This is a genomic window from Salinarimonas sp. (assembly GCF_040111675.1).
Lineage (GTDB): Bacteria > Pseudomonadota > Alphaproteobacteria > Rhizobiales > Beijerinckiaceae > Salinarimonas.
This window is the reverse complement of the sequence record NZ_CP157794.1, coordinates 1,233,253-1,287,318: the sequence shown is the minus strand read 5'-3', so window position 1 is coordinate 1,287,318 and position 54,066 is coordinate 1,233,253. Positions and strand designations below refer to the sequence as shown.

The following is a 54,066-nucleotide window of genomic DNA, read 5'->3' as shown; positions in this document are numbered from 1 at the left end:
CTCGCCCTCGTGCGCCGAGAAGGCGATCAGCCGGCCCGCGATCGCGGCGTGGCGCAGGCCGACGCGCTCCTCGACATGGTCCTCGATCTCGAAATTGCCGCGATACATCGCGATGCGCGGCTCCGCGTGGCCGACGAACAGGCAGGGCCGGTCGGGGCGATGGCGCAGGACGAGACGCTCGGCGAGGAAGAGGTCGAAGCCGTCGTCCACGGGGACGATGCGCATGGGGGTCCTTGTCTTTCAGTTCTGGGTGAGGCCGGCGTCGACGACGAAGTTCGTGCCCGTGCAGCCGGCGCTCTCCTCGGACGCGAGGAAGAGCGCCATGCGGGCGACGTGGCTCGCGTCGAGCCGGAACTTGAGGGCCTGCAGGTCGATGAATTGCCGGTTGAGCTCGGGCGTGAGCCAGAGCTTCTCCTGCCGCTCCGTGCGGATGGCGCCGGGCACGAGGCAATTCACTCGCACGCCCGAGGGGCCGAGCTCGCGGGCCAGCGTCTTCGTCATGCCGTTGATGGCGGCCTTCGCCGTGGTGTAGCCGACGAAGCCGGGGCGCCCGCGCATCCAGGAAATCGAGCCGAGCAGGATCACCGAGCCGCCGCCGCGCGCGGCCATTCCCGGCGCGAGCGCCTGGGTGGCGAAGAACTGGTGGTCGAGGTTCAGCGCGAGCGCCCGGCGCCAATAGTCCGGCTCCACGCTCTCCATGGCGTGCCGGTCGTCCTTGCCGGCGTTGTTGACGAGCACGCCGACGCCGTCCTGCCGCGCCTCGATCCCCGCGAGCGTCGCCCGCAGGCCCGGAATGTCGGTGACGTCGCAGGGCTCGAACGCGGCCCCCGTCTCGGCGGCGACGGCCGCCCCGTTCGCCTCGTCCACGTCGAGGAAGGCGACGCGCGCCTGCTGCGCCGCGAAGGCGCGCACCATCTCCGCGCCGATCCCCGACGCGCCGCCGGTGATCACGACGCTCGCGTCCTTCAGCGAGGCGTAGCGGGCGCTGGCGTAGCGGGTCGTTGCGTCGTCTCGGCTCATGGTCTCAGACGTCCGGGTCGAAGAGGGGCTCGAGGCGGCCGGGGACCTCGACGTCGAGCGCGAACAGGCCGCCCGCGTGCGGGTAGCGCGCGCGCTCGTCCTCCGGCCGCCCGCCGCCGGCGGTGGTGACGTAGAGCGTCTTCAGCTCCGGCCCGCCGAAGGCGACCATCGTCGGGCAGCGCGCCGGGATCGGGATCTCGGCGAGGAGCGCGCCGTGCGGCGACCAGCGCTGGATCCGCGCACCCTCGAACAGCGCCGTCCAGTAGCAGCCCTCGACGTCGAGCGCCGCGCCGTCCGGCCGGGCGCGATCGGCGGCCGTGTCGTCGAGCCGGCAGAACACATCGCCCTCGCCGAGCGTCCCGCTCGCGGGGTCGTAGGCGTAGCGCGTGACGGTGAAGCGCGGGGTGTCCGCATGGAAGACGCTGCGCCCGTCGGCGGAGAAGGCGAGGCCGTTCGAGGTCATCAGCCCGCCGACGAGCTTCGTCAGCCCCGAGCGGTCGAGCCGGTAGAGGCTGGCGCGGCCCTCGCGCGCCTCGTCGATCGTGCCCACCAGGAAGCGCCCGGCGGGGTCGACGGCGCCGTCGTTGAAGCGCGACCAGGCCTCGTCTTCCGGATTGTCGGCGAGCTTCTTCAGGACGGCGCCGTCGCGGCCGATCAGGAACACGCCCGAGCGCATGCCGGCGATCAGCGCCCGGCCCTTGGTCAGCCCGACGCAGCCGATGTCCTCCGGAACGCCGGCGATCGCATGGGCGCCGCTCTCGGGATGGAAGCGGTGCAGCGCGCGGCCCTTGATGTCGACGAAATAAAGGGCCTCTTCCTGCGCGTCCCAGACCGGGCTCTCGCCGAGCTCGGCCGCGCAATCGAGGGCGAGGCGGACGTCGGATTTCATGGCAGGCGCTCCACGGCGATGCGCGCCGTCCCGACGAGGCGCTCGTGGGGGGCGAGGATGCGCAGGCCGTGGTCCTTCACCTCGGCCATGCGGTGGATCGCGTCGGGCATGTGCGAGACGGGCTCGACGCAGAAGAAGTCCTTGCCCGGCGGCACGAAGACGACGCAATGCGAGAACAAGGGCTCCGCATCGATGGTGAGCGCGACGCGGCGGTCGGGGAAGGTCAGCTCCGCCTTGCCGCCGAAGCCGGAAAAGGCGTTGTCGAGCGTCACCGTCTCGACCGCCTTGGCCGAGGAGAAGTCGGTGTCGCCCTTGGGCGCCTCGCGCTTCGTCGGGATCTCGTTCTCGTCCGGCAGCCAGACGCTCGCGGCGCGCAAGCGCAAGGTCGCGCCGGGGCGGCGGGGGAAGTAGGGGTGGAAGCCGAGCCCCGCCGGCATCGGGCGGGCGTCGCGGTTCTCGACCGCGAGGGTCATGGTCAGCGCGTCGGGCTCGAGAGCATAGGTCAGCTCGGCGCGCAGGCTGTAGGGCCAATGGCGGGCCGCATCCGGGCTCGAGGCGTCGTGATCGAGGACGAGGGTGACGGCGTTCGCGCCCCGCGGCCCGACCGACCAGCGGCTGCGCCATCCCAGCCCGTGGAGGTAGTGCGGGTTGTCGCCGAAATTCCGCGCGAGCCGGTGCTCCTCCCCGCCGAAGGAAAAGGTCGCCCAGGCGATGCGGCCGGAGAAGGGCACGAGCGGGAAGGAGGCGGTCTGCGTCGCCTCCCCGGCGGCCAGCGCCTCCTCGCTCGCCTCGCGCAGGAGCGGCGTGTCGCCCAACCGGAAGGAGGCGATCGCCCCGCCGGCATGGGGCGCCACCGCGAGGCTCAGCTCGCCGTTCGCGAGCCGGACGAGATCGGGCGTGTCGGGTGTCGGATCGGCCATGGAACTCGGCGCTTGTCGGGAGTGGATCAGTAGGCGGCGCTCGGGCCGCCGGCGGCGGCCCCTTGCGGGGACGCGCCCGCGCCGCGCAGGGTTCCGAGCCAGTCCGCCGCGCGCCCCGTCATCATCGCGACGTCGGAGGCGACCGCCGCGAAGGAATAGCCGTAATCGAGGAAGCGCGCGACCATCTCGGGATTGGGGCCGACGATGCCGATGGGCTTGCCCGCGGCCTTCGCGCCCTTCGCCGCCTCGGCGATGAGCGCCTGCACCTCCGCATGCCCCACCTGCCCCATCCGGCCCATCGCCGCGGAGAGGTCGCCCGGGCCGACGAAGAGCGCGTCGACGCCCTCCACCGCCGCGATCTCGGGGAGCCGCGCGATGGCCTGCGGCGTCTCGAGCTGAACGATCGTGACCGTCTCCTCCCCGGCCCGCGCGAGGTAGTCGGCGGCGCGCCCGAACCGCGAGGCGCGGTGGACGGCGGCGACGCCGCGCACGCCGTGCGGCGGGTACCTGACGAAGGACACCGCCGCGCGCGCCTCCTCGGCGCTCTCGACGAAGGGCACCATCAGGGTCTCGGCGCCGAGATCGAGCACGCGCTTGATCATCACCTGGTCGTTCCAGGGCAGGCGCACGACGGGCGCCGCGCCCGTGCAGCCGATGGCGCGCAGGATGTGGGCGAGGTCGCCGAGATCGATCGGCACGTGCTCCATGTCGACGACGAGGAAGTCGAAGCCGACGTGCCCCATCGCCTCGGCGGTGGCGGGCGCCGCCGCCATCAGCCAGCTCCCGAGCGGCGCGGAGGGTCCCGCCGCGAGGCGGCTCTTGAAGCGGTTGGTGATGTCGATCATGGCGGCCTCAATAGATCGGCGGCTCGGGGACGCTGGGTCCCCCGGCGAGGAAGTCGAAGTCGCAGCCCTCGTGCGCCTGGGAGACGTGGCGCTGGTAGAGGGCGGCGAAGGAGCGCTCGTAGCGATAGGCGGTGGGCGTCCAATCCGCCTTGCGCCGGGCGAGCTCGGCGTCGTCGACCTTCATGTCGATACGCCCGGCCGGCACGTCGAGCGCGACGATGTCGCCGGTGCGCAGCAGCCCGAGCGGCCCGCCGATCGCGGCTTCCGGCGAGACGTGGAGCACGCAGGTGCCGTAATGCGTGCCGCTCATGCGCCCGTCGCAGATGCGGACCATGTCGCGGACGCCCGCCTGGAGCAGCTTCTTGGGGATCGGCAGGTTGCCCCATTCCGGCATGCCCGGCGCGCCGACGGGGCCGGCGTTGCGGAGCACCAGAACGGTGTTTTCGTCGACGTCGAGATCGGGATCGTCGATCACGGCCTTCATCGCGCCGGGGTCGTCGAAGACGAGCGCCCGGCCCTCGTGGCGCAGGAATTTCGGGCTCGCAGCCGAGGTCTTCATCACCGCGCCGTCGGGGGCGAGATTGCCGCGCAGGACCGCGAGCGTGCGGCCCTGCTCCAGCGGGACGGCGGGCTTGTCGAGATCGCGGATGACGTCGTCGTTCCAGCATTGCGCGCCGTCGAGCGCCTCGCCGAGCGTGCGGCCCTCCACCGTCGGGCGGGAGAGATCGAGATGCGCCGCGAGCTTCTTGAGCAGCGCGGGGAGCCCGCCGGCGAACCAGAAATCCTCCATCAGGTAGTCGCCCGAGGGGAAGAGGTTCGCCAGAACCGGGATGCGGGCGGAGACCGCCGCCATGTCGTCGAGGGTGAGGTCCACCCCCGCCCGCCGCGCCATGGCGACGAGGTGGACGGCGGCGTTGGTCGAGCCGCCCATCGCCATGTAGGCGACGAGCCCGTTCGTGAAGGTCTCGCGCGAGAGGATGGTGGAGGGGCGCACGTCGTCCCAGATCATCTGCACGATGCGCTCGCCGCAGGCGGCCGCCATGCGGCTGTGGCCGGAATCGACGGCGGGGATCGAGGAAGCGCCGAACAGCGTGAGCCCCATCGCGTCGACGATGGAGGTCATGGTGGAGGCCGTGCCCATCGTGTTGCAGGTGCCGGCCGAGCGCGTCATGCGGCTCTCGAGGTCGACCCAGTCCTGCGCCGAGAGGCGCCCGGCGCGGTACTCGTCCCAGTATTTCTTGGTGTGGGTGCCCGCGCCCGTCTTCACGCCGCGCCATTGCCCGTTCGACATCGGCCCGGCCGGGCAGTAGATCACTGGCAGGTCCATCGAGAAGGCGCCCATCAGGAGGCCCGGCGTGGACTTGTCGCAGCCCCCCAGCAGCACCGCGCCGTCGACCGGGTGCGAGCGCAAGAGCTCCTCCGCCTCCATGGCGAGGAAGTTGCGGTAGAGCATGGTGGTGGGCTTGACCATCACCTCCCCCACCGAGAGCGCGGGGAGCTCCACCGGATAGCCGCCCGCCTGCCAGACCCCGCGCTTCACCGCCTGCGCGCGCTCGCGCAGATGGGCGTGGCAGGGGCTCATGTCGGACCAGGTGTTGAGGATCGCGACCACGGGCTTGCCCATGAACTCCTCGCGCCGCATGCCCATCTGCTGCGTGCGCTGGCGATGCGCGAAGGCGCGCATGTCGTCGGCGGCGTACCAGCGCTGCGAGCGCAGGCTCTCGAGGGTGCGGCGGGTGGTCATCGGCGTCCTCCGGGCGCGCATCTTAGCGCTGCGAAGATCCGACGCAATGCGGATGATGCGCGGGCGGATGGGGCGGGGGCGCACAGGCTTGCGGAAAGCGCGGCCAGCCTCCCCTCTCCCTCGTGGAGGTGGGTCGGGGTGAGGGGATTTCGCGCACCCTCGATCCCGGACGCTCGATGGAGAGCGCGCCGCCCCTTCTCCTTCCCTGTAGGGGAAGGTGGCTCGGCGCAGCCGAGACGGATGGGGCGCGCGGCACGCGCGTTCGGCGAAGCCGAAATCGACGGGGTGAGACGGTCGCCGCCGGGGACTTCCGCTTCGCGGAACGCGCCTTCGGCGCGCCCCATCCGTCGCCGCGCTACGCGCGGCGCCACCTTCCCCTACAGGGAAGGAAAAAGCTCGACCCGCGCGCCCCTCCCCTGCGCCGTTTGACATCCCCCGCCCGCTCCGCCACCGTCTCCTGTATCGCAGCGCTGCGACGAGAACGGCGAATGGACGAGACCGGGACGGTTCGGCGGGGGCGCCGGAAGATGCAGGCGGTGACGATGGCGGAGGTGGCTGCGACGGCCGGCGTCTCGGCCTCCACCGTCTCGCTCTATTTCCGCCGGCCGAAGGGCGTCTCGCCCCTCGCCCGCGAGGCGATCGCGCGGGCGGTGGCCGATCTCGGCTACGTGCCGAACCTCGTCGCGGGGGGGCTCGCGGCGGCGGGCTCGCGGGTGGTGAGCCTGATCGTGCCCTCCGTGCGCAACGCCTTCTTCGCCGAGACGGTGGCGGCCCTCGAATCCGCGCTCGCGCCGCAGGGCCTGCAGGTGCTGCTCGGCCACACCGAATACGACCTCGCCCGCGAGGAGGCTCTCGTCCGCGCCGCCCTCTCCTGGGCGCCGGCGGCGATCGTGCTCACGGGGCTCGCGCACACCCAGGGCACGCGCGCCCTGCTCAAGGGCGCGCGGGTGCCCGTGGTCGAGATCTGGGAGCGCGGGGCGCCGCCGATCGACATGGGGGTCGGCTTCTCGCATCCGGAGGCCGGCGCCGCGGCGGCGCGCCGGCTGACCGGGCGCGGGCGACGCCGCCTCGCCTTCGTCGGGGCGCGCATGCAGGAGGATCGGCGCGCCGCCCAGCGCGCCGAGGGCTTCGCCGCCGCGGCCCGCGCAGAGGGCGCGGACGCCGCGATCCTCAACCATCCGGGCCCCGCCGATCCCCAGGCCGGCGCCCTCCTCCTCGACCGGGCGCTGCGCGAGGTCGCGGGCCTCGACGGCGTCGGCGCCTCGAACGACCTCGTCGCGCTCGGCGCGCTCTTCGAGGCGCAGCGCCGCGACCTCGCCGTGCCCGAGCGCCTCGCCCTCGTCGGGTTCGGCGACCTGCCCTTCGCCGCCGCCTGCGTGCCGCCGCTCACCACGATCCGCCCCTCCGGCGACCTCGTCGGGCGCGAGACGGCGCGCCTCGTCCTCGCCCGCATGCGCGGCGACGCCCCCCTCGAGCGCGAGGTCGACACCGGCCACGTGCTGGTCGAGCGCATCAGCGGCTGAGCCCCTCCGTATCGCGGCGCCCCGTGGCGCCGATGGCATGGAACCCGGGCTCGGAATCGCTTGCGCGGCCCTGCCCGCTTCGGCATGGTGCGTCCGAAGTGACAAACGGGCGTTCTGCTTGACGAACGCCGCTGCGGGAAGGTGCCTCATGGGCGTCGAAGGCAAGGAGCGCACGCGCGAGCTCGAGGCGGGGGCGCAGGTGCTCTCGGGACAGCTCGGCAAGACGATCCAGCGTCTGCGCAAGGCCTACAATCTGTCCCTCTCCGAGCTCGCCGAGCAGTCGGGCGTGGCGAAGTCGATCATCAGCCAGATCGAGCGCAACGAGACCAACCCGACGCTCGCCACGATCTGGCGTCTCTCCCAGGCCCTCGACGTCTCCATCGAGCGCGTGCTCGCGACGGTGGATGACGAGCCCTTCATCCAGAAGTCGTCGCGCGCCGATACGCCGATCCTCGTCTCCGACGACGGCAAGATGCGCCTCGCCATCATCGGTTGGATCAAGACCGTCGAGTGGCTGCAATGGTACGACGTCCTCTCCGAGCCCGGCGGCGTGCTGGATTCCGAGGCGCACCAGCGCGGCTCGGTCGAGCACCTCTCGGTTCTCGAGGGCGAGTTCGCGGTGGAGGTGGCGGGCGTGATCCAGCACGCCCGGAAGGGCGAGACCCTGCGCTACCGCTGCGACCGGCCTCATACCGTGCGCTGCGTCGGAGAGGAGCCCGGCCGCGCGACGATGGTGTGCATCCTCAAGGCGGCCGTGATGGAGTGAGGCCGGCGCGCCGGCCACGCCCCTCAGCTCGGGCGGCTTTCGTCGAAGGCGGGCACGCGGGCGGCGAAGGCGTCCAGCCAGGCGACGAGCTTCGGATGGCCGGCGCGCCAGGCGCCGGCGAAGCGGAAGTCGAGATAGCCGAGCATGCAGGCGACCGTGATCGTCCCCGCGTCGAGGCGATCCCCCAGCGCGTCCGCCTCGGCCTCGAGCACGGCGAGCGCGCGGGAGACCTTCTCGGCCTGGTAGGCGACCCATTTCGGCTCGCGCCGATCCTCCGCGCGCCAGCGCGTCTCGTAGATCTGGATGATGGCGGCGTCCATGATGCCGTCGGCGAGCGCCTGCAGGCGCAGCACGCGCACGCGCGCCTCGCCGGCCGGGATGAGCCGCCCGCCGCCGGCGAGATCGTCGAGATACTCGACGATGACCCGGGAATCGTAGATCGGCTCGCCGGCGTCCGTGATCAGGATCGGGATCTTGCCGAGCGGATTCTGGCTGCGCAGATCGTCCGCCGGGTCGTTGGTGTCCGCGGGGACGACCTCGATGCGGTCGGAGAGGCCGAGAATGGCGGCGGCGAGCTTGACCTTGCGCCCGAAAGGCGAGGCCGGAGACGAGCGCAGGATCATGTGACGACTTCCTGTGTAAACGGACGACAGTCCGTTGTCCCACGGCGGGCGGCGGCCGCGCAAGCGCGCGCGCCGCCCGTCCCCGCCTGCGCGAAGCCGCGCGTCAGGGCAGCATCATCTCGCAGTTCGGGGCGGCGTGGAGATGGCGCTCGACGCCGATGACGCACCATTCGACATCGTGCGAGGATTGCACGAAGACCCCGAGCTCCTCGCGGATCAGGTAGTTGACCCGGTGCTGGCGAACATGCTCGCCGAGCGCGACATGCGCGACGGCGGTGCAGAAACGGCGCGGATAGAAGCTGTCGCCCCACGGCCGAAAGGCGACCGAGCGGACGTGGTCGATGCCGACGATACGCAGCCCCGAATCCCAGAAGCGCGCCTCGCGCCGATTGAACTCGGCGGAGATGGTCGCGAGGATCGTCGGCGCGTCGCAGGCCGGAACCGTTCCGTCGAAGGGGATGGTGCGCTGCTCGGCCGGGGGCGCGCCGTAGTACCAGCCGCCGAGCCGGTCCTCGGCGCGCACGCCGTAATCGGCGGCGAAGGCGGGCGCGGCGAACGCCGCCGCCAGAGCCGAGACCAGAGCCAGAACCGCCTTGCGCATCGCCCGCACCCTCCACATCGCCGCATCGCAGTGCCGCGACGATGCGGAAGGCGTCGGGGGAAATCAAGCCGAGCGAGACGCCGCGCGACACGTTCCGCGCGCGGCGTGTCGTTCGGGCGACAGAGCGGCCTCAGGCGTTGCTCGCCCGCGAGCAGGTGTTCACGCCGATCAGGCTGTAGGCCGGGCACCACCCGATCAGGGCGGTGAGGAGCGGGACGACGCCGATCCAGCCCACCACGTTCCAGCCGGTCTGCGGGAAGCCCAGCCCGAGCGCGAAGGCGATCAGCAGAAGGCCGGCGACGATGCGGATGGCGCGGTCGATGCCGCCCATGTTGCGGGTCATGACGTGTCTCCTCGGGTGGTTCGGCCGGCGGCCTCTCCGCCGGCGCCCTCGGACACGTTGTAGCCCGGGCCCCGTCCGAAGCTCGGTGACCTCGTCACTCAGGGCGATCCCGGAGGGCCGCGCCTCTACCCTGCCTGCGCCTGCGTCGTCAGGCGCTCGCGGTCGCGCACCAGGATCTCGCCGCGGGCGAGGGTCACGAGGCCGTCGCGGGAGAAGGCGTTGAGCGTGCGCGTGATGACCTCGCGCGCGGTGCCGAGCTCGGCGGCGAGGTCCTGATGCGTGGCGCGCGCGACGCCGCCCTCGCCCGCCCGGGCCAGGATGGCGCGGGCGAGGCGCTGGGGCAGCGCGTGGAAGACCGTGTCCTCGAGCACGTGGACGAGCTCGGAGAGCCGCGACGCGTAGGCCGCGAGCGCGTCGTCGCGAAAGGCGGCGGAGGCGCCGAGCAGCCGCCGGAAGGTCGCGGCCTCGAGCAGGACCGCCTCCGCGTCCTCCTCCACGAGCGCCTCGGCCGATTGCGGGGTGCAGGCGAGAAGGTTCGAGGTCGTCAGCACGCAGCTCTCGCCCGGGCCGACGCGGTAGAGCACGATCTCGCGGCCCGTCTCGGCTACGAGCGAGACCCGCAGCCGGCCCGACAGCACCAGCAGCCAGTGCGCCGGCTCGTCGCCCGGCCGGAACGCGACGGCGCCGCGGCGCAGCTTCGCCGTCTTCGCGGCGCCGGCGATCGCCGTCGCCGTCTCGGGCGGCAGGCCCAGCGCGCCGAGCCGGCCGGCGAGATCGGAGCGGGACTGTGGGGTGTCGGTCATGGCGGCGATCCCGGCGGCTCGCCCAGCGCGGCGCGCGGGGAGATTATTCCCCGATCGTCGCGCGCGTAAAGACCGCGAGCGAGACCCGCGCATCCTCGTCGAGCCAGGTGGCGCGCCCGGCGACGAGCCCGCCTTCGCGCAGCAGGTCCTCCGCGGACGCCCCGGTCTCGCAGGCGGCGAAGACGCCGCGGCCGTCGGGGATGGCGACGTCGTGGGCGCGGGCGAGGTGGAAGGCGCCGAAGCGCGCGGGCCCGACGAGGTCGAACACCGCCCGCCCGCCGGGCACGGCGATCTCCCCGCCCTCCGGGACCGCCGCCGCCAGCGCCTCGGCGAGGCTCGCCTCTCCCGGGTTCCACCAGAAGGCGTCGGCGCGCCGCTCGACGCCGCGGGCCGATCCGGAAACGACGATGCGCAGGCGGTTGCGATGGTTCGGGCTCGCCTCGTGCGAGAGCCGGCCGAGCAGGGTGGCGTCGGCGCGGTCGAGGCCGGCCTGGAAATAGGCCCAGTCCGCATCGTTGCGCAGGGCCTCGGGGAAGCGTCCCTGCGCGTCCGCGAGGCGATCGTCGCGGCTGACGATGACGTAGCCGTGGAGGGCGTAGGCCGGCACGCGGGCGGCTCCTTCGGGACGCGGGGGACACGGACGCCCGTCCCTAGCCCGCGGCGCGCGCCCGGGCAATCCGCCGCCGGCGGGACCGAACGTCGCCGCCGCGCTCCGCGTTGTCCCGGCGTGTCGGCGTAACACGGGAGGACGTCATGACGACCGAGCGCGAAGGTGACGAGGCGGCGCGCCGCCGCGAGGAGGAAGAGCGCCGGGAGAAGGCGGAGCCGGAGAAGAAGGAGCGCATGCCACCGGCCGGCCCGCACGATCGGCCGGACCTGATCAATCCGGACGCCACGCCGGGCTCGGGCATCCTGCCCTCGCCGGACGAGCGCGACGGCGAGACCGATCCCGCCGGCGGCTGACGGCGCCACGGAACGCGGATGCGGGACGCACGTTCGCGGGGCGAACGCGATACCCGACCGGAGGCGATCTCCGAGGCTAGAAAAGGAGGAGACGCGCAATGCGTCGGGAAGATCGGGAGGGCAGCGACGACATGTCGGTCGTCGCGCCTCCAGAAACTTCGTCGAAGCTCATGGGCAGACTTCAGCGCCGCCAATACTGATAATCGCAGAATTATCAGCCTCTAATATCAGATAAGTATCTTCTAATATTTCTAGTTTAAGACAGTCTTGGTGGCGTTCTATGAACAATTCGAGGATTTCAATCGGTTCGGCAGATTCTTTGAAGTCGCGGCGTGTCTCCATATCGATGAGGTCATGCGGTTCAAATCTGATGCGCTGGCATTCCGCATGCATGATTTTCTCGCCAAGGTATCGAACCCACGCTGGTTCACTACAATACGCACCAAGCGCAGGTTTGATGGCAAGTTCGAAGAAAGGGCGTATGCTCGTCTGTCCATCTCGCGGACGTATTTCTGCGGTGATCGGCTCGCTATTCACGCGATCATATATATGCCAAAATGAGTATCCTATAGCAGAAACAGAGAGCGCAACCAATATACCAAGGGTGAGCTGCTTCCAGAACCCGCTCAAGAACTCTCGCCAGCCCGGGTTCCGCTCGTTGCGGTCCCCATTCATTGCAGGGCCGGGGCGGGTATGAAAAGGCTATCACCCGTTCGACCAACTCGGGAGCGCAGATGCATAGTTTGTTCTGTCGTGATAAAAAATTCACTTTCTCCAGGCTGGACAACCACACATGAGATTCGCACTTCTCCAGTATCGATGTCCATATAGTCGCCTGCACTTGCTTCAAATAATGCTTCTATGCATGCACCAATTTCGCCTTCATTAAGAAGGCTGGCAATGAATTCATCGAGTTCAGAACTTCGCTTTTCAACAATTGACCTCGCCGTGGAAAGGCGGCGCGCAAGCGGCAAAGTCTCTCCTGACAATGCTGAACGAAGAACATCTTCGATCGGCTGCGCTTCTGAGCTGATCGTGGCCCCTTCCTTATCTGCTCCGCCAACGGCGAACGTGCAGATACCCGCATCTCGATTCGAGTAGGCACTCACGTCGACGTCGGAATAGGCCACGGCGACCGCATCTCGTGAAACTGTGCCAGGCTCACACTTATACTCAGGATTGCTCGCACTCAGAACATCAATTTTGGCGAGCAATACGACTGCGGTGAGAACCATCTGCTTGTGCACGACCGGTCTCCAGATCCGAGATATGTGAAGAGAATGTACAACCTCGGCCAGCGGGTCAAGGCGTGGTGAGGTCAAACGTCAGCATCGGCGTCGGCCGCAAGGGCTAGGCGCACGCACGTCCGCACACCTGAAATCTAAATCTCCACGAATCGAAGCGACGTCGGCCGTCAATGCCATCAGATTGTCGTCACGCGCGAACCGAGCGCGGCTTCCTCGGACGTGCTCCCAACCAGATCGCCGGCCTCTGCAGCCATCGTCATCCCCCCGAACGCTGCGCCATCTCGCCGCGCGCACGATTCGCGCGGCCGCCCACCGCGGCGCGCCCGGGCCGCGCCGCGGCAGCCTGCCGTCGCGGAAAACAGGCTCTGCGCACAGGCGTTTGCTACGCAAATCCCCCCATGCGGCCTTCTGGAACCGTTCCAGCTATGGACAGACGAGCGTCGCCGTGCCAAAGGCATCGCCGCGCGGGCGACGCCCGGTCGCATTGCCTGTGCGCGGGCGCTCATGCACTTCCCCCGGCAAGGTCCGCGCAGCTTGACCGTGAGGCGTGTCCTTTCGAGGGCGCGCTGCGCGAAGACCAGTTCGAAACCCTGCTCGGGAGAGTGACGTGGCCGAGACCACCACAGCGCAAGAGCCTACCCGGCGCGACTTCCTGTTCCTGGCGACCGGCGCCGTGGGCGCGGTCGGCGTCGCCGCGGCCGCCTGGCCGTTCATCGCCCAGCTCGCCCCCGACGCGCAGACGGTCGCCGCCGGCGCGCCGATCGAGGTCGACCTGACCCCGATCGCCGAGGGCCAGATCGTCAAGATGTTCTGGCGCGGCGCGCTGATCTTCGTGCGCAACCGCACGCCCGCCGAGATCGAGGCCGCCCGCGCCACGCCGCTCGCCGACCTGAAGGATCCCGAGCCGGACGAGGCGCGCGTGATGGCCGGTCGCGAGAACTGGCTGATCATCTACGGCAACTGCACCCATCTCGGCTGCGTGCCGCTCGACTTCCAGGGCCAGTACGGCGGCTGGTTCTGCCCGTGCCACGGCTCGGTGTTCGACACGTCCGGCCGCATCCGCCAGGGCCCGGCCCCGATCAACCTGCCGGTCCCGCCCTACCGCTTCGTCGACGACACCCGCATCGTCATCGGCGAGACGGCCTGAGGCGCGGACCGCTCGACCCCCGCGGCCGGGCCGACCCGGCCGCGATCTGACGGAAATCCGAACGAGAGCCGATCAGGCGAGACTGAAGCAGGCGAGACCCATGAGCTCACATCCCACCACCTACGTTCCCAAGAACGCCGCCGCGAAGTGGCTGGAGAGCCGGTTGCCGATCATCGGCCTGGTCCACTCGTCCTTCGTCGCCTTCCCGGTGCCGCGGAACCTGACCTATTTCTGGACCTTCGGCGCGATCCTGATGGTGATGCTGGTCGTCCAGATCGTCACCGGCATCGTGCTGGCGATGCACTATACGCCGCACGCCGACCACGCCTTCGCGTCGGTCGAGCACATCATGCGGAACGTCGAGTACGGCTGGCTGCTGCGCTACCTGCACGCCAACGGCGCGTCGTTCTTCTTCATCGCGGTGTACATCCACATCTTCCGCGGCCTCTACTACGGCTCCTACAAGGCGCCGCGCGAGGTCTTGTGGATCCTCGGCGTGATCATCCTGCTCCTGATGATGGCCACCGCCTTCATGGGCTACGTGCTGCCGTGGGGCCAGATGTCGTTCTGGGGCGCCACCGTGATCACCAACCTGTTCTCGGTGATCCCGCTCGTGGGCGACACCATCGTGTCGTTCCTCTGGGGCGGCTACTCGGTGGGCAACCCGACGCTCAACCGCTTCTTCTCGCTGCACTACCTCCTGCCCTTCATGATCTTCGGCGTGGCCATGCTCCACGTCTGGGCGCTCCACGTGCCGGGCAACAACAACCCGACCGGCGTGCCGATCAAGTCGGGCAAGGACGCGGTGCCGTTCCACCCGTACATGACCGTCAAGGACACGTTCTCGATCGTGTGCTTCTTCATCGTGTACCTGTGGTTCGTGTTCTACCTGCCGAACTATCTCGGCCATGCGGACAACTACGTCCCGGCCAACCCGTCGGCGACGCCGGCGCACATCGTGCCGGAATGGTACTTCCTGCCCTTCTACGCGATCCTCCGCGCCGTTCCGGACGCGCTCTTCGGCGTGATCCTGATGTTCGCCTCGATCGCGGTGCTGGCCTTCCTGCCCTGGCTCGACACCTCGCGGGTCCGCTCGGGCTCCTACCGGCCGGTGTTCCGGGTGCTGTTCTGGGCCTTCGTGGTCACCTGCCTGATGCTCGGCTGGCTCGGCTCGCGTCCGGCGGAGGGGATCTACGTCATCCTCTCGCAGATCTTCACCATCCTCTACTTCGCCTACTTCCTGATCGCGATGCCGCTCCTCGGCCTGTTCGAGAAGCCGCTGCCGCTGCCGAACTCCATCACGGAGGCCGTGCTCGGCAAGAAGCAGGCGGGCGGATCGGGCATGCCCGTCGGCGCCGCCGCCGAGCCTCAGTCCAAGGGCTGAGGCGCGGCACGAGCGAGATCAGGACAAGGGTTCGAGAACCATGAAGAAGACCCTCATCATCGCCGGCGCGCTGGCCGCCTCCCTCGCGCTCCCCTTGGGGAGCGCCCAGGCGGCCGGCGGCGGCGTCACGCCCCCGAAATACGAGTGGAGCTTCGCCGGCCCGTTCGGCACCTACGACCGGGCGCAGCTGCAGCGCGGCTTCCTGGTGTTCAAGACCGTGTGCGCCTCCTGCCACGGCCTCGAGAAGATCGCCTTCCGCAATCTGGCGGAAGAAGGCGGCCCAGAGTACAGCGAGGCGCAGGTCGAAGCCTTCGCGGCGGAGTTCATCGTCGACGGCGGCTTCGACGAGTTCGGCGACCCCGTCACCCGCCCGGGCACGCCGGCCGACTTCTGGCCGTCGCCCTTCGCCAACCCGGTCCAGGCGGCCTCCGCCAACGGCGGCAAGGCCCCGCCGGACCTCTCGGTGATGGCCAAGGCCCGCACCTACGAGCGCGGCTTTCCCCTGTGGATCACCGACGTGTTCACGCAGTACAACGAGAACGGCGTGGACTACATGGCGGCGTTCCTGAAGGGCTACGTCGAGCCGCCGGCGGATTTCGATCCGTCCATGGGCAACTGGAACCTCTATTATCCGGGCAACATCGTGGCGATGCCGAACGTCCTCTTCGACGGCGGCATCGAGTATCCGCGCGACGATCAGGGCCGCCCGGTCGTGCCGGAGACGGTCGAGCAGTACGCCAAGGACGTCACCGCCTTCCTGATGTGGACCGCGGAGCCGCACCTCGAGACCCGCAAGGCCATGGGCTTCCAGGTCATGGTGTTCCTGCTGGTGTTCGCGGGCCTGCTGTACTTCACCAAGAAGCGCATCTGGGCCCGCGTCGGCGGTGAGACCGAGGGCCACGCGGCCGGCTGACCGGCGCATTCTCCGATTTGGAATGGTGGAAAGGGCGCCTGCGGGCGCCCTTTTTCGTGAGCGGCGCGGATTTGCGCAGACCCGAGGCGCGCGAGGGGGCGACGGCGGCGAAACTTCGCGCTAGCATCGCGCCGGAACAACCGAAGGGGTAGAGACCATGACGCGCGCGGTACTGGGCGTGATCGGAGGATCGGGCGTATACGACCTGCCCGGGATGGAGGACGTTCGCGAGGAGCGGATCGCATCGCCCTGGGGCGAGCCGTCCGACGCCCTCAGGATCGGACGCATCGCGGACACGACCGTGGTGTTCCTGCCGCGCCACGGGCGCGGGCACCGCATGTCCCCCTCCGACATCGACTACCGCGCCAACATCGACGCGTTGAAGCGCGCCGGCGTCACCGACATCGTCTCGCTCTCGGCCTGCGGCTCGTTCAAGGACGAGCTGCCGCCGGGCTGCTTCGTCCTCGTCGACCAGTTCGTCGACCGCACCTACAAGCGCGAGAGCTCTTTCTTCGGCAAGGGCTGCGTCGCCCATGTCTCGATGGCCCATCCCGTCGGCCCGCTGCTGCAGCAGCGCCTCTACGACGCCGGCGTCGCCGAGGGCCTCGACGTGCGCAAGAACGGCACGTACGTGTGCATGGAGGGGCCGCAATTCTCCAGCCTGGCCGAGAGCGTCTCCTACAAGCACATGGGCTACGACGTGATCGGCATGACCAACATGCCCGAGGCCAAGCTCGCCCGGGAGGCCGAGATCACCTACGCGACCGTAGCCATGGTGACCGATTACGATTGCTGGCATCCGGACCACGCGGTCGTCGACGTCGCAGCCGTGATCGCGGTGGTGAAGGCCAACGCCGCCAATGCCGCCAAGCTCGTCGCGCGGGTCGCGCGGGACTTCCCGGCGGAGCACGAGCCCTGCCCCGTCGGCTCGGACACGGCCCTCGAGGTCGCGATCATGACGGCGCCGGAGATGCGCGACCCCGCCCTGGTCGCCAAGCTGGACGCCGTGGCCGGCCGCGTGCTCAATCGCTGACCGAATCGCCCGCCTACCACCGAGACGCCGACGCAGGACCCCGATCATGGACACGCTCGCCGATCACGACATCAAGTCCGCCATCCGCACCATCCCGGACTACCCCAAGCCCGGCATCATGTTCCGGGACATCACCACCCTGCTGGGCGACACCCGCGCCTTCCGGCGCACCATCGACGAGCTGGTGAACCCCTATGCCGGCACCAAGGTCGACAAGATCGCCGGCATCGAGGCCCGCGGCTTCATCGTCGGCGGCGCCATGGCCCACCAGCTTTCGGCGGGCTTCGTGCCGATCCGTAAGAAGGGCAAGCTGCCGCACCAGGTGGTCAGCGTCGCCTACGCGCTGGAATACGGCTCCGACGAGATCGAGATCCACGCCGACGCGCTGGTCGCGGGCGAGCGGGTGGTGCTCGTCGACGACCTGATCGCCACCGGCGGCACGGCGACCGCCGCCGTCGAGCTCTTGCGCCGCATCGGCGCCGAGGTCGTGGCCTGCTGCTTCGTCGTCGACCTGCCCGACCTCGGCGGCGCCGCGCGCCTGCGGGGAATGGGGGTCGAGGTGCGGTCGCTGGTGGCGTTCGAGGGGCATTGAGGACGGGGAACGCGCACACAATTTCGGCCCCGGGCACACCCGTGACCCCAATTTAATCTTGCATTTTCCGTGCGGCGTTTTACCTATGGCGGGGAACTTATCACGGTGATAAGTGTACGCCCTGGGAAGGATGCTGATGGGTGGAGAGCCGTGGGACCCCTCCGAAGCGACAAGACGGATACGCGCGATCGCGAAGCATCATTCGCTGAACGTGACTTACACGCATCATGCGCGCGAGCAGATGCTCAAACGAGACCTCATTCTGGGTGACGTCCTGTACGTTCTGAAAAATGGCTTCGTTCACGATTCCGCACAGGCATCAACGCGCCCCGGCTACTACAAATACCGGATGCAAACAAGTACGCCGAACTCAGGGCAGCGCGATGTGCGTGTCGTTGTGATCCCGGACGAGAGGTCATTTTGGGTGAAGGTCGTCACCGTGATGTGGGTTGACGAGCCCTAATCCTCACCGCCAAGGAGAACAGAGATGCCTGCCTATCAATATGTCGAGAGCGGGCTCGATAACGTGCTCATCGAAGGCGCAACGTTCATGGTGTCCGACGACGCCGGTGAGAGCTGCATCGACATACCGAATGTAAACGGACTGCATCACGCGATCGCTGAGGCCATCGTCAACAAGCGTACCAGCATCACCGGGAAGGAACTTCGGTTCCTCCGTACGGAGATGGCAATGACGCAGTCCGAGCTGGCTGCAGTGGTTCATCGCGAGCCGCTGGCTATCAGTCGCTGGGAAAGGGGCGAAGTCGAGATCGACCGCAACGCCGAAGCGCTGATCCGGCTGTACGCGGTGGAGGAGCTGGGGCTGGAGGATGCGCCCGGCGTCGGTGAGGTAGCCGCCTGGTGCGTTCCGAATGGTAGCGACCCGACGATCATCATCGACGGCTCGGACCCCGACAATTATCGTTCCAAGCCGCTGGCTAACGCAGCCTAAGAAACGCCCGAGCGCTCTGCGCTCGGGTTATTGACTCTGGAACAAAGATAGAACTATTTTTTCGGTAGTGGACGAGCCTCGCGGCCCCTTGCTCGCGCGGCCCGCGGGGCGCACAAAGCCCTGGAGCGCAAGACAGCGGAGGCGATGATGGCCGGCGTGAACAAGGTGATCCTGGTGGGCAATCTCGGGCGCGATCCCGAGGTGCGACGCACCTCGAACGGCGACCCGGTCGTGAACCTCCGGCTCGCCACGACGGAGACGTGGCGCGACAAGGGCACGGGCGAGCGCCGCGAGAAGACCGAGTGGCACAGCGTGGTGATCTTCAACGAGCCCCTCGGCCGCATCGCCGAGCAATATCTGAAGAAGGGCTCGTCGGTGTATATCGAGGGCCAGCTCCAGACCCGGAAGTGGACAGACCGGGAAGGCAACGAGAAGTACACGACCGAGATCGTGCTCCAGCGCTATCGCGGCGAGCTCACCCTGCTTGGCGGCCGCGGAGGCGGCGGCGGCGGGGGCGGCGGCGACTACGAGGGCGGCGGCGACGAGTACGGCGGCGGCGGCGACGATTTCGGCCGCTCCTCCCCGATGGAGCGCCGCCCGGCCACGGCCGGCGGCAGCGGCGGCCAGCAGGGCGGCGGCGGCTCCTCGCGCTACAACGATCTCGACGACGACATCCCGTTCTGAGGGTCGGCGCGAGGAGGGCGGCGTTTCGCCGCCCTCCCGCTCTTCCGGAGAGCGCGCGCTCAGGCCGCCCGCGCCTCGTCGTGACGGATCTGGCCGAGGAACTCTCGCATTCGCAGGCGCAACATCTCCGCCTGGCGCGACAGCTCGCCCGACGCCGAGAGCACCTGGCTCGCGGCAGAGCCCGTCTCGTCGGCGGCCGCGCCCACGCTCGCGATGCTGGCGTCCACCTCGCCCGTGCGCGCAGCCGCCTGACCGATATTGGACGAGATCTCGCCGGTCGCCGCGCCCTGCTGCTCGAGCGCAGAGGAGATGCTCGCCATGCCCTCGCTGATCGAGCCGATGGTGCGCCCGATGGCGCCGATCGTCCCAACCGCGGCGTTCGTCGCCGTCTGCATGCCGGAGATCTGCTGAGCGATCTCGTCCGTCGCCTTCGCCGTCTGGTCGGCGAGCGTCTTCACCTCGGCGGCCACGACCGCGAAGCCCTTCCCGGCCGCGCCCGCACGCGCCGCCTCGATCGTGGCGTTGAGCGCGAGCAGGTTGGTCTGGGCGGCGATGCCGGAAATCAGCTCGACCACGTTGCCGATGCGCTGCGCCGTCGCGGAAAGCGCCTCGATCTCCGCGTTCGAGCGCTCGGCTTCCGAGACGGCGTGCCGCGCCGTGCCGTTGGCCTGGGAGGTCTGGCGCCCGATCTCGGCGACGGAGCTCGACAATTCCTCGACCGTGCCGGCCACGGCCTGGACGTTGCCGCTCGCGGCGGAGGACGCCGCGCGCACGGCCGCGGATTGACGGCTCGTCTCCTCGGCGGTGGCGGAGAGGCTCCGGGCCGCGCTTTCCAGCTCCGTCGCCGCCGACGCGATCTGGTCGATCAGCGCGCCGACGGAGGCCTCGAAGTCGCCGGCGAGCCGCGCCATGGCGGCACGCTTCTCGGCCTCCTGCCGCGCCTCGACCTCGGCCTGCTCGGCCCGCAGGCGCTCCACCTCGATGGCGTTCTCCTTGAAGACGACCACGGCGCGGGCCATGGCGCCGATCTCGTCGGCGCGCTCGGCGCCGGCGATCTCGGTGTCGAGCGCGCCGCCGGCGAGCCGGGCCATGGCGTCCGTGAGACGCTCGATGGGACGGGTGACGCGAGCGAGGACGAGCCGGACGGCCGCGAGCGACGCGAGAACGGCGAGGGCGAGCGCGATGGCCGAGAGCGTCATGCCCCGACGCTGCTCCTGCGCCTCGCGGGCGACGAGCCCCGCGGAATGACGGGTAGCGGCCTCGGAGAGGGCGAGGATCGACCCGATGCCGTCCGTCGCGGCCGTGATCCACTGCCCGGCCGACAGGGGATAGGGCGCGCCGGCTGCGCTCGCCGCGTAGACTTGCGTGCGCACCTCGCCGAACCGGCCGAAGAAGCGCGAGCGAACCGCCGCGATCGCCGCGGCCAGCTCCGGGCCACCGACCTCGCGTCGCTCGAAGGCCTCCACCGTGCTCCAGGACGCCTCGACCCGTCCGCGCAGGGCGCCCAGCCGGCTCAGATCCTCGGCCGAGAGCCGGCCTCCGGCGGCGATCGCGGCCCCGATCTGCGCGCGCTCGCGCCCGGCGAACTCGCTCATCGTGAACACGGCGTCGCGCAGCTCCTGCGTGAGCTGCAGCTCCGCCGCGATCGTCTCCGGGAGCACGTAGGCCGCCTGACGCAACGACTGCGACGCCATGATCAGGCGCGTCGCGGTCGGTAGCCACTCGGCGGCGACCCCGGTCGAGCGCTGCAGGACCGGGCGCTGAAGCGCCTCGTCCGCGCGCCGCCGCACCCCCGCCAGCGCCGCGTGCGCCGCCTCGGCCTCCGCGAGCAGGGCGGCCTTGTTCGGGAAGTCGGTTCCCGTCTCGATCGACGCGACGGCCTCGGCGAAGGCGGCGTCCCCCCTGCTCCTCAGCGCGGCGAGCTGCGCGACGAGCTCCGCGGAGGCGGGATCGGGCGCGTTCAGCGCCGCATACGTCGTGCCGCGCTCGAGCGCCCAAGCGGCGGCGCTGCCCATGAGGAGGCTGGCCTTCTCGTCGCTCTGCGCCGTCGTGGTCGCGTTCTCGAGCCGATCCACGCTTTCGGCCAGGTCCAGCCCACCGAGCGCGATCGCGACGGCGGCGAGCAGCGCCACCACACCGATGACACTATTCCGGATGGTAAGACGCGTTTTTCCTGCGCCCCCGGCAAGCGGACCCGCATTCTTGACGTTGCTGTTCGACATGAGAACACCTGACGAAGTCTACACCTAACTCCGATCGGATGCTCGCGCGCGAATGAACAAACCCATAAAGACCCCGTCCGAGACGTGAACTTCTATGGAACCCCGTACTCTTACGTAATGATTATTTTCTCACACACAGCATCGACGCCTTCGCCCGACGCGTGGTTTCATCATTTGCGTCCAGCCGCGGGCGCACCCCTATTCCGACGGCGCGTTCGCCTGCGGGCGCAGCCGTCGCAGCAGCAGCCCGAGTCCGTAGGTGAGCTGCAGCATCGCGGCGAGGCCCGCCGCGCGGCCGACGAGCACGGCCGTCGGCAGGTCGGCCAGCGCATCCATGATCACCTGCGTCGCGAGCCCGAGCATCAGCCCGAGCGCGAAGGCCGGCAGGCCGAGATAGACGCCCGCCGTGAGGCCGAACACGGCTCCCGTCGCGAGGAGCACGACGTACATCCGCCCGCCACCTCCGTTCCCACACGCGCGGTCGCACCGCGCTCGCCGAATAACATAGCATAATTTCGATACGTGCACGGCCCGGCTCGACGGTTCTCACAGGATCCGCACGCGGGAACCCCGGCGCGACCTTCGCCGTTCGCTCGTCCCGTATCCCCCGCGAAAGGTCCCCGCATGCTCGAGCGAAGGCCGCTCGCCGACCCCGCGAAGGGCGGCGTCGAGGCTCGGGACGGCGATCGCCCCTCCCCCGTCGTCGAGACGCGCCTCAACCGGGCGGCGGCCGTGTCCCTGCACGTCTGCGCGCTGGTGCTCGGCGTCGGCGCGCTCTATTTCGCGCGCGACGTCTTCCTGCCCGTGGCCCTGGCGATCCTCGTGGCGCTGACGTTGAGCCCGATCGTGCGCGGCCTCGACCGCCGCGGGCTGCCCGGCTGGCTCACCGCGCCGACGCTGGTCGTCGGCCTCGTCGGCGTGCTCGGCCTCGGCGCCTACCTCTTGAGCTATCCGCTCGCCGAATGGCTGGCGCGCGCGCCCGAGATCGGCCGCGAGCTGGAATGGGAGCTCTATTCCCTGCGCTCCTCGCTGGAGGCCGTCGAGGAGGCGTCGAAGCAGGTCGACGAGATCGCCCAGGCGGGCGGCGCGGAGCCCGGCGTCGACGAGGTCGTGGTGCGCGAGCCGGGCTTCCTCGTCACCGCCTCTTCCGGCGTCGCCGGCGTGCTCGCCACGATCGGCATCGCCGCCTTGCTGGCGCTCTTCCTGCTCGCCGCCGGGGACCGGATCTACGAGCGCATCGTGCATGTGCTGCCGACCTTCCACGACAAGCGCACGGCCGTGGAGATCGTGCGCGCCATCGAGCGCTCGATCTCGCGCTATCTCCTCACCATCACCCTGATCAACACCACGCTGGGGATCGGCGTCGGGACGGCGCTGTGGGCCGTGGGCATGCCCACGCCCGTCCTGTTCGGGGCGATGGCGACGCTGCTCAACTTCCTGCCCTATATCGGCGCGATCCTCGGGGTGGCGATCACGGCGGCGATCGCGCTCGTCACCTTCGACGGGCTGGGGCCCACCCTCGCGCCGCCGCTCCTCTACCTCGCCTTCACCGCGCTCGAGGGCAACGTCGTCACGCCGCTGATCGTGGGGCGGCGGCTCGAGATCAACGCGGTGGCGATTCTGCTCGGCGTCGCCTTCATGGGCTGGCTCTGGGGGGCGGTGGGGATCTTCCTCGCGGTGCCGCTCCTCGTCGTGCTCAAGACGATCTGCGATCACCTGCCCTCCTGGGCCGGCGTCGGCGCCTTCCTCGCCGGCTCGCTGACCCGGCCCGAACGCGAGAAGCCGGACTGACGCTCCTCGCTTTCCGGCCTTCGGTAACCTTTTTCACACCCGCTGCGCGCATGATCCCGCCGGTACAGGAGCGCCCCGAGGAGCGGTCTCATGCCCGGCGGATGGATCTACGACGACCTGCCCCACGCGGACCGGCGGCACGAGCCGCGCCGGCGGCTCGGCATCCCGAGCGTCGTCTACGTTCCACAGACGCGCCTGCGCTTCTCCTGCACGGTGATCGACCTTTCGCAGCGCGGCGCGAGGGTCCATTGCGAGGAGGTCGACGACCTGCCGGATTCCTTCGTCCTCTTCATCAACGGCACGGAGGCGATCAGCCGGGTCTGCGACGTGATGCGCCGCTCCGGCGAGACGCTGGGCGTGCGCTTCCGCTATCGCTGAGCCCGCCCCTCGCGCCGCGCATAGGCCCGCGCCCGCCGTTCCGCTCGGGCGAGCGGTCGAAGCGCGCGGCGCGCGGACGGTTTCGGATCAGCCGGTCGTGTCGCGGATCACCGCGGCGAGCATGTCCTGGTCGTAGGGCTTCGCCAGCGTGCGCAGGCTCTCGCCGTCGGGCGGCGCGCCGTAGCCCGTGGCGAGCACGACCGGCAGGCCCGGCCGGCGCTCCCGCAGGGCGGCGGCGAGCTCGGTCCCGGTCATGCCGGGCATGGACTGGTCGGTGATGACGAGGTCGATGTCCTCCCGCCCGTCGACGATCTCCAGGGCCTCGCGACCGGAATGGGCGGTGAGGACGACGTGGCCGAGATCCTCGATCAGGTCGGCGGACCCCATCGCGGTCAGCGGATCGTCGTCGACGAGAAGGATGGTGGTCATCGGGGGACTGACTCCGGGAACGGCGAAGCTCGTGGGCGAAAACGCGTAAGTCGCCAGGGGGTTCGGGGCACGAGGCTCGGCGTGCGCGAGACGCGGTCGCCTCGTGGAGGGCGATCGGGTGTGCATGGTATAGGGTCGAAAGCCGAAACTATCCCGAGCCCCGCACGATGACCAGCCTCCCGCCCCTCCCCGCCACCCCCGAGGAGCTCGCCTTCCTGCGCCGCGCCTATGCGCATCAGGTCTGCCATCGCGCGGAGGTCTCCGATCCGCGAGTCGCGGCCGCCTTCGCGCGCGTGGCGCGGGAGGCGTTCCTCGGACCTCCGCCCTGGCGGCTCATCCAGGAGCACGGTCGCGTGCGGGAGATCCCGGAACCGGACCCGGCTTTGGCCTATCAGGACGCCCTGTTCGCCCTGGCGCCGAAGCTGTTCCTCAACAACGGCCAGCCGTCGCTGCACGCCCGCCTGCTCGACGCGCTCGGCCTGTTCGAGGGCGCACGCGTGGCGCATCTCGGAGCCGGGACCGGGTACTATACGGCGATCGTCGCCGAGCTGGTCGGCCCCTCCGGCCACGTCCTGGCCGTCGAGCACGAGGCACGACTCGCCGCCGATGCCCGCGAGGCCCTCGCGCCCTGGCCGCAGGTCGAGGTCGTCCACGGCGACGGGCTCGCCACGGACCTCGACGGCGTCGAGGCGATCTACGTCAGCTTCGCGGTGGAGGACTACCCGCCGCCCTGGCGGGCGGCGATCGCCGCGGGCGCGCGGCTCCTCGCCCCGCTCGGCGCGCGGGCGCTCGTCGACGGCGCGCCGGGACCCTGGGCCGCCGGCGCGGCCTTCCTGATCGCGCCGGACGCGGAGGGCGTCGCCGCGCGCTACGTCTCGCCGGCGCGCTTCGTCTGCGCCCAGGGCGCGGAGCCGGTCTCGCCGGACCATCGCGCCCGGCTCGCGCGCGCGTTCGCGGAGGGCCGCCCGTCGCAGGTGCGCGGCTTCGTCCTCGGCCCGGCGGGCGAGCGGGACGTGTTCTTCGCGACGCCCGAGTGGGCGCTCGTCTGCTGAGCGCCCCTACTCCGCCGCCGCGGGCCGCCGTGCGCCCTCGCGGTCGACGCCGATGAACCCGCCGGACTGGCGGGCCCACAGGCGGGCGTAGGCGCCGCCCCGCGCGAGCAGCGCGTCGTGCGTGCCCTCCTCGACGATGCGCCCGTCCTCCAGCACGATCAGCCGGTCGAGCGCCGCGATGGTCGAGAGGCGGTGGGCGATGGCGATGACGGTGCGCCCGTCCATCAGCCCGGTGAGCGATTCCTGGATCGCGGCCTCCGTCTCCGAGTCGAGGGCGGAGGTCGCCTCGTCGAGCACGAGGATCGGCGCGTCCTTGAGGATGACGCGGGCGATCGCGACGCGCTGGCGCTGGCCGCCGGACAGCTTCACCCCGCGCTCGCCGGTATGGGCGTCGTAGCCGCGCCGGCCGACATGGTCGACCAGCTCGGTGATGAAGTCGTGCGCATGGGCGAGACGCGCGGCGCGCTCGATCTCGGCATCGCTGGCGTCGAGCCGGCCGTAGGCGATGTTGTCGCGGATCGAGCGATGCAGGAGCGAGGTGTCCTGCGTGACGACGCCGATCTGCGCCCGCAGCGAATCCTGCGTGACCTTCGCGATGTCCTGCTCGTCGATGAGGATGCGCCCGGCCTCGACGTCGTGCAGGCGCAAGAGCAGCGAGACGAGGGTCGACTTGCCGGCGCCGGAGGGCCCGACGATGCCGACCTTCTCGCCCGAGGCCACCGTCAGCGACAGGTCGTCGAGGACGCCGCCCTCCTCCTTGCCGTAATGGAAGCGCACGCGCTCGAAGCGGATCTCGCCGCGACCCACCACGAGCGGCGTCGCGTCCGGCGCGTCCACGAGCCCGTGCGGCCGCGCGATGGTGCGCATCGCTTCCTGGAGCGTGCCGACGTTCTCGAACACGCCGCGGACCGTCTGCATCACCCAGCCCGACATCGTGACGACGCGCATGACGAGGGCGAGCCCCGCCGCCGCGACGCCCGACGACATCGCCCCGTCGCGCCACAGATAGAGCGAGAGCGTCGCGGTGGCGACGATGAGGGCGGCGTTCATCACCTGCAGCGCGAAGGTCGTCGAGGTGACGAGGCGCATCATGTCGAGGAAGGCGCGGGTGTTGCGCGCGATCGCCTCGCGCACGGCCGAGCGCTCGGCCTCGGTGCGGGCGAAGAGCTTCACCGTCATGACGTTGGTGTAGCTGTCGACGACGCGCCCGGTCATGGCCGAGCGGCTCTCGGCGACCTTCAGCGAGCGGTCCCGGGCGCGCGGCACGAAGACCGCGAGGAGCGCCGCGTAGCCGGCGACCCAGGCGAGCATGGGCAGCGCCAGCCACAGGCTGATCGAGCCGAACAGCACCACCGCCGTGATGGCGAAGATCGCGACGTAGAGCAGCGTGTCGAGCAGCGTCACCGCGATCTCGCGCACGGCCTGGCCCGATTGCAGGATGCGAGTGGAGAGCCGGCCGGCGAAGTCGCCCTGGAAATAGCTGATCGCGTGGCCGAGCGTGTAGGCGTGGGCGCGCCAGCGGATCATGTTGGTGGAGTTGACCACCACGATCTGGTTCTTGACGAGATCGTGCGCGAAGTTCAGCGCCGGTCGCATCACCAGCACGAACAGGGCGACGCCCGCCATGGCGAGCCCGTGCGTCTCGAGGATCGTCGCCGGATCGCCCTCGGCGAGGAGATCGACGAACCAGCCGATGAGCAGGTAGAGCGAGCTCTCGAGCAGCCCCACCGCGATCGCCGCGACGGTGAGCACGGCGAACCAGCCCTTCACCGGCGCGAGATAGTGCCAGGCGAAGGCGCCCACCCCGCGGCCGGGCGGGGTCTCGTCCTGCCGGAACGGGGAGAAGGGGTCGATGCGGCTCTCGGCCCAGCCGATCAGGCGGGCGACGAGGCGGACGGGATTGAGGGTCATGAGGCTCGCGCGGTCCGGGGGTTCCACTTCACAGATAGGGTCCAACTAGGGCGCGCGCCACGCGGTTCACTTGACGCGGCGTCGCGGCGGCCCGAAGACCGCGTCATGCGCCTCGTCCTCTACCAGCCCGACATCCCGCAGAACACCGGCACCATGGTGCGTCTCGCCGCCTGCCTGGGGGCGGCGGTGGACATCGTCGAGCCGGCGGGCTTCGACGTGTCGGACCGCAATTTCCGCCGGGCGGGCATGGATTATCTCGACCGCGTCGAGATCGTGCGCCACCGCTCCTGGAGCGCGTTCGAGGAATGGCGGCGCGAGGTCGGCGTGCGGCTGGTGCTCGCCACGACGCGCGGCGCGACCCGCTATACCGATTTCGCCTTCGCCGCGGGCGACGCGATCCTGGTCGGGCGCGAATCGGCGGGCGTGCCCGAGGCGGTGCACGAGGCCGCCGACGCCCGCGTGGTGATCCCGATGCGGCCCGGCTTCCGCTCGCTCAACGTCGCGGTCTCGGCGGCGATGCTGCTCGGGGAGGCCGCGCGGCAAACGGGCTGGGCGGGCGTGGCGCCGGAGGGGTGAGGCCGGCCCCTGCCCTGAACGCGCCATTCACGGCCTGTTCAGCGCGGCTGCGCCAAGTATGATGCCGTCATGCGCACCCGTCTCGCCCTTCTCCCCCTCCTCTTCGCTCTCGCCGCCGCGCCGGCGCCGGCCGCCGCGCAGGCGTGCCTGTCGCCCGGCGAGACCCGGGAGGCCGTCGCCTCCGGGCAGGTCGTTCCGGCGGTCGCCGCCGTGCGGGCCGCCGAGGGCGCGGTTCCCGGGGCCCAGATCACCCAGGTCGACCTCTGCCAGGGCGGCGGCGGCTTCGTCTACCGCATCGCCGCGCTCGGCGGCGACGGGCGTTTCGTGACCGTGATCGTCGACGCCGGCTCCGGCGGCGTCGTCTCGGTGAACTGAGAGGGTCCCGCCATGCGCCTGCTCGTCGTAGAGGACGACGCCTCCCTCAACCGCCAGATCGTCGCCGCGCTGGAGGATTCCGGCTACGTCGTCGACAAGGCCTTCGACGGCGAGGAGGGCCAGTTCCTGGGCGAGACCGAGCCCTACGACTGCGTCATCCTCGATCTCGGCCTGCCCAAGACCGACGGCGTCTCCGTGCTCTCCGCCTGGCGGCGGGCGGGCAGGACGATGCCGGTGCTGATCCTCACCGCGCGCGACCGCTGGTCGGACAAGGTGCAGGGCTTCGACGCCGGCGCGGACGACTACGTGACGAAGCCCTTCCACGTCGAGGAGCTGCTGGCGCGCGTGCGGGCGCTCCTGCGCCGCGCCGCCGGGCACGCCACCTCGGAGATCGTCTGCGGGCCGGTGACGCTCGACACCCGCGCCGGGCGCGTGCTCGTCGAGGATAGGCCGGTGAAGCTGACGAGCCACGAATACCGGCTTCTCGCCTACCTGATCCACCACAAGGGCCGCATCGTCTCCCGCGCGGAGCTGACGGAGCACCTCTACGACCAGGATTTCGACCGCGATTCCAACACGATCGAGGTCTTCGTCGGGCGCCTGCGCAAGAAGCTCGGCGTGGACGTGATCAAGACCATGCGCGGGCTCGGCTACGTCATCGACGAGAGCGCCTGAGCCGGCCCGCCGATGCGTGCGCGCTTCCGCCCCCTCGCCGGCCGCTCCATCGCCGTCCGCCTCGCGGTCTCGGCCCTGTTCTGGAGCGCCGTGATCCTGGTGAGCGCGGGCGTGATCCTCGTCGCGCTCTACCGGCAGACGACGGAGCGCGGCTTCGACCAGCGGCTCCTCGTGCACGTCACGACGCTCGGCTCCCAGGTCGCGACGGGGCGGGAGGCGCTGGCGGCCGGGGATCCGCTGTTCGAGCTGCCCTTCTCCGGCTGGTACTGGCAGATCGGCGCGCCCGGCGCGTCGCTGCGCGAGATCACCACCTCGTCCTCCCTGGTCGGCGCCGCCCTGCCCTGGCTCGACGGGCCGGGAGCCGAGCTCGGCGCGGTGCGCACGGGCTACGTCACGGGGCCGGACGGGCAGAGCCTGAGGGCCGTGGAGCGCACCCTCGCCGCGGGCGAGGGGCGGCGCTTCACCGTGCTCGTCGCGGCGCCCGCCGACGAGATCGCGGCCGACATCGGGCGCTTCGCTCTGGCGCTCGCCGCAACCTTCGCGGCGCTCGGGCTGCTGCTGGGGCTCTCGACGCTGCTCCAGATCCGCTTCGGCCTGCGTCCGCTGGCGCGCCTGCGCGCCGCGGTCGTCGCCATCCGCCGCGGCGACAGCGAGACGGTCTCGGGGGACTACCCGCACGACATCGCCCCGCTCGCGGGGGAGATCAACCTGCTGATCGGCTCGAACCGCGACATCCTCGAGCGCGCCCGCACCCAGGTCGGCAATCTCGCGCACGCGCTGAAGACGCCGCTCTCGGTGCTCGTCAACGAGGCGCGCGCGGAGGGCGGCCCCCTCGCCCCGGTGGTCGAGGCCGAGGCCGAGACCATGCGCCGGCAGATCGGCTACTATCTCGACCGCGCCCGCGCGGCGGCGCAGGTGGGCACGCTCGGCACGGTGACCCCGGTCTCGCCGGTGGCCGCCGCGCTGATGCGCGCCTTCGCCAAGATCCACGCGGACAAGCGGCTCGACCTCGCGCTCGAGGCGCCCGAGAACGCACGCTTTCGCGGCGAGAAGCAGGATCTCGAGGAGATGCTGGGCAACCTCCTCGACAACGCCGCCAAATGGGCGCGCGGCCGCGTGGTGCTGCGGGCCGAGGCGTCCGGGGACCCCGAGCGCCCGCGTCTCGTCCTCGTGGTCGAGGACGACGGTCCGGGCGTGCCGGCGGACAAGCGCGACGAGATGGTGAAACGCGGCAAGCGCCTCGACGAGACGGTGCCGGGCTCGGGGCTGGGGCTGTCGATCGTGGTGGACCTCGCCACGCTCTATCGGGGCTCGCTGACGCTCGGCGAGAGCGCCATGGGCGGCCTCTCCGCGCGGCTCGACCTGCCGGGCGACGTCGGCTGAGGCGCGCTCACCCGGTCGCGTCGCGCCAGGGAACCACGTCGCCGGGCAGCCAGCGCCCGACCTGATCCAGGATCAGCGCCAGGACCAGCGTCACCACGACCGTCGCCGTCGCGAGCGCCGCGGCGGCGGGCGAGTTGCCCTCGTACTGCAGGAAGAAGACGACGACGCCCAGCGTCTCGGCGCCCGACGACCAGAGCAGCGCCGAGACGGTGAGCTCGTTGAAGGCCGTCATGAAGATCAGGAGCCCGCCGGCCACCGCCGCCGGCGCCGCTACGGGCAGGATGATCGCGAACAGCCGGCGGAAGGCCCGCGCGCCGGCGATGCGGGCGGCCTCGTCGAGCGCGGGCTCGATCGTCTCGAGGCTCGCGGTGACGGGGCGCAGCGCCAGCGTCATGAAGCGGGCGAAATAGGCGAAGAGGATGATCCAGAGCGAGTTGTAGACCGAGACCCCGATCAGCGGCAGCGGCGGCAGGAAGACCAGGATCGCGCCGATGGCGAGCACCGTGCCCGGGATGGCGTAGGGCGTGTCCGCCACGAGATCCAGGCCCCGCGCGGCCTTCATGCGGCGCATCACGGCGAGGTAGGCGAGCGGCACGGCGACGAGGCCAGCGACCAGCGCCGTCGCTCCGGCGAGCAGGAAGGAATTGGCGAAGGCGCGCCGGGCCACGTCCTGGCCGAGAACGGCGAAGCGGTAATTGTCGAGGGTGATCGTCTCGAGGGAGAGCCGCACGCCCACCGCGGGCGTGAGCGAGGAGGCCAGCAGCGCGACGAGCGGCAGGAAGGACACGAAGACCAGCACGCTCCACACGGCGGCCTCGACGGGGAGCCGCGCGCGCCCCAGCGGGAAGGGCCGGAGCATGGCGCTCGCCCGCTCCACCCGCGCGTTCATCCGCGCCGCGACGAGGGCGCGCAGCGCCAGGCCCGCGACCGCGATCAGGATCAGGATCAGCGCGATGGCCGCCACCTCGCCCAGCACGGAGGGGCCGAAGCCGTTGAGGCGCTGGTAGATCAGCGTCGTCAGCATCGTGTAGCGGCCGGGGATCCCGAGCAGCGCCGGCACGCCGAAATTCCCGATGGCGGAAACGAAGGCCAGCGCCGCCCCGGCGATGAGCGACGGCAAGGCCAGCGGCAGGACGATGCGCATCGTGGCGACGAGCGGGCGCGCGCCGGAGATCCGCGCCGCCTCCACGAGATCGCGCGGCATGGCGCGCAGGCCCGCGCGCACGGCGAGGAAGACGAGGGCCGCGTGCTCCACGCCCATGACGAGGACGATGCCCCACAGCGAGTAGAGCGGGTTCGTGGTTCCGGGCGGGCTCGCGAGGCCGAGCGGCCGCAGGATCGGCGAGGAGGGGCCGATCAGCTCGATCCAGGCGAGCGCGGTGATCTGGGAGGGAACGAGGAGCGGCAGCAGCAGCGCGAAGGTCAGCGCGGTCTTGGCGCGGACGTTCGTCAGCGCGACGACGAAGGCCATCGTGCCGCCGAGCAGGATCGAGACCAGGGTCGCGAGGCTGCCAGCCTCCAGCGTGTTCCAGAGCGCGCGGGAGGTGGAGCGCGACTCCCACTGGTCGCGCAGGATGCCGAGCGTCTCGCCGGCGGCGTTCTCCCCGAGCGCCTCCAGGAGAAGGCGCCCGAGGGGCCAAAGCGTGAAAACGCCCAGATAGAGCGCCACCCCGGCGAGCATGAGGATCTCGCCGGAAGGCGCGCGAAGGGGCGCACGCAGGCGCGGCGGGGGGACGGCCTGCGCGCGCACGGGCATGCGATCAGCCGCCGAACAGGTCGGCGAAGGCGCGCTTGTTCGCCTCGTCGTTCTCGATCATGGCGCCGAGATCGGCCTCGAGGATGGTGAGCTGGGAGGGAGCCGGACGGCCCTCGGGCAGCTCGACGCCGTCGATGAGCGGGATGTAGCCCTGCGAAGCGGAGAGGCGCTGGCCCTCCTCCGAGAGCGTCCAGTCGACGAAGGCCTTGGCGGCCTCGAGGTCGTCCGTGCCCTTGACGATGGCGACCGGCTCGGTGATCGCGGAGACGCCCTCCTCCGGGAAGACGAAGCCGACCGGCGAGCCCTGGGCGGCCGCGTTGAGCGGCATGAAGTCGACGATGATGCCGTAGGCCTTCTCGCCGCGGGCCACGGCCTCGAGCACGCCGCCGTTGCCGCGCCCGGCGATGGCGCCGTTGTCGGCGAGCGTCTCGTAATAGTCCCAGCCGAACTCCGGCTGCTGCACCATGGTGCCGACATGGTAGACGGCGGCGCCCGAATAGAGCGGGCTCGGCATGGTGAGCGAGGCGGCGATCTCGGGCTTGGTCAGGTCCATCCAGGAGGTCGGGGCCTCCTCGACGAGCTCGGTGTTGTAGACGATGCCCGTGGTGATCAGCTTCGTGCCGAAGAACGTCATGTCCGGGTCGATCACGGCCTCGGGCAGGCCCTGGACAGGCGCGTCCGCATAGGCCTCGAGACGGTCGTCGCCCTTGAGGCGGGTCATCGCCACCGCGTCGGCGATGAGGAGCACGTCGGCGGGGGTCGAGCCGGCGGCGAACTCGGCCTGTAGGCGGTTGACGACCTCGGTCGTTCCCGAGCGGAAGACCTCGACCTGGATGTCCGGATAGGCCTCGTTGAAGGCCTTCACGATGGTGTCCATCTGCTCGGTCGGCTGGGAGGTGTAGACCGTGATGGAGCCGGACTGGGCCAGCGCCACGGTCGAGACCGTGGCGAGGGCGAGGCCGGCGATCAGCGGACGCAGGATCGTCTTCATGGGGCAACCTCGTTGATGCGGGGTTCCGGCGCGCGGACGCGACGCCTCGGCCGTGCGGGTAGCAAGGCCGTATGACGCTCGGGTGACAGGATTTATACGGATGGAGCGGGGGGCGCCAGGGCTCGCGAGGCGATACGCGCGGTGCGCGTCCCGGGCCGGTCGTGGCCCGGGACGCGCACGGCGATCGGATGGCGACGCCCGGCGGCGTCAGGCCGTGCTCTGGAGCACCGGCTCGACGCGGGAGGGGCGCGCGCGACGGGCCTCGCTCGAGGCGGCGGCGCGCCGGCCGGCGAACCAGTCGATCGTGGGCGGCAGCCCCTCGGCGAGCGGCGTCGTCGGGCGCCAGCCGAGCAGCGCGTCGGCGCGGGCGATGTCCGGGCGGCGGCGCTGGGGATCGTCGGTGGGCAGCGGCTCATAGACGAGGCGGGAGCTCGTCTCGATCAGGTCGAGCACCATGTCGGCGAGCTCGACGATGGTGAACTCCGCCGGGTTGCCGAGATTGACCGGCCCGTCCGGCGTCGTCTTCGCCCGCATCAGGCGCGCGAGCCCCTCGATCATGTCGTCGACATAGCAGAACGAGCGCGTCTGCTCGCCCGTGCCGTAGATCGTCAGCGGCTCGCCGGCGAGGGCCTGGCAGATCAGGTTCGAGACGATGCGGCCGTCGTCGGGGCGCATGCGCGGGCCGTAGGTGTTGAAGATGCGCGCCACCCGCACGTCCACCGAGCGCCCGCGCAGATAGTCGAAGCACAGGGTCTCGGCGGCGCGCTTGCCCTCGTCGTAGCAGGCGCGCGGGCCCGTGGGGTTGACGTTGCCCCAGTAGTCCTCGGCCTGCGGATGCTGCTTGGGATCGCCGTAGATCTCGCTCGTCGAGGCCTGCAGGAAGCGCGCGCCGTGGCGCTCGCAATGGTCGAGCAGGTGGCGCGTGCCGACCACGCTCGTCATCATCGTGTGGACCGGGTCGGCCTGGTAGCGCGGCGGCGAGGCGGCGCAGGCGAGATTGTAGACCGCCTCGACCTCGAGATTGGCGGGAAGCGGGTCGCAGACGTCCTGCTCCACCACGGAGAAGCGCGGCTCGCGCACGAGGCCGCCGAGATTTTCGTAGGACCCGGTCTGCATGTTGTCGAGGCAGATCACGCGGGCGCCTTCGGCCACGAGACGATCGCACAGGTTAGAGCCGAGAAACCCGGCGCCGCCCGCCACGAGCACGGCGCGGCGGCGATGGTTTTTCCTCGTGCGGAAAGAATTCATGACAGATCACCTTTCCCAGTGCCGCCGGTCGTCGCCGGATGGGCGTGAATTCTCTCGCCCCAACGCACGAGGACGTGGAGAAGATGCATCCCGTCTCACAACCCCGCGACTTTTTTCCGCGTCATCGCGGCGCGGGCCGCCTGCGCTTCTTCGAGCGCCGCGACGAGCTCGCGGGCCCGCGCGACGCCGGTGTGGCGGGCCAGCGTCCGCGCCCGCGCATCGGCCGCGATCGCCTCCCGGCGCGCGTCGGGCGTCTGCGTGAGGAGGCGCACGACGTCGTCGGTGGCGTGGGCGACGATCATGGCCTCGCCGTCCGGCAGGAGATCGTCGAGCCCCTCCCAGAAATCGCCGACGATCGCCGCGCCGCAGGCGCCCGCCTCGAACAGCCGGACGCTCGGCGAGAAGCCCGCCGCGATCATGTCGGCGCGGGTGACGTTGAGCGTCCAGAGCTGACGGGAATAGAAGGAGGGGTGGTCCGCCGGCGGCAGGTGGGGGATGCGATCGACGTTGGGCGGCCAGGCGATGTCGTCGGGATATTGCGGGCCGGCGACGACGAAGCGCTTCTTTGGCAGGCGGCGCGCGGGCTCGATCAGGAGCCGCTCCAGCGTCGGCTGGCGGTCGGGCGAGTAGGTGCCGAGATAGCCGAGGTCCCAGACCGGCGCCTCGCCGGTGGGCGCGTAGGCGTCCGCCTCCACCGAGCAGTAGAGCGCCCGGGCGGCCCGGGCGCCGAGGTCGCGCTCCAGCCGCGCGAGGGTCGGGCCGCCGGTGAAGGAGAGATAGACGTCGAAGAGCGGGATCTGCCGCGCCTCGAGCGATTGCGTCTCCCCGCGCGCGAGCTGGGCGAGCGTCACGGGCGTATCGATGTCGTAGAAGGCGACAACGCCGCGGGCGGTCTCGACCACCCGGTCGATCACGGCCGGCCCGTCCGGGACGTAGGAGCCGACGATCACGGCGTCGGCGTCGCGGATCGCGGGCGCGTGGGCGGCGAGCGCGTCGAGATCCGCGTAGAGGTGGAGAGCGCAGAAATCGGGATCGGGGAGGTCGCGGCTGTTCGCGTACCAGGGCACGTCCCGCTCCAGGAAGGTGACGCGGTGGCCGAGCCGGGCGAGGCCGCGCAGCAGCGCGCGATAGGTGGTCGCGTGGCCGTTGCCCCAGGAGGAGGACAGCGAGAGCCCGAGGACGACGATGTCGAGCGGCTTCGTCATGCCGCCTCTCCCGTCCGGGTCTTCTTCTGCCTGAGCGCGCGCAGGATCGCGTCGGCCTCCTTGGCGCGGCGGGCGTAGGTGTGGTCGCGCAGCGCGCGGTCGAGGGCGCAGCGGCCGATGCGCTGGGCGGCCTCCGGCGTCAGCCAGCCCATGATCTCGGCGACGTCCCGCCCGTCGCGGGCGACGAGGATCTCCTCGCCGGGCGCGAAGAACTCGGCGACGCCCTCCCAATGGTCGGTGATCAGGCAGGCGCCGGCGCCGGCCGCCTCGAAGACGCGGGTGGGCGGCGAGAAGCCGACATGCGCCATGCTCTCGCGGTTGACGTTGAGCACGGCCTTGGGCGTGACGTTGAAGGCGTTGTGGTCGCGCTGGCCGACATGCCCGATGGCGCGCACGTTCGGCGTGATCTGCCAGGGCTCCCAGCCGGAGCCGCCGAGCAGGAAGGCCTTGTCCGGCGCCGCCGCGGCGGGCTCCAGGAAGAAGGTGCGCACCCGCGCCTCGCGATCGGGCATGCGGTTGCCGAGGAAGGCGAGATCGGCGGAAAAGCGCGGGTCCGGGTCGACCGGGTGGTGGGTGTCGGGGTCGAGCGCGTTGTAGATCGGGTGGCAGGCGTGGGCGCCGAAGGCTTCGTAGCGGCTCACCACCGGATGGCCGCCGCCATAGGTCATCACCGCGTCGAGACGCGGCAGCATGCGGCGCACGGCGTGGCTCTCGTCGCCGGCCATCTCGGCCAGCGTCGCGGGGGCGTCGACGTCCCAGAACAGCCGGACGGCGTCGTCGCGCGCGACGTCCATCACCGCCTCCAGGATGGCGTCGTCGGCGTAGCCGACACCGCTCGCCTTGACGACCACGTCGGCGTTCGCGGCCTGCGCCGCCGCGGAGCGCACGCCCTGCGGGCTCGCCTCGTAGACGACGACGCGGGCCCAGGGCGGCTCGTCCATGTCGCGATGCTTCTGCCGGTCGAAGGCGTCGGGCTCGTAGAAGACGATCTCGTGCCCGTGCGCGGCGAGCGCCTTGAGAAGCCCGCGATAGTAGGTCGCCGCGCCGTTCCAGTAGGAGGACAGAAGGCTGGAGGCGTAGAAGGCGATCTTCACGGGAGGGTCTCCGTCTCTGTGGTCTCCTGCTCGCGCGTCCCGACGCCGAGATCGGCGAGGATGCCGATCAGCTCGTCGACGCGGTGGGCGCAGGTGTGGCGGGCGCGGATGGTCTCGAGGCCGGACGCGGCGAGCGCCGCGGCGCGGTCGGGCTCGTTCAGGATGGTGCGCAAAGCCGCGCGCATGGCCTCCCCGTCCTCGGCGAGGAGGTAGTCCTCGCCCGGGCGGAACAGCCCTTCCGCATCCTCCCAGGGCGCACAGACGAGGGGGATGCCGCAGGCCAGCGCCTCGAACACCCGGATCGTCGGGATGCCGGGCAGGCTCTCGACGTAGGGCCGGCGCGGCACGTGGACGGTGACGCGATGCCGGGCGAAGACCTCCGGCGCGTCGGCATTGGCGATCCAGCCGCGATAGGCGATGCCGGCCTCCTCGAGCGCCGCGAGCGCCTGGGGCGGGTAGCGCACGCCCCAGGCCTCGGCGACGAGCCCGAGATCGCGCACGGGCTCGACCAGGAACGCGCGCAGCTGCTGATCGCGCTCGCCGTCGCCCCAATTGCCGATCCAGACCAGGTCGCCGGTCTTCTCGACCTCGGGAAGCGGCCGGAACAGGCGCGTATCCGCCGCCTCGTGCCAGACATGCACCTGGCGGCCCCAGCCGGCGGCGCGGTAGCGCGCGGCGAGGGCCTCGCCGAAGGCGAGCACGCCGTCGTAGTCGCGCAGCTCCAGCCCGGCGATCGCCTTCTCGGCGGAGACGGCGCGATGGTGGGTGTCGTGGAAGAGCAGCGTGAACGGCGCGCCCTCCCGGCGCAGCCAGCCGATCTCGGCGACGATGGCGGGATCGGTCCATTCATGCACGACGACCACGTCGGCGCCCTCGAGCGCGGCGGCGTGGTCGAAGCCGCGCTCGTAGAGCCGCTCCTCCAGCTCGGGGAAGTCTCGCTCGAACCGGTCGAGGGGGGCGAAGCCCTGGTCGGCAGCGAGATTGGCCCGGCTCCAGGCGTCGAAGGGCGCGAGCGCCACGGCCTCGTGGCCGCGATGGACGAGCTCGCGCATGACGCCGCGCAGGAAATGCGCGTTGCCGTGGTTCCAGTCGGAGGCGAGGGAGTGACAGTAGAAGACGAAACGCATCACGCGGTCTCCGGAAGCGGCATCGGCCACCGGGCCGGCCGCATGACGTCCTCGGGCGCGGCGGCCAGCGCCTCGGTATAGATCTCCATCAGGCGCTCGGCCTGGGCCTGCGGCGCGTAGCGCGTCGCGCGCTCCTGCGCCTGCGCGACGTGCCAGGCATGGACCCGCGCGTCGCCGGCGACGCGATCGATCGCCTCGGCGAAGCCCGCGGCGTCGTCCGCGTCGACGAAGGTGGCGGCGCCGTCCCACAATTCGCGGAAGGTCGGGATGTCGGAGAGGACGAGGGCGCAGCCCTCCTGCGCGGCCTCGAGCACGGCGAGGCCGAAGGGCTCGTAGCGGGCCGGCGAGACGAAGACGGCCGCCCGGGAGAGCGCCGCACGGGTCTCGGCCGGCGCGGCTGCGCCCGGCGCCTCGGCGTGGCGGAAATCGACGACCTCGCCGTTCGGCCCGGCGGTCGCGCCGAGCGCCAGGACCGGCGTCGAAGCGAGCGCCGCGGCGGCGTCGAGGAGGCGGGCGTTCTTCGCCTCGTCCCACCAGCGGCCGATGGCGAGCGCAGTGGGACGTCCGTCGTTCGGCTCCGGCGGGAGCGGGCGCGCGAAGCTCGCGTTGCGGACCACGTCGAGGGAGGGCAGAGACCCGTAGGCGCGGGTGAGCGCATTGGCGTGGCTGCGGCTCGGCGCGAGCACCCGGTCGGCCCGCGCGAAGCCTTCGCGCACGAGCCGGGCGTTCAGAGCGAACTCCTCCGGCGGCTCGCCGCCGCGCAGCGCCGCCCACCAGGTCGTCATGCAGGAATGGGACATGACGATCACCGGCCGCGTCGTCGCCAGCCCCCGGGCGTGGGAGGGATAGTTCAGGTGGAGGAGATCGACGTCGTAGAGATCGGCGACGCCCTCCAGCACCGCCGGGATCCCGTCGAGCGCCGCCTCCTCCGCCACCAGCCAGTCGAGCGGATGGTCGAACCACAGAAACGTCACGCCCTCGGTCTCGCGCGCCTCAGCGCGCTGCTCGGCGGAGGGCTCGGGCCCGAAGGCGACGAGCACGGTCTCGACGCCGTGAGGCCCGAGCGCGCGGGCCATGTCGAGCGCATGGCGCCAGACGCCGCCGACGGCGTCGCAGGTGACGAGGATGCGGCGTGGCGAGGGCGGGATCGTCATGCGCGCGCCCCGCAGCAGACGTCTTCGAGCTCGGCGAGCGGACGCGGCCGCTCGTCCTGGATGTCGCTGAACCGGTCGAAGGCGGCGAGGTAATGCTCGTGCGCCCGCTCCCAGGCGTGGTCGTCCGGCAGGCCCCAGAGCTCGCGGTAGGAGGGCGAGGACGGGTAGGGGTAGAGCGGCACGGGATCGTTCGCCCACACGCCGCGCGCAATCAGGTGCTCGCGCCAATGGGCGACGATCTCCTTCGAATCGGTGGGCGTGCCGATCAGGTTCGCCTGCACGAAAGGCACGTGCGCGCGCGCCTTCACGAGGAGCGCGGCGAGCTCGGGCGTGTCCATGCGGCAGCGCTTGGCCAGCATCTCGCGGCCCTCCTCGGTGAGGCTCTCGAGCCCCGCCTCGATGGAGACGCAGCCCGCCTCGCCCAGGAGCTCGAGCAGGTCGGGCTTCCACAGATCGATGCGGGTCTGAACGCCGAAGACGACCGGGCGCTCGATCAGCGCCTCCAGCAGGGCCTTCTGCGGCAGGAAGATCTCGTCGATGAAGTAGAGATAGCCGACGCCCTGGGCGATCAGGCCGTCGATCTCTGCGAGCACGTGCTCGAGCTTCCGGCGGCGGTACTTGTCGCGGTAGTCGATCTTGGCGCAGAAGGCGCAATCGTAGGGGCAGCCGCGCGAGGCCTCGACCTCCGCGCCGTGGCCAACGAAGGGGCCCTCGTCGAAGCGGTGATGATGATGCGGGTGGTTCGCGAGCCATTCCCGCGGCCAGACGAGCGGCGCGTGGTCGACGAAGGGGCTCGCCATCGTCGGCCCGCGGGTCTCCAGCGCGCCGTCGACCAGGCGCGCGACGCCGTCGACCTGCGACCAGTCCGAGGTCTCCGCCAGCGCGACCACCGTCTCCTCGCACTCCCCGCGGATCACGGCGTCGACGCCGAGCTTCTCGAGCGTGGGCTTGGGCGTCGCAGAGCCGTGCGGGCCGACTGCGACCGTGCGCCCGCCGCGCCCGGCGAGCGCGGCGAGGAATTCCGCCGGCACGCGCAGCTCCGGCGGGGCGCAGCGCCAGAACAGGTAGGTCGGGGCCGTGGTGACGACGGTGATGTCCGGCCGGTAGTCGGCGACCCGGGCGGCGAGCGCGGCGTTGTCGGCGTCCTGCAAGAGCCCGTCGAGCATCAGCGCCTCGTGGCCCGCGGCCTCGAGCAGGGCCTTGGCATAGCCGAGCTCGAGCGGCAGGTGCTCGTGGCGGCAGCCGAAATAGATCGATCCGTCGAAGCTCCAGGCCGGGTTGACGAGCGCGACCTTCATGCCGTGAGCCTCCTTTCCGTCGTCTCGCGCGGGGCGCGCGCGCCGCCGCGGAGGAAGTCCTGGGTCTCGAGCCAGCGCGCAAGATCGGCGAGCCCGGCCCGCCAGTCGGTGCGCGCGCGCCAGCCGAGCGCCGCCTCGAGGCGGCGGGTGTCGGCGACGAAGTAGAGCTGGTCGCCCGTGCGCCACGCGGAACGGTCGAGCCGCAGCGGGCCCGCCAGCGCCTCGATCGTATCGAGCACGGCCCGCAGGCTGACCGCGTTGGCGGGCCCGCCGCCGAGGTTGAAGACGCGCCCACGCACGGCGTCGATGCCCTCGAGCGCGGCGCGATAGGCGGCGACGGCGTCCGAGACGTGGAGGATGTCGCGCACCTGCTTGCCGTCGCCGAAGATGGTGATCGGCTCGCCGCGCAGCGCCCGGATCAGGAAATGCGCGACCCAGCCCTGGTCCTCGGTGCCGAACTGGCGCGGGCCGTAGATGCAGCTCATCCGCATCACCGCCGTGCGCAGGCCGAAGGAGCGGGCGTAGTCGAGCACGTACTGGTCCGCCACGCCCTTCGAGCAGCCGTAGGGCGTGTGGAAGGAGAGCGGCCGGGTCTCGGAGACCCCGTTCGCCCGCACCTCCGCGTCCACCGGTTCGTAGGCCTCCGCGCCCTCGCGCATGGCGAGGTCGCCGAGGTCGCCGTAGACCTTGTTGGTCGAGGCGAAGACGAGGGGCGCGAGCGGGTTGACCCGGCGCACCGTCTCGAGCAGCGCCAGCGTGCCGGCGGCGTTGACGGAGAAGTCCTCGAGCGGATCGGCGAGCGAGGTCGTCACCGCCACCTGGGCCGCGAGATGCACGATCCCGCGCGCCTCGGCGACCGCCGTCTCCAGCGCAGGACCGTCGCGGACGTCGGCCTTCAGATGGCGCACGCGATCGCCGTGGCGTTGGCGCAGCCAGGCGAGATTGCGCTCGACGCCGGGGCGCGCGAGCGTGTCGATCACGGTGACGCGCCCGCCCTCGGCCAGCACGCTGTCGGCGAGGTTCGCGCCGATGAAGCCCGCGCCGCCGACGATCAGAAGGGGCTTGTCGGTGGCGGCGCCCGTCATGTCACGAGCCCTCGCGCCTCGAGGTGCCGGCGCATCTCGGCGCCGCGGTCGGACGCCTTCTGCGAGGCGACCCAGTCGACCAGCGGCCCGAGCGCCGTCTCCAGCCGGTATTCCGGCTCGAAGCCGAGAATCTCGCGCGCCTTGGCGATGTCGGCGTAGCAATGGCGGATGTCGCCGGCGCGCGCCTTGCCCAGGATCTCGGGCTCGATCTCGGCGCCCATCGCCTCGCCGAGCAGGCGGGCGACGTCGCAGACCGTATAGGCGCGCCCCGAGCCGATGTTGATCACCTCGCCGTCGGCCCGCGGCGTCTCCATGGCGAGGCGGAAGGCGCGCGCGACGTCCGCCACGTGGACGAAGTCGCGCTTCTGCTGGCCGTCCTCGAAGATCGTCGGCGCCTCGCCGTTGAGGTAGCGCGCGGCGAAATTGGCGAGCACGCCGGTATAGGGGTTCGACAGGGCCTGGCCGGGCCCGAAGACGTTGAAGAGCCTCAAGCTAACGCATTCCATGCCGTAGGCCGGGCAGGCGATCATCACCGCGCGCTCCTGGGCGTACTTGCCGAGGGCGTAGATGGAGGCGAGGTCGACGGGCTTGGTCTCGTCGGTGGCGACGGGGGTGAGCGCCGCGTTGCCGACGACAGGGTCCCAGCGGCCGGACTCGATCGCGCGCTTGTCGCGCTTCGCGTCGGCGACGAGAGCGCCGTCCGGGGCGCGGTAATAGCCCTCGCCGTAGACGCTCATGGAGGAGGCGACGACGACGCGCTCCACAGGCTCCTCGATCAGCTCCTGGAGGAGCACGGCGGTGCCGACGTCGTTGGCGCTGGTGTAGCGCTCGATCTCGTACATGGACTGGCCGACCCCCACCTCGGCCGCGAGGTGGAACACGCCGTCGACGCCGGAGACGGCGCGCCGCACGGCGTCGGCGTCGCGCACGTCGGCGTGGATGAAGTCGCAGCCTTGCGGAATCGGGGGGCAGCCGGCGCCGTGCACCTGCTCGATCAGGCTGTCGAGGAGCCGCACCGAATGGCCGTGCTCTCTGAGCTCCGCGGCGAGGGCGCGGCCGATGAAGCCCATGCCGCCGGTGATCAGGTAGGTCTTGGTCATGAACGCTCCCTGCGCGGACCCGCGCCTCCGGCCGGACGCGAGCAGAGAAGAAGAAGAAGATGCTGGAGCGAACGCCATCTCGGCGTCGCGGTTCCGTCGGCCAACGCGAAAAGATGCGCGACGTTCCTAGGAACGCGCGGGCGCGAGGAAAAAAGGCTTTGTGGAGGATGCGGGGGTGGTCTGGGCCCCTGCGTGGGCGGACGGCGCGATTCGACTCTCTCGCCTCCCCGACCTACATTTCGAAGCGTATTCGCGACCGATCGAGGAACCGTGGGCCATGGCGCGCACGCCCCGCACGCCCGCCGACATCGCCCGCCGCTTCGCCGCGCGCTCGGCCGCGGCCGGCGAGGGCGCCCGCCCCGCGGACGCGGGGGCCTTCGCCCGGCAGACCTATCGCCTGCCGCGCGAGCAGGCGCGCGAGACCGCGCGCGAATGGTTCACGCGCTATCCCAAGGCCGCCTACATGACGCGGGTCGAGAGCTGGCGCGTGCTGGACGACGGGCTGATCGAGTTCACCATGCGCCGCCTGCCGACGGCGGATTGAGCCGCCGGCGAAGGTTCGCGATATCATCCCGGGCGCCGAACGGCGACCCGGGACCCATATCCGCCGACGCCTTTTTCGCAGCCTTCAGGCTTCGTCGCGCGACCTCGATGCACGGATCGGCGTCGAGACGAGCGCGCGATGCGCGCTCGATGAGACGTCGAGGTTATGGGTCCCGGGTCCGCTTCGCGGCCCGGGATGACAGGTCTTTCGAGACGCGTCCGCGCGCTCTCAGACGATCCCCCCGTCCACCCGGAAGTCCTGCGAGGTGCAGGCGCTCGACACGTCGGAGGCGAGAAACAGCGCGAGCTCGGCCACGTCCTGGCCGACGAGCCGGCGCGGCAGGCATTGCAGGGCGAGGATCTCCGCCTCGCGCTCCGGCGAGATCCACAGGTCGAGCTGCTTTTGCGTGAGAATCGCGCCCGGCACGATGGCGTTGACCCGCACGAAGTCGCGGCCGAACTCGCGGGCGAGCTGGCGGGTGAGGCCGCGCACGGCGGATTTCGCGGTGGCGTAGGCGGTGAGGTCGGGCACGCCGATCATGTAGGAGGTCGAGCCGAAATTGACGATCGAGCCCGCCCGGCGCGGGGCCATGTGGCGGAAGGCGGCCTGGGCGGCGAAGAACTGGTGCTTCAGGTTCACCGCCATCGCCGCGTCCCAGTCGGCCGGGCCGATCGTCGCCGCCGGCTGGCGCCTGTCGTTGGCGGCGTTGTTCATCAGCGCGTCGAGCCGCCCCGTCTCCGCCGCCGCGCGGTCGATGGCGGCGACGAGCGCGTCGGTGTCGGTGACGTCGACCCGCGCGAACACGACCCGCGCGCCCGTCTCGTCGCAGAGCCGCCGCGCCAGGGCCTCCCCCGCCGCCGCGTCGAGATCGACGAAATAGGTCGCCGCCTTCTGGGCCGCGAAGGCGCAGACGAGGTCGGCCCCGATGCCCGACGCGCCGCCGGAGACGAACACGGTCTTGTCGGCGAGATCGCGGTAGAGGGCGGTCGGGGCGGCGGCGCTCATCGGGGGCCTCGAGGCGGGGTGTGGACGCCGGACGCTAGACGCGAGGCTCCGGGCGGTCAATAAACGCTGCGCGAGATCCGCCCCTGCTACCGAGGATGTCATGCGCACGATCGAGGCCCGCCTGCTCGTCAGAACCAGCGCCGTTCTCGGCGAAGGCATCCAGTGGAACCCGTACGACGGCCGGCTCTGGTGGACCGACATCCACGGCCGGCTCCTCCTCTCCTGCGACGCCGACGGCGGCGACCTGAGGAGCCGCGCGCTGGAGGAGCGCCTCACCGCCTTCGCCTTCCCCGAGAGCGGGGGCGATGTCGTCCTCGCCGCCTTCGCGAGCGGCCTCTTCGCCCTCGACCTTTCGACCGGCGCACGCCGGCGGCTCACCGCCTTCGAGCCGGAGAACCCGGCCACGCGCCTCAACGACGGGCGCTGCGATCCCGCGGGCGCGTTCGTCGTCGGCGGCATGGACGAGGCCGCGCACCAGCCGGTTTCCCGGGTGATCCGCTACGACGGCGTCGTCGAGACGCCCCTCGTCACCGGGATCGCCATCACCAACTCCATCGCCTTCTCGCCCGACGGCCGGACGATGTTTCTCGCCGACAGCCCGACGCGCACGATCTGGCGCCACGTCCGCGATCCGCAGACCGGCGCGCTGGGCGCGCGCGAGGTCTTCGCCACCACGGCCGAGGGCGAGGGCGTGCCCGACGGCGCCTGCGTCGACGCCGAGGGCGGGCTCTGGAGCGCGCGCTTCGACGGCGCCTGCGTGCAGCGCCACCTGCCGGACGGGACGCCCGACATCCGCGTGACGCTCCCCGCCTCGCAGGTCACCTGCTGCTGCCTCGGCGGCCCGAACCTCGACCGGCTCTACATCACCACCGCCCGCGAGGGCATGACGCCGGACGCCTATGCCCGCGAGCCGCTGGCCGGGGGGATCTTCGTGGCGGACGTGGGTGCGGCGTTCGGGATCCGGGGGCTGCCGGAGCGGCGCTTCGCGGGGGCGCTCCCGGCGGTGGGGTGAGGCGCGGCGTGCGCCGGGGGGCGTCATGCGCCTGTCACGCGCGGGCGGAACAAGGCGGGCAGGGGCCAGAACCAGGAGACACGATGAGCGGGCTCGAGCTCGACGGGGTGACGAAGGCGTTCGGCGCGGCGCGGGCGGTCGACGGGGTCGGCCTCGCGGTGGCGGAGGGCGCGTTCCTGGCGCTGCTGGGGCCGTCGGGCTGCGGCAAGACCACGCTCCTGCGCCTCGTCGCGGGGCTCGAGCGGCCGAGCGCCGGGCGCATCGCCATCGCCGGGCGCGTCGTCGCCGATGGCGGGACCTTCGTCGAGCCGGAGGAGCGCGGGCTCGGCATGGTGTTCCAGTCCTACGCGCTGTGGCCCCACATGTCGGTCGCCGACAACGTGGCCTTCGGGCTGAAGGTGCGCCGCCTGCCGGCCGACAAGCGCCGCCGGCGCGTCGCCGACGCGCTCGCCATGGTGGGCCTCGCCGATTTCGCCGACCGCAAGCCCGCGCAGCTCTCCGGCGGCCAGCGCCAACGGGTGGCGCTGGCGCGCTGCCTCGCGCTGGAGCCGCCGCTGATCCTGCTCGACGAGCCGCTGGCCAATCTCGACGCCCATCTGCGCGAGACCATGCAGCGCGAGTTCCGCCGCCTGCACCGCGAGACCGGCGCGACCTTCGTCACCGTCACGCACGATCAGGCCGAGGCGATGGCGCTCGCCGACACGATCGCCGTGATGCACGAGGGCCGCCTCCAGCAGGTCGCCGCCCCGCAGGACCTCTACGCCGCCCCGGCGACCGAGATGGTGGCGCGCTTCATCGGCCGCGGGGCGCTCGTGCCGGTCGCGATCCTCGAGCCCGCCCGCGAGGGCCGCCTGACCGTCTCCCTCGCCGGCCGCACCCTCGCCGCCCGCGGCGCGGCGACGGCGCCCGGCCCGGGCCGGCTCGTCCTGCGCTCGGAGACGCTCTCCCTCTCCGAGGCCCTCGACGCCATCCCCGCCCGCGTGGTCGACGCGGTCTATCGCGGCGGCGCCCACACGCTCGACCTCGCCATCGACGGGGTGGAGGACGTCCTCGTGCAGGTCCATTCCCGCGAGGCGCGCGCGCCGGGCACGCGGGTGGGGCTCGCGGTGGAGGACGCGTGGGCGCTCGCGGAGTGAGGATCACCGCATGAGGGTCACGGCTCTCTCGGGTTTCGGGACCAAGGGCCCGGCCTGCTTCCTCGTCGAGATCGACGGCGCGCGGCTCCTCCTCGATTGCGGCGAGGGCCCGGACGCGGGACGCCGGCCGGACCTTTCGGGCGTCGGCCGGCTCGACGCCGTCCTGATCAGCCACGGGCACGGCGACCATGTCGGCGCGCTCGACCTCGTCCCGGAGGACGCGCCCCTCTACGCCACCGCGCCCGTGATCGCCATCGCCGGCCATCCGGCGCTGGCCCGCGCCCGCCCGCTGCCGCTCGCGGGGGAGACGACCATCGCCGGCGTTCGGGTGGAGACCGGGCGCGCGAGCCATGCGCCGGGCGGCGTCTGGCTGCGGCTCGGCGGGGCCGAGGGCGTGCTCTATACCGGCGACGTCACCGCCGAGAGCGCCGTCTACCCCCTCGACCCGTTCCCGCCGGCGCACATCGTCATCGCCGACGCCGCCTACGGGACCTGGGACACGCCCCTCGCCGAGGCCGCCCTGCCGCTCCTCGCCCGCGCCCGCGCCGGCGGGCCGCTGCTGCTCCCGTGCCCCGCCGACGGCCGCGGCCTCGACATGGCGCTCGCGCTGGCGGAAATTCTCCCCGTGCGCCTCGACCCCGCCCATCGCCGCGTCGCCGCGATCGCCCTCGCCCACGGCCTCGTCGCGGACGCCGCGGCCGGCGCGGTCGCCCGCCTCCTCGCCGAGACCGAGCCGCTGACGGAGGACGCGCCCCTCTTCGGCGCCATGATCGCCGCCGGCCCGAACGCCGAGACGGGCGTCGCCGCCGCCCTCCTCGCCCGCGGCGGAGCCGACATCGTCTTCACAGGCCACGTGGCGGAAGGCACCCCGGCCGCGGAGGCGGTCGCCGCGGGCCGCGCGACCTTCCTGCGCTGGAACGTCCACCCGCGCCTCTCCGACCTGCGCGCGCTGGCCGCGCGGACGCGGCCGCAGGCGCTGATGCCGGCGTTCCTGGCGGGGGAGCGGGTGGGAGAGCTGGCGGAGGCGCTGGCGGGGGTGCGGGTGGTGGAGAGCCTCGTCCTCGAGGCCTCGCCCCTCACCGCACCGCGCAGAACGCCTTCTGCAGCGCGCCGATGACCTCGATCACCTCGGGGCGGGCGAGGGAATAGTAGATGTTCTTGCCGTCGCGGCGGCTGGCGACGAGGTCGTCGGCGCGCAGGCGGGCGAGCTGCTGGGACACGGCCGGCTGGCGCATGTTCAGCATCTCCTCGAGCTCGGTGACGGACTTCTCGCCCTCGATCAAGACGCACAGGATGATCAGCCGCGTCTCGTGCGAGAGCGCCTTGAGGAATTCGCTCGCCTCGCGGGCGTTGGCGAGGAGCTGGTCGACGTCGATGACGGGCGCGACGGCGCGGTCGGCGGCGCGATCGATGGTCTGTGCGGCGGCGGTCATCCGTGCGCCCTCGGCCTCTCTGCTCGACCCGACGGGTCGAGCCGCATGTGCATCATTCGACGTAGGTCGTATGTATATAAGCGTCTCTTTCCCAAGGGAAAGAGGAGGGGAAACGCGCATACCGCGCGCGCGATCCGAACCGCGGCGAACCCGCGGGCCGGCGCCGGCGTTGCCCGAACCCGTCCCTCGTCTTCTCCTTGCACGATCCATGCCGCCTCGCAACCGCCGCGCCTCGAGCCTGCCCGCCTCCGCGCCGATCGGGCGCCTCGCCCTCGCCCTCGCGCGCCGGGCGGATCCGAAGCGCCCGCTGATCCACGTCGCGACGAGCGCCCGCCGGGCGCAGGCGCTCGTCGAGACGGCGCGGGCGCTCTGCCCGGAGGTCGCGATCGCGCATTTCCCGGGCTGGGACTGCTTCCCCTACGACAGGATGCCGCCCTCGAAGGCGTGCATGGGCGCGCGCATGGGCGTGCTGCGCTGGCTGACGGACGCGGAGAATCGCCCCGGCCTCGTGATCACCACCCCCGCGGCGCTCGTGCGCCGCGTGCCGCCGCGATCGGTCTGGGCCTTCGCCCACCACGACATCCGCGTCGGCGACGCGTTCGAGGCCGACACGCTCGAGGCGGCGCTGGTGCGCATCGGCTATCGGCTCGACGATCGGGTCGACGAGCCGGGCGAGGCCGCCTTCCGGCCCCACGTGCTCGATCTCTTCCCCGCCGCCGCGCCCCTGCCCTGCCGGGTCGAGCACGAGGACGGGCGCGTCGTCGCCGTCCGTTCCTACGATCCCGCCACGCAGACCGGCGCGGCCGACACCGCGCATCTCGTCGTCGACCCCGCTTCCGAGATCGTTCGCCCGCCGGACGCCCCCGCGGAGCCGCTCGCCTACGGCGCGGAACACCGTCTGGCGGAGCGCTACGACACGCTGGAGACGCTGTTCGCCTATTGCCCCGACGCGCGGCTGACGCTTGAGGAGGAGGCGGACGGGCTCGTCGCGGACGCCCTGGAGGAGGTGCGCGACGCCTGCGAGACCGCCCGCGCCATGCGCGAGGCCCGCGAGGGCGCCCGCCCTCCCCTGCCGCCGGAGGCGCTGCATCTCACCCTCGCGGAATGGCGGGAGGCCCGCGATGCGCGAAAACCCGAGATCGTCGCCGCCGGGACGGGGAAGGAGGCCGGCGTGCCGCGCTTCGTCGTGCAGGAGCGCCCGCGCCCGGCCTTCGCGCGCTTCGTGGCCGAGCGCCGGAAGTCGGGCGAACGCGTGCTGCTCGCGGCGGATGCGGAGCTGCTCGCGCCGTTCCTGCGCCGGGCGCGCGGCGCGCTGAAGGAGAGCCCGACCCGGGTCGCCGATTTCGCCGAGGCGGCGCGAGCGAAGACGGGCGCTCTGTGCGCCCTAGCGGCGCCGCTCGAGGCCGGCTTCGTCGACGAGGAAACCGGCGTCGTGGTGATCGCGGCGGCGGATCTCCTCGGCGAGACCGGGATCGCGCGGCGCCGCGGGGCGCGCCTCGGCGAGGACGCGACCCTGCCCGCGATCGGCGACGTCGTCGTCCACGCCGAGCACGGGCTGGGGCGGCTCGACGGGCTCGAGCGCATCGGCGCCGGCGCGCAGGAGGACGACGCCCCCCGCGAGGCGGCGCGGCTCGTCTACGCCGACGGCGCGACGCTGCTCGTGCCCGCGGACGAGCTCGACCGCGTCTGGCGTCACGGCGGGTCCGGCGACGCGGTGAAGCTCGACCGGCTCGACACGGACAGCTGGGCGAAGCGCCGCGCCGACGTCGAGGCCGCCATCGCCAAGGCCGCGGCCGATCTCCAGCGCCTCGCCGCGGCGCGGCGGGAGGCGACGGCGCCCGCGCTCCACGCCTCCGAGCGCGACCTCGCCCGCTTCGCCGCGCGCTTCCCCTTCGCGCTCACGCCGGACCAGGCGTCGGCGGTCTCCGCCGTTCTCGCCGACATGGCGCGGACGACGCCGATGGACCGGCTCGTCTGCGGCGACGTCGGCTACGGCAAGACCGAGGTGGCCCTGCGCGCCGCGGCGGTGGCCGCCTTCGCCGGCAAGCAGGTCGCGCTCGTCGCGCCCACCACCGTGCTGGCGCGCCAGCACGCGGATACGCTGCACCGCCGCTTCGCCGGCTTCGGCGTCCCCGTCGCGCAGCTCTCGCGGCTGGTGCCCGAGGCGGAGGCGAAACGGGTGCGCGCGGGCCTCGCAGACGGCAGCGTGCGCATCGTCGTCGGCACGCACGCGCTGGCGGTGGAGGGGATGCGCTTCTCCGACCTCGGGCTCGTCGTGGTCGACGAGGAGCAGCGCTTCGGCGCCGAGGACAAGGAGGCGCTCCATGCCCTGGGCGAGGGCGCGCACGTGCTCACGCTGACCGCGACGCCGATCCCGGCGACGCTGGCGGGGAGCCTGATCGGCCTGCGCGACCTCTCCACCATCGCGACGCCGCCCGTCGCGCGAAAGCCGGTGCGCACGGCCCTCGCCGCATGGGACCATTCGGTGGTGCGCGAGGCGCTCGCCCGCGAGCGCGCCCGCGACGGACAGAGCTTCGTCGTCCTGCCGCGCATCGCCGACATCGACGGCGTTCGCGCCCGGATCGCGGCGCTCCTGCCGGATCTGCGGCTCGCCGTGGCGCACGGGCGCATGAAGCCCGCCGCCATCGACGACGCGATGCTCGACTTCGCCTGCGGCGACGACCCGCCGGACGTGCTGATCGCCACCAACATCATCGAGAGCGGCCTCGACGTGCCGCGCGCCAACACGATGCTGATCGTGCGGCCCGACCGGTTCGGCCTCGCCCAGCTCCACCAGCTGCGCGGGCGCGTCGGCCGCGGGCCGCGGCAGGCCGCGTGCTGGCTCCTGACGGAGGCCGACACGCAGCTCGCGGAGGACACCCGCGCGCGGCTCGACGCGCTCGTCGCCAACGACCGGCTCGGCGCCGGCTTCGCGCTCTCGTTGCGCGATCTCGATCTGCGCGGGGCGGGAGACCTGCTGGGCGACGCCCAAGCGGGGCACGCGGCCGAGATCGGCATCGAGCTCTATCGCGACCTCCTCGACCGGGCGCTGGCCGCGGCGCGCGGGGAGAGGGAGGCTTCGGCGATCGCGCCGCGGGTCGAGATCGGGCTCCACGGCGCGATCCCGGAGGATGTCGTCGCGAGCCCGGACATGCGCCTCGAGCTCTACGCCCGCCTGGCCCGGCTCCAGGACGAGGAGGCGCTCGACGCGCTCGCGGAGGAGGTCGAGGACCGGTTCGGGGCGCCGGGCGAGGCGATGGAGGACGCGCTCGCGCTGGCGCGCCTGCGGCTCGCCTGCCGGCGGCTCGGCATCCTGCGGCTCGAGGCCGGCCCGGCGGCCGTGGCGGCGACCTTCGTGGAGGACGCGGCGAACGCCGTGCGCGAGCGCACCGAGCCGCCGCTCGCCTGGCGCGGCAACCGGTTGGTCTTTCCGCGCGAGAGCGAGAGCCCGCACGAGCGGCTCGCGCTGGCGCAGGCGCTGGTCGAGGCGCTCGACGCGGCGTCCTGCGCACGGCGGGAACCCGGATGCGGCCGGGCGGTTCGTCCCGCGCCCTTCAACAGGAGCTCATGCCCATGGCGAACCAGAAGACTCTCGAGGACCTGTTCCTCGACACCCTCAAGGACGTCTATCACGGCGAGAAGCAGGCGCTGCGCGCCTATCCGCGCATCGTCAAGACCATCGACGACGACGATCTCAAGCAGGCGTTCGAGACGCATCGCGAGGAGACGGAGGGCCAGATCGAGCGGCTCGACCAGATCTTCGAGATGCTCGGCAAGCCCGCCCGCGGCAAGACCTGCGAGGCGGTGCAGGGGCTGATCGAGGAGGCCAAGGAGGTCATGTCCGACTTCAAGGGCTCCCCCGCCCTCGACGCGGGCGTGATCGCCGCCGCCCAGGCCATCGAGCACTACGAGATCTCGCGCTACGGCACGCTGCGCACCTGGGCCAACGAGCTCGGCATGAAGGACGCGGCGAAGCTGCTCGAGCAGACCCTCAAGGAGGAGAGCCGCACCGACGAGAAGCTCACCAAGCTCGCCGAGAAGGCCGCCAACAAGAAGGCGGCCTGAGCCTACGGTCGGCTCCGACCGAGCGCGGGGCGCACCCCGTGCGCACCGGCGGCGCGGCCCGGTCGCGAGGGCCGCGCCTCACCCCTTCTCGCGCTCCAGGATCTTCGCGAGCGTCGCCTCCTCCTCCGCCGAGAGGCCCGGCGCGGTGGGCGCGTTCGCCGCGATGCGGCGGCGGCGCACGGTGACGAACAGGCCCGCCGCGCCGGCGATCAGCACGAGGGTCGGGCCGACCCAGAGCATGATCGTGTAGGCGTTCATCGGCGGGCGCAGCAGCACGAAGTCGCCGTAGCGGGCGACGACGAAGTCGAGGACCTGGTCGTTCGTGTCCCCCGCCTCGAGGCGCTCGCGCACCAGGATGCGCAGGTCCTTGGCCAGCGGCGCGTCCGAATCGTCGATGGACTGGTTCTGGCAGACGAGGCAGCGCAGGCCCTTCGAGACCTCGCGGGCGCGCTCCTCGAGCGCGGGATCGTCGAGCATCTCGCTCGGATTGAGCGCCTGGGCCGGGCTCGCGAGCGCGAACCCGGCGATGGCGAGAGCGGCGAGGAGGGCGCGCAGGCGGTTCATGGCGGTCACTCCGCGGGAACGGCGGCGGTGGCGCCGCCCTCGGCCGGGCGACCGCCGGCGCTCTTGCGCGCGCCCGGCTGCGACCCGGACTGCGAGCCTTTCGAACGCACCGGCGCGCCGACCCGGAAGCGGCGGTCCGTCAGGGAGACGGCGGCGCCGGCCGCCATGATCACCGAGCCGATCCAGATCAGCAGCACCCAGGGCTTGTAATAGAGCCGCACGCCGAGCGAGCCGTCCGGCTGCACCTCGCCGAAGGAGATGTAGACCTGGCTGAAGCCGAAGGTCTCGAGGCCCGCCTCGGTGGTCGACATGCCGCGGGCGGGGTAGATGCGCTTCATGGTCTCGAGCAGCGCCACCTCGCGGCCGTCGTCGAGGAGCGTGAAGCGCGCGACGTCCTCGCGGTAATTGTGCAGCGTGCGCGGGAAGACGCCCTCCAGCCGGGCCTCGTAGCCGGCGATCGGCTGCACGTCGCCCGGGTTCATCGAGACGATGCGCTCCACCGACCAGGCGGTGGCCGCGATGCCGATGACGGTGACGCCGACGCCGGCATGGGCGAGGACCGTGCCCCAGGTGGAGCGCGGCAGGCCCATCGCGCGCTTCGCCGCGAGCGAGAGGCCGCCCGCGCCCTTCGCCCGCGTGATCACCTCGTTGAAGGCGCCGAGCACGAGGAAGACGCCGAGCCCGACCGCCAGCGGCGCGAGCGCCGGGCCGCCGAAGGTGAGCGCGTAGACGCCGATCGTCGCCAGGATGGCGAGGCCCGCCGCGGCGTAGAGCCGGCTCGCGACGCCCGACAGGTCGCCGCGCTTCCAGGCGAGGACCTGACCGAACGGCAGCAGCATCAAGAGCGGGATCACCACAGGCAGGAAGGTGGCGTTGAAGAAGGGCGCGCCGACCGAGATCTTCGCCCCCGTCAACGCCTCGAGCGCGAGCGGGTAGAGCGTGCCGATGAAGACCGTCGCGCAGGCGGTGGTGAGAAAGAGGTTGTTGAGGACGAGCGCGCCCTCCCGCGAGACCGGCGCAAAGATGCCGCCCTGCTTCAGCATCGGCGCGCGCCAGGCGAAGAGCGCGAGCGAGCCGCCGATGAAGAAGATCAGGATGCCCAGGATGAAGAGGCCGCGGTCGGGGTCGACGGCGAAGGCGTGCACCGAGGTCAGCACGCCCGAGCGCACCAGGAAGGTGCCGAGCAGCGACAGCGAGAAGGTCAGGATCGCGAGCAGGATGGTCCAGACCTTGAGCGCGTCGCGCTTCTCCATGACGATGGTGGAGTGGATCAGGGCCGTGCCGACGAGCCAGGGCATCAGCGAGGCGTTCTCGACCGGGTCCCAGAACCACCAGCCGCCCCAGCCGAGCTCGTAATAGGCCCAGTAGGAGCCCATGGCGATCCCGAGCGTCAGGAAGCCCCAGGCCATGAGCGTCCAGGGACGCACCGCGCGCGCCCAGACCGCGTCGATCTTCCCCTCGATCAGGGCCGCCATGGCGAAGGCGAAGGTGATCGAGAAGCCGACATAGCCGACGTAGAGGAGCGGCGGATGGATCGCGAGGCCGGGATCCTGGAGGAAGGGGTTGAGGTCCTGCCCCTCGAACGGCGCGGGCTCGAGCCGCTCGAACGGGTTCGAGGTCATCAAGAGGAAGAGCAGGAAGGCGACGGTGATCAGCCCCTGCATGGCGATGGTGTTGGCGCGCAGCTTCGGCGGCACGGCGTTCTTCGCCACCGCCACGAGGGCGCCGAACAGGGCGAGGATGACGATCCACAGGAGCATCGAGCCCTCGTGGTTCCCCCACACGCCGGTGAGCTTGTAGACGAAGGGCTTGGCCGAATGCGAGTTGGCGACGACGTTGTAGACCGAGAAGTCCGACGTCGCGTAGGCGAAGGTGAGCACCCCGAACGAGAACAAGACGAGCCCGAAGACGCCCAGCGCCGCCGGGGGGCCGACGTTCATCAACGTGGCGTCGTTCGACCGCGCGCCCCAGAGCGGCACGAGGAACTGGACCAGGGAGAGGCCCAGCGCCAGGGCCAGCGCGAAATGTCCGGCTTCGATCAGCATCGCGGCGCGTTCCTCGTCGGATCGTTCTCGGTTGCGGGGGAGCGACGCCAGATCACTGCGTCGGCGTCGTGATCGGCAGGTCGCGGGCGGCGGCGGGCCGCACGGCGGGACCGTCGTGCTGCCACAGGCCGTTCTCCTTGAGCGCGTCGGCCACCTCGCGCGGCATGTAGTTCTCGTCGTGGCGGGCGAGAACCGTGTCTGCGACGAAGAGCCCCGCCGGGTCGAGACGGCCCTCGGCGACGACGCCCTGCCCTTCCCGGAACAGGTCCGGCAGCAGGCCCTGGTAGCGAACGGCGACGATGCCGCCGCCGTCGCCCACCTTGAAGGTGGTGATCTGGTCGCCGTGGCGCTCCACCGAGCCCGCCTCGACGAGCCCGCCGAGGCGGAAGCGCACGCCGGGCTCGACGCCCTCGGCGACGA

At 71.5% G+C, this 54,066-nt stretch carries 55 protein-coding genes and 1 pseudogene (2 of these 56 cut by a window edge); 24 read left to right on the top strand and 32 right to left on the bottom strand.

The annotated features are described in order from the left end of the window. The 6 genes in view from ABL310_RS06005 to araD are tightly spaced (at most 26 nt apart) and all read right to left on the bottom strand, a layout consistent with a single transcriptional unit that may run on beyond the window. On the bottom strand, positions 1–225 hold the 5' portion of the coding sequence (locus ABL310_RS06005) for an alpha-glucosidase (protein WP_349370787.1). 1,785 nt of this gene lie to the left of the window's left edge; the window shows 225 of its 2,010 coding nt (coding positions 1–225); the start codon lies at positions 223–225; its stop codon lies off the left edge, out of view. Between the two features lie 15 nt (positions 226–240). Then, on the bottom strand, positions 241–1,020 hold the full coding sequence (locus tag ABL310_RS06000; protein WP_349370786.1) for an SDR family oxidoreductase: 780 nt from the start codon (positions 1,018–1,020) through the stop codon (positions 241–243). Positions 1,021–1,024: 4 nt separating this feature from the next. Beyond that, positions 1,025–1,909, bottom strand: a complete 885-nt coding sequence (locus tag ABL310_RS05995) for an SMP-30/gluconolactonase/LRE family protein (RefSeq protein WP_349370785.1) — start codon at positions 1,907–1,909, stop codon at positions 1,025–1,027. Continuing rightward, positions 1,906–2,829, bottom strand: coding sequence for an aldose 1-epimerase (locus tag ABL310_RS05990; protein ID WP_349370784.1), 924 nt, complete (start codon positions 2,827–2,829; stop codon positions 1,906–1,908). Before ABL310_RS05990 ends, ABL310_RS05995 begins: the two co-directional genes overlap by 4 nt. Before the next feature lie 26 nt (positions 2,830–2,855). Continuing rightward, on the bottom strand, positions 2,856–3,674 hold the full coding sequence (locus tag ABL310_RS05985; RefSeq protein WP_349370783.1) for an aldolase/citrate lyase family protein: 819 nt from the start codon (positions 3,672–3,674) through the stop codon (positions 2,856–2,858). 7 nt (positions 3,675–3,681) lie between these two features. Further along, positions 3,682–5,418, bottom strand: coding sequence for an L-arabinonate dehydratase (gene araD / locus ABL310_RS05980; protein WP_349370782.1), 1,737 nt, complete (start codon positions 5,416–5,418; stop codon positions 3,682–3,684). A 488-nt stretch (positions 5,419–5,906) separates the two neighbouring features. On the opposite strand from araD, the gene ABL310_RS05975 reads away from it, so the two are divergent. After that, positions 5,907–6,941: a LacI family DNA-binding transcriptional regulator gene (locus ABL310_RS05975; RefSeq protein ID WP_349370781.1), complete on the top strand. Its 1,035-nt coding sequence runs from the start codon at positions 5,907–5,909 to the stop codon at positions 6,939–6,941. Positions 6,942–7,089: 148 nt separating this feature from the next. Further along, the gene (locus tag ABL310_RS05970; protein WP_349370780.1) at positions 7,090–7,707 is read left to right on the top strand and encodes an XRE family transcriptional regulator; all 618 of its coding nucleotides are present in this window, start codon (positions 7,090–7,092) and stop codon (positions 7,705–7,707) included. A gap of 23 nt (positions 7,708–7,730) precedes the next feature. Here ABL310_RS05970 and ABL310_RS05965 read toward each other — a convergent pair whose 3' ends face one another. The 5 genes from ABL310_RS05965 to ABL310_RS05945 form a co-directional block, all read right to left on the bottom strand. Continuing rightward, positions 7,731–8,330, bottom strand: a complete 600-nt coding sequence (locus tag ABL310_RS05965) for a glutathione S-transferase (protein ID WP_349370779.1) — start codon at positions 8,328–8,330, stop codon at positions 7,731–7,733. A gap of 103 nt (positions 8,331–8,433) precedes the next feature. Then, the gene (locus tag ABL310_RS05960) at positions 8,434–8,931 is read right to left on the bottom strand and encodes a hypothetical protein (protein ID WP_349370778.1); all 498 of its coding nucleotides are present in this window, start codon (positions 8,929–8,931) and stop codon (positions 8,434–8,436) included. 130 nt (positions 8,932–9,061) lie between these two features. Then, a complete protein-coding gene (locus tag ABL310_RS05955) occupies positions 9,062–9,274 on the bottom strand; it encodes a DUF2892 domain-containing protein (protein ID WP_349370777.1) in 213 nt (70 codons plus the stop codon). 125 nt (positions 9,275–9,399) lie between these two features. Next, positions 9,400–10,077 carry a Crp/Fnr family transcriptional regulator gene (locus ABL310_RS05950; RefSeq protein ID WP_349370776.1) on the bottom strand — a complete coding sequence of 226 codons (678 nt, stop codon included), beginning with the start codon at positions 10,075–10,077 and terminating at the stop codon, positions 9,400–9,402. Positions 10,078–10,120: 43 nt separating this feature from the next. Next, on the bottom strand, positions 10,121–10,684 hold the full coding sequence (locus ABL310_RS05945) for a hypothetical protein (RefSeq protein ID WP_349370775.1): 564 nt from the start codon (positions 10,682–10,684) through the stop codon (positions 10,121–10,123). 146 nt (positions 10,685–10,830) lie between these two features. On the opposite strand from ABL310_RS05945, the gene ABL310_RS05940 reads away from it, so the two are divergent. Beyond that, the gene (locus ABL310_RS05940; protein ID WP_349370774.1) at positions 10,831–11,040 is read left to right on the top strand and encodes a hypothetical protein; all 210 of its coding nucleotides are present in this window, start codon (positions 10,831–10,833) and stop codon (positions 11,038–11,040) included. Between the two features lie 168 nt (positions 11,041–11,208). On the opposite strand, the gene ABL310_RS05935 is transcribed toward ABL310_RS05940, so the two are convergent. Together ABL310_RS05935 and ABL310_RS05930 are read right to left on the bottom strand one after the other, a co-directional pair. Beyond that, complete coding sequence (locus ABL310_RS05935) at positions 11,209–11,670, bottom strand: hypothetical protein (RefSeq protein WP_349370773.1); 462 nt, start codon at positions 11,668–11,670, stop codon at positions 11,209–11,211. A 41-nt stretch (positions 11,671–11,711) separates the two neighbouring features. After that, positions 11,712–12,287: a hypothetical protein gene (locus tag ABL310_RS05930; protein ID WP_349370772.1), complete on the bottom strand. Its 576-nt coding sequence runs from the start codon at positions 12,285–12,287 to the stop codon at positions 11,712–11,714. Between the two features lie 607 nt (positions 12,288–12,894). Here ABL310_RS05930 and petA point away from each other — a divergent pair. From petA to ssb, 8 genes are all read left to right on the top strand, one after another. After that, positions 12,895–13,434, top strand: coding sequence for a ubiquinol-cytochrome c reductase iron-sulfur subunit (gene petA, locus ABL310_RS05925; RefSeq protein WP_349370771.1), 540 nt, complete (start codon positions 12,895–12,897; stop codon positions 13,432–13,434). A 100-nt stretch (positions 13,435–13,534) separates the two neighbouring features. Further along, the gene (locus tag ABL310_RS05920) at positions 13,535–14,818 is read left to right on the top strand and encodes a cytochrome b/b6 (RefSeq protein ID WP_349370770.1); all 1,284 of its coding nucleotides are present in this window, start codon (positions 13,535–13,537) and stop codon (positions 14,816–14,818) included. A gap of 40 nt (positions 14,819–14,858) precedes the next feature. Continuing rightward, positions 14,859–15,731, top strand: a complete 873-nt coding sequence (locus ABL310_RS05915) for a cytochrome c1 (protein ID WP_349370769.1) — start codon at positions 14,859–14,861, stop codon at positions 15,729–15,731. A 157-nt stretch (positions 15,732–15,888) separates the two neighbouring features. Continuing rightward, positions 15,889–16,764, top strand: coding sequence for an S-methyl-5'-thioadenosine phosphorylase (locus tag ABL310_RS05910; protein ID WP_349370768.1), 876 nt, complete (start codon positions 15,889–15,891; stop codon positions 16,762–16,764). 46 nt (positions 16,765–16,810) lie between these two features. Then, positions 16,811–17,356, top strand: coding sequence for an adenine phosphoribosyltransferase (locus ABL310_RS05905; protein WP_349370767.1), 546 nt, complete (start codon positions 16,811–16,813; stop codon positions 17,354–17,356). Between the two features lie 136 nt (positions 17,357–17,492). After that, on the top strand, positions 17,493–17,819 hold the full coding sequence (locus ABL310_RS05900; RefSeq protein ID WP_349370766.1) for a DUF4258 domain-containing protein: 327 nt from the start codon (positions 17,493–17,495) through the stop codon (positions 17,817–17,819). 24 nt (positions 17,820–17,843) lie between these two features. Further along, positions 17,844–18,308 carry a transcriptional regulator gene (locus ABL310_RS05895; RefSeq protein WP_349370765.1) on the top strand — a complete coding sequence of 155 codons (465 nt, stop codon included), beginning with the start codon at positions 17,844–17,846 and terminating at the stop codon, positions 18,306–18,308. Between the two features lie 144 nt (positions 18,309–18,452). Next, complete coding sequence (ssb, locus tag ABL310_RS05890) at positions 18,453–18,992, top strand: single-stranded DNA-binding protein (protein WP_349370764.1); 540 nt, start codon at positions 18,453–18,455, stop codon at positions 18,990–18,992. Positions 18,993–19,051: 59 nt separating this feature from the next. Here ssb and ABL310_RS05885 read toward each other — a convergent pair whose 3' ends face one another. Together ABL310_RS05885 and ABL310_RS05880 are read right to left on the bottom strand one after the other, a co-directional pair. Next, positions 19,052–21,214: a HAMP domain-containing methyl-accepting chemotaxis protein gene (locus ABL310_RS05885; RefSeq protein WP_349370763.1), complete on the bottom strand. Its 2,163-nt coding sequence runs from the start codon at positions 21,212–21,214 to the stop codon at positions 19,052–19,054. A gap of 198 nt (positions 21,215–21,412) precedes the next feature. Further along, positions 21,413–21,664, bottom strand: a complete 252-nt coding sequence (locus ABL310_RS05880) for a hypothetical protein (RefSeq protein ID WP_349370762.1) — start codon at positions 21,662–21,664, stop codon at positions 21,413–21,415. 174 nt (positions 21,665–21,838) lie between these two features. Between ABL310_RS05880 and ABL310_RS05875 the strand changes: the two genes are divergently transcribed. Together ABL310_RS05875 and ABL310_RS05870 are read left to right on the top strand one after the other, a co-directional pair. Further along, entirely contained in the window at positions 21,839–23,005 is a 1,167-nt protein-coding gene (locus ABL310_RS05875) for an AI-2E family transporter (RefSeq protein WP_349370761.1), read from the top strand. Between the two features lie 90 nt (positions 23,006–23,095). Then, complete coding sequence (locus tag ABL310_RS05870; protein WP_349370760.1) at positions 23,096–23,383, top strand: PilZ domain-containing protein; 288 nt, start codon at positions 23,096–23,098, stop codon at positions 23,381–23,383. An 87-nt stretch (positions 23,384–23,470) separates the two neighbouring features. Here the strand turns inward: ABL310_RS05870 and ABL310_RS05865 are convergent, their stop codons facing one another. Continuing rightward, positions 23,471–23,812, bottom strand: a complete 342-nt coding sequence (locus ABL310_RS05865) for a response regulator (RefSeq protein ID WP_349370759.1) — start codon at positions 23,810–23,812, stop codon at positions 23,471–23,473. A 167-nt stretch (positions 23,813–23,979) separates the two neighbouring features. Here ABL310_RS05865 and ABL310_RS05860 point away from each other — a divergent pair, with 167 nt between their 5' ends. Continuing rightward, positions 23,980–24,864: a methyltransferase domain-containing protein gene (locus tag ABL310_RS05860; RefSeq protein ID WP_349370758.1), complete on the top strand. Its 885-nt coding sequence runs from the start codon at positions 23,980–23,982 to the stop codon at positions 24,862–24,864. Between the two features lie 6 nt (positions 24,865–24,870). Here ABL310_RS05860 and ABL310_RS05855 read toward each other — a convergent pair whose 3' ends face one another. Continuing rightward, a complete protein-coding gene (locus tag ABL310_RS05855; protein ID WP_349370757.1) occupies positions 24,871–26,775 on the bottom strand; it encodes an ABC transporter ATP-binding protein in 1,905 nt (634 codons plus the stop codon). Between the two features lie 105 nt (positions 26,776–26,880). Between ABL310_RS05855 and ABL310_RS05850 the strand changes: the two genes are divergently transcribed. The 4 genes from ABL310_RS05850 to ABL310_RS05835 all read left to right on the top strand — a co-directional run bounded on the left by ABL310_RS05850 (position 26,881) and on the right by ABL310_RS05835 (position 29,784). Continuing rightward, on the top strand, positions 26,881–27,351 hold the full coding sequence (locus ABL310_RS05850; protein WP_349370756.1) for a tRNA (cytidine(34)-2'-O)-methyltransferase: 471 nt from the start codon (positions 26,881–26,883) through the stop codon (positions 27,349–27,351). 69 nt (positions 27,352–27,420) lie between these two features. Beyond that, positions 27,421–27,726, top strand: coding sequence for a PepSY domain-containing protein (locus ABL310_RS05845; protein WP_349370755.1), 306 nt, complete (start codon positions 27,421–27,423; stop codon positions 27,724–27,726). A 12-nt stretch (positions 27,727–27,738) separates the two neighbouring features. After that, positions 27,739–28,401, top strand: coding sequence for a response regulator transcription factor (locus tag ABL310_RS05840; RefSeq protein WP_349370754.1), 663 nt, complete (start codon positions 27,739–27,741; stop codon positions 28,399–28,401). 12 nt (positions 28,402–28,413) lie between these two features. Further along, entirely contained in the window at positions 28,414–29,784 is a 1,371-nt protein-coding gene (locus ABL310_RS05835) for an ATP-binding protein (protein ID WP_349370753.1), read from the top strand. 7 nt (positions 29,785–29,791) lie between these two features. On the opposite strand, the gene ABL310_RS05830 is transcribed toward ABL310_RS05835, so the two are convergent. From ABL310_RS05830 to ABL310_RS05785, 10 genes are all read right to left on the bottom strand, one after another. Further along, on the bottom strand, positions 29,792–31,465 hold the full coding sequence (locus ABL310_RS05830; protein ID WP_349370752.1) for an iron ABC transporter permease: 1,674 nt from the start codon (positions 31,463–31,465) through the stop codon (positions 29,792–29,794). 79 nt (positions 31,466–31,544) lie between these two features. Beyond that, on the bottom strand, positions 31,545–32,531 hold the full coding sequence (locus ABL310_RS05825) for an ABC transporter substrate-binding protein (RefSeq protein WP_349370751.1): 987 nt from the start codon (positions 32,529–32,531) through the stop codon (positions 31,545–31,547). Between the two features lie 207 nt (positions 32,532–32,738). Continuing rightward, on the bottom strand, positions 32,739–33,779 hold the full coding sequence (locus tag ABL310_RS05820) for a UDP-glucuronic acid decarboxylase family protein (protein WP_349370750.1): 1,041 nt from the start codon (positions 33,777–33,779) through the stop codon (positions 32,739–32,741). Positions 33,780–33,874: 95 nt separating this feature from the next. Next, positions 33,875–34,984: a glycosyltransferase gene (locus ABL310_RS05815; RefSeq protein WP_349370749.1), complete on the bottom strand. Its 1,110-nt coding sequence runs from the start codon at positions 34,982–34,984 to the stop codon at positions 33,875–33,877. After that, positions 34,981–36,078, bottom strand: coding sequence for a glycosyltransferase (locus ABL310_RS05810; protein ID WP_349370748.1), 1,098 nt, complete (start codon positions 36,076–36,078; stop codon positions 34,981–34,983). Before ABL310_RS05810 ends, ABL310_RS05815 begins: the two co-directional genes overlap by 4 nt. Then, positions 36,075–37,205 (bottom strand): glycosyltransferase, encoded by a 1,131-nt coding sequence (locus tag ABL310_RS05805; protein ID WP_349370747.1) that lies wholly within the window; start codon positions 37,203–37,205, stop codon positions 36,075–36,077. Before ABL310_RS05805 ends, ABL310_RS05810 begins: the two co-directional genes overlap by 4 nt. After that, a complete protein-coding gene (locus ABL310_RS05800; RefSeq protein ID WP_349370746.1) occupies positions 37,205–38,359 on the bottom strand; it encodes a glycosyltransferase family 4 protein in 1,155 nt (384 codons plus the stop codon). Before ABL310_RS05800 ends, ABL310_RS05805 begins: the two co-directional genes overlap by 1 nt. Further along, the gene (locus ABL310_RS05795; RefSeq protein ID WP_349370745.1) at positions 38,356–39,657 is read right to left on the bottom strand and encodes a TIGR04295 family B12-binding domain-containing radical SAM protein; all 1,302 of its coding nucleotides are present in this window, start codon (positions 39,655–39,657) and stop codon (positions 38,356–38,358) included. Before ABL310_RS05795 ends, ABL310_RS05800 begins: the two co-directional genes overlap by 4 nt. Continuing rightward, positions 39,654–40,742, bottom strand: a complete 1,089-nt coding sequence (locus ABL310_RS05790) for an NAD-dependent epimerase/dehydratase family protein (protein ID WP_349370744.1) — start codon at positions 40,740–40,742, stop codon at positions 39,654–39,656. Before ABL310_RS05790 ends, ABL310_RS05795 begins: the two co-directional genes overlap by 4 nt. Then, positions 40,739–41,842 (bottom strand): NAD-dependent epimerase/dehydratase family protein, encoded by a 1,104-nt coding sequence (locus ABL310_RS05785; protein ID WP_349370743.1) that lies wholly within the window; start codon positions 41,840–41,842, stop codon positions 40,739–40,741. Before ABL310_RS05785 ends, ABL310_RS05790 begins: the two co-directional genes overlap by 4 nt. A gap of 277 nt (positions 41,843–42,119) precedes the next feature. Between ABL310_RS05785 and ABL310_RS05780 the strand changes: the two genes are divergently transcribed. Beyond that, positions 42,120–42,386, top strand: a complete 267-nt coding sequence (locus ABL310_RS05780; protein WP_349370742.1) for a hypothetical protein — start codon at positions 42,120–42,122, stop codon at positions 42,384–42,386. Positions 42,387–42,614: 228 nt separating this feature from the next. On the opposite strand, the gene ABL310_RS05775 is transcribed toward ABL310_RS05780, so the two are convergent. After that, positions 42,615–43,391, bottom strand: coding sequence for an SDR family oxidoreductase (locus ABL310_RS05775; RefSeq protein ID WP_349370741.1), 777 nt, complete (start codon positions 43,389–43,391; stop codon positions 42,615–42,617). A gap of 100 nt (positions 43,392–43,491) precedes the next feature. Between ABL310_RS05775 and ABL310_RS05770 the strand changes: the two genes are divergently transcribed. The 3 genes from ABL310_RS05770 to ABL310_RS05760 all read left to right on the top strand — a co-directional run bounded on the left by ABL310_RS05770 (position 43,492) and on the right by ABL310_RS05760 (position 46,656). Beyond that, positions 43,492–44,403, top strand: coding sequence for an SMP-30/gluconolactonase/LRE family protein (locus ABL310_RS05770; protein ID WP_349370740.1), 912 nt, complete (start codon positions 43,492–43,494; stop codon positions 44,401–44,403). An 83-nt stretch (positions 44,404–44,486) separates the two neighbouring features. Beyond that, positions 44,487–45,539, top strand: a complete 1,053-nt coding sequence (locus ABL310_RS05765) for an ABC transporter ATP-binding protein (protein ID WP_349370739.1) — start codon at positions 44,487–44,489, stop codon at positions 45,537–45,539. A gap of 10 nt (positions 45,540–45,549) precedes the next feature. After that, a complete protein-coding gene (locus ABL310_RS05760) occupies positions 45,550–46,656 on the top strand; it encodes an MBL fold metallo-hydrolase (protein WP_349370738.1) in 1,107 nt (368 codons plus the stop codon). Here the strand turns inward: ABL310_RS05760 and ABL310_RS05755 are convergent. Further along, positions 46,616–46,972, bottom strand: a complete 357-nt coding sequence (locus ABL310_RS05755; RefSeq protein ID WP_349370737.1) for a metalloregulator ArsR/SmtB family transcription factor — start codon at positions 46,970–46,972, stop codon at positions 46,616–46,618. The genes ABL310_RS05760 and ABL310_RS05755 overlap by 41 nt on opposite strands. Here ABL310_RS05755 and ABL310_RS05750 point away from each other — a divergent pair. Beyond that, positions 46,914–50,333, top strand: a pseudogene (locus ABL310_RS05750) (DEAD/DEAH box helicase); the annotation flags it as partial. The gene ABL310_RS05755 and the pseudogene ABL310_RS05750 sit on opposite strands and share 59 nt — an antisense overlap. Before the next feature lie 206 nt (positions 50,334–50,539). After that, positions 50,540–51,037 (top strand): ferritin-like domain-containing protein, encoded by a 498-nt coding sequence (locus ABL310_RS05745; protein WP_374730371.1) that lies wholly within the window; start codon positions 50,540–50,542, stop codon positions 51,035–51,037. Positions 51,038–51,115: 78 nt separating this feature from the next. Here ABL310_RS05745 and ABL310_RS05740 read toward each other — a convergent pair whose 3' ends face one another. The 3 genes in view from ABL310_RS05740 to ccmE are tightly spaced (at most 52 nt apart) and all read right to left on the bottom strand, a layout consistent with a single transcriptional unit that may run on beyond the window. Continuing rightward, positions 51,116–51,601 (bottom strand): cytochrome c-type biogenesis protein, encoded by a 486-nt coding sequence (locus tag ABL310_RS05740; protein WP_349370735.1) that lies wholly within the window; start codon positions 51,599–51,601, stop codon positions 51,116–51,118. Between the two features lie 5 nt (positions 51,602–51,606). Further along, a complete protein-coding gene (locus ABL310_RS05735; RefSeq protein WP_349370734.1) occupies positions 51,607–53,646 on the bottom strand; it encodes a heme lyase CcmF/NrfE family subunit in 2,040 nt (679 codons plus the stop codon). 52 nt (positions 53,647–53,698) lie between these two features. After that, a protein-coding gene (gene ccmE, locus ABL310_RS05730) for a cytochrome c maturation protein CcmE (RefSeq protein ID WP_349370733.1) crosses the window boundary here: on the bottom strand, positions 53,699–54,066 show its 3' portion. 124 nt of this gene lie beyond the right edge of the window; 368 of the gene's 492 nt are visible here — the last part of the coding sequence; its start codon lies off the right edge, out of view; its stop codon occupies positions 53,699–53,701.

What these genes read in the sequence shown, in the direction of transcription:
- ABL310_RS05920 (WP_349370770.1), top strand. Translation starts at nt 13,535, where the DNA reads ATGAGCTCACATCCCACCACCTACGTTCCCAAGAACGCCGCCGCGAAG.
- ssb (WP_349370764.1), top strand. Translation starts at nt 18,453, where the DNA reads ATGATGGCCGGCGTGAACAAGGTGATCCTGGTGGGCAATCTCGGGCGC.
- ABL310_RS05780 (WP_349370742.1), top strand. Translation starts at nt 42,120, where the DNA reads ATGGCGCGCACGCCCCGCACGCCCGCCGACATCGCCCGCCGCTTCGCC.
- ABL310_RS05950 (WP_349370776.1), bottom strand. Translation starts at nt 10,077, where the DNA reads ATGACCGACACCCCACAGTCCCGCTCCGATCTCGCCGGCCGGCTCGGC.
- ABL310_RS05785 (WP_349370743.1), bottom strand. Translation starts at nt 41,842, where the DNA reads ATGACCAAGACCTACCTGATCACCGGCGGCATGGGCTTCATCGGCCGC.
- ABL310_RS05990 (WP_349370784.1), bottom strand. Translation starts at nt 2,829, where the DNA reads ATGGCCGATCCGACACCCGACACGCCCGATCTCGTCCGGCTCGCGAAC.
- ABL310_RS05765 (WP_349370739.1), top strand. Translation starts at nt 44,487, where the DNA reads ATGAGCGGGCTCGAGCTCGACGGGGTGACGAAGGCGTTCGGCGCGGCG.
- ABL310_RS05820 (WP_349370750.1), bottom strand. Translation starts at nt 33,779, where the DNA reads ATGAATTCTTTCCGCACGAGGAAAAACCATCGCCGCCGCGCCGTGCTC.
- ABL310_RS05895 (WP_349370765.1), top strand. Translation starts at nt 17,844, where the DNA reads ATGCCTGCCTATCAATATGTCGAGAGCGGGCTCGATAACGTGCTCATC.
- ABL310_RS05970 (WP_349370780.1), top strand. Translation starts at nt 7,090, where the DNA reads ATGGGCGTCGAAGGCAAGGAGCGCACGCGCGAGCTCGAGGCGGGGGCG.
- ABL310_RS05940 (WP_349370774.1), top strand. Translation starts at nt 10,831, where the DNA reads ATGACGACCGAGCGCGAAGGTGACGAGGCGGCGCGCCGCCGCGAGGAG.
- ABL310_RS05985 (WP_349370783.1), bottom strand. Translation starts at nt 3,674, where the DNA reads ATGATCGACATCACCAACCGCTTCAAGAGCCGCCTCGCGGCGGGACCC.
- ABL310_RS05840 (WP_349370754.1), top strand. Translation starts at nt 27,739, where the DNA reads ATGCGCCTGCTCGTCGTAGAGGACGACGCCTCCCTCAACCGCCAGATC.
- ABL310_RS05835 (WP_349370753.1), top strand. Translation starts at nt 28,414, where the DNA reads ATGCGTGCGCGCTTCCGCCCCCTCGCCGGCCGCTCCATCGCCGTCCGC.
- ABL310_RS06000 (WP_349370786.1), bottom strand. Translation starts at nt 1,020, where the DNA reads ATGAGCCGAGACGACGCAACGACCCGCTACGCCAGCGCCCGCTACGCC.
- ABL310_RS05880 (WP_349370762.1), bottom strand. Translation starts at nt 21,664, where the DNA reads ATGTACGTCGTGCTCCTCGCGACGGGAGCCGTGTTCGGCCTCACGGCG.
- ABL310_RS05745 (WP_374730371.1), top strand. Translation starts at nt 50,540, where the DNA reads ATGCCCATGGCGAACCAGAAGACTCTCGAGGACCTGTTCCTCGACACC.
- ABL310_RS05760 (WP_349370738.1), top strand. Translation starts at nt 45,550, where the DNA reads ATGAGGGTCACGGCTCTCTCGGGTTTCGGGACCAAGGGCCCGGCCTGC.
- ABL310_RS05855 (WP_349370757.1), bottom strand. Translation starts at nt 26,775, where the DNA reads ATGACCCTCAATCCCGTCCGCCTCGTCGCCCGCCTGATCGGCTGGGCC.
- ABL310_RS05795 (WP_349370745.1), bottom strand. Translation starts at nt 39,657, where the DNA reads ATGAAGGTCGCGCTCGTCAACCCGGCCTGGAGCTTCGACGGATCGATC.
- ABL310_RS05775 (WP_349370741.1), bottom strand. Translation starts at nt 43,391, where the DNA reads ATGAGCGCCGCCGCCCCGACCGCCCTCTACCGCGATCTCGCCGACAAG.
- ABL310_RS05735 (WP_349370734.1), bottom strand. Translation starts at nt 53,646, where the DNA reads ATGCTGATCGAAGCCGGACATTTCGCGCTGGCCCTGGCGCTGGGCCTC.
- ABL310_RS05960 (WP_349370778.1), bottom strand. Translation starts at nt 8,931, where the DNA reads ATGCGCAAGGCGGTTCTGGCTCTGGTCTCGGCTCTGGCGGCGGCGTTC.
- ABL310_RS05885 (WP_349370763.1), bottom strand. Translation starts at nt 21,214, where the DNA reads ATGTCGAACAGCAACGTCAAGAATGCGGGTCCGCTTGCCGGGGGCGCA.
- ABL310_RS05870 (WP_349370760.1), top strand. Translation starts at nt 23,096, where the DNA reads ATGCCCGGCGGATGGATCTACGACGACCTGCCCCACGCGGACCGGCGG.
- ABL310_RS05900 (WP_349370766.1), top strand. Translation starts at nt 17,493, where the DNA reads ATGGGTGGAGAGCCGTGGGACCCCTCCGAAGCGACAAGACGGATACGC.
- araD (WP_349370782.1), bottom strand. Translation starts at nt 5,418, where the DNA reads ATGACCACCCGCCGCACCCTCGAGAGCCTGCGCTCGCAGCGCTGGTAC.
- ABL310_RS05865 (WP_349370759.1), bottom strand. Translation starts at nt 23,812, where the DNA reads ATGACCACCATCCTTCTCGTCGACGACGATCCGCTGACCGCGATGGGG.
- ABL310_RS05875 (WP_349370761.1), top strand. Translation starts at nt 21,839, where the DNA reads ATGCTCGAGCGAAGGCCGCTCGCCGACCCCGCGAAGGGCGGCGTCGAG.
- ABL310_RS05755 (WP_349370737.1), bottom strand. Translation starts at nt 46,972, where the DNA reads ATGACCGCCGCCGCACAGACCATCGATCGCGCCGCCGACCGCGCCGTC.
- ABL310_RS05740 (WP_349370735.1), bottom strand. Translation starts at nt 51,601, where the DNA reads ATGAACCGCCTGCGCGCCCTCCTCGCCGCTCTCGCCATCGCCGGGTTC.
- ABL310_RS05850 (WP_349370756.1), top strand. Translation starts at nt 26,881, where the DNA reads ATGCGCCTCGTCCTCTACCAGCCCGACATCCCGCAGAACACCGGCACC.
- ABL310_RS05995 (WP_349370785.1), bottom strand. Translation starts at nt 1,909, where the DNA reads ATGAAATCCGACGTCCGCCTCGCCCTCGATTGCGCGGCCGAGCTCGGC.
- ABL310_RS05805 (WP_349370747.1), bottom strand. Translation starts at nt 37,205, where the DNA reads ATGCGTTTCGTCTTCTACTGTCACTCCCTCGCCTCCGACTGGAACCAC.
- ABL310_RS05905 (WP_349370767.1), top strand. Translation starts at nt 16,811, where the DNA reads ATGGACACGCTCGCCGATCACGACATCAAGTCCGCCATCCGCACCATC.
- ABL310_RS05915 (WP_349370769.1), top strand. Translation starts at nt 14,859, where the DNA reads ATGAAGAAGACCCTCATCATCGCCGGCGCGCTGGCCGCCTCCCTCGCG.
- ABL310_RS05815 (WP_349370749.1), bottom strand. Translation starts at nt 34,984, where the DNA reads ATGACGAAGCCGCTCGACATCGTCGTCCTCGGGCTCTCGCTGTCCTCC.
- ABL310_RS05860 (WP_349370758.1), top strand. Translation starts at nt 23,980, where the DNA reads ATGACCAGCCTCCCGCCCCTCCCCGCCACCCCCGAGGAGCTCGCCTTC.
- ABL310_RS05955 (WP_349370777.1), bottom strand. Translation starts at nt 9,274, where the DNA reads ATGACCCGCAACATGGGCGGCATCGACCGCGCCATCCGCATCGTCGCC.
- ABL310_RS05830 (WP_349370752.1), bottom strand. Translation starts at nt 31,465, where the DNA reads ATGCTCGCCGGGGTGGCGCTCTATCTGGGCGTTTTCACGCTTTGGCCC.
- ABL310_RS05975 (WP_349370781.1), top strand. Translation starts at nt 5,907, where the DNA reads ATGGACGAGACCGGGACGGTTCGGCGGGGGCGCCGGAAGATGCAGGCG.
- ABL310_RS05800 (WP_349370746.1), bottom strand. Translation starts at nt 38,359, where the DNA reads ATGACGATCCCGCCCTCGCCACGCCGCATCCTCGTCACCTGCGACGCC.
- ABL310_RS05790 (WP_349370744.1), bottom strand. Translation starts at nt 40,742, where the DNA reads ATGACGGGCGCCGCCACCGACAAGCCCCTTCTGATCGTCGGCGGCGCG.
- ABL310_RS05910 (WP_349370768.1), top strand. Translation starts at nt 15,889, where the DNA reads ATGACGCGCGCGGTACTGGGCGTGATCGGAGGATCGGGCGTATACGAC.
- ABL310_RS05825 (WP_349370751.1), bottom strand. Translation starts at nt 32,531, where the DNA reads ATGAAGACGATCCTGCGTCCGCTGATCGCCGGCCTCGCCCTCGCCACG.
- ABL310_RS05845 (WP_349370755.1), top strand. Translation starts at nt 27,421, where the DNA reads ATGCGCACCCGTCTCGCCCTTCTCCCCCTCCTCTTCGCTCTCGCCGCC.
- ABL310_RS05770 (WP_349370740.1), top strand. Translation starts at nt 43,492, where the DNA reads ATGCGCACGATCGAGGCCCGCCTGCTCGTCAGAACCAGCGCCGTTCTC.
- ABL310_RS05965 (WP_349370779.1), bottom strand. Translation starts at nt 8,330, where the DNA reads ATGATCCTGCGCTCGTCTCCGGCCTCGCCTTTCGGGCGCAAGGTCAAG.